53 protein-coding genes (1 of these 53 running past the window's edge) are annotated in these 55,439 nt (G+C 71.8%); 27 read left to right on the top strand and 26 right to left on the bottom strand.

Features of this window, described 5'->3' with window-relative positions; translation table 11 throughout:
* Positions 1-162: 162 nt before the first annotated feature.
* Complete coding sequence (locus ACIA8D_RS32555; RefSeq protein ID WP_399237775.1) at positions 163-1,041, bottom strand: alpha/beta fold hydrolase; 879 nt, start codon at positions 1,039-1,041, stop codon at positions 163-165.
* Between the two features lie 523 nt (positions 1,042-1,564).
* Complete coding sequence (locus ACIA8D_RS32560; protein WP_327662146.1) at positions 1,565-2,257, bottom strand: metal-dependent transcriptional regulator; 693 nt, start codon at positions 2,255-2,257, stop codon at positions 1,565-1,567.
* A 255-nt stretch (positions 2,258-2,512) separates the two neighbouring features.
* Here ACIA8D_RS32560 and ACIA8D_RS32565 point away from each other — a divergent pair, with 255 nt between their 5' ends.
* Positions 2,513-3,277, top strand: a complete 765-nt coding sequence (locus ACIA8D_RS32565; protein ID WP_399237777.1) for an SIS domain-containing protein — start codon at positions 2,513-2,515, stop codon at positions 3,275-3,277.
* 42 nt (positions 3,278-3,319) lie between these two features.
* On the opposite strand, the gene ACIA8D_RS32570 is transcribed toward ACIA8D_RS32565, so the two are convergent.
* Positions 3,320-4,696 (bottom strand): PAS domain-containing protein, encoded by a 1,377-nt coding sequence (locus ACIA8D_RS32570; protein WP_399237778.1) that lies wholly within the window; start codon positions 4,694-4,696, stop codon positions 3,320-3,322.
* Positions 4,697-4,835: 139 nt separating this feature from the next.
* Between ACIA8D_RS32570 and ACIA8D_RS32575 the strand changes: the two genes are divergently transcribed.
* Entirely contained in the window at positions 4,836-5,366 is a 531-nt protein-coding gene (locus ACIA8D_RS32575; RefSeq protein ID WP_399237779.1) for a DinB family protein, read from the top strand.
* Positions 5,367-5,681: 315 nt separating this feature from the next.
* Here ACIA8D_RS32575 and ACIA8D_RS32580 read toward each other — a convergent pair whose 3' ends face one another.
* The 3 genes from ACIA8D_RS32580 to ACIA8D_RS32590 form a co-directional block, all read right to left on the bottom strand.
* Positions 5,682-7,253, bottom strand: coding sequence for a transporter (locus ACIA8D_RS32580; protein WP_399237780.1), 1,572 nt, complete (start codon positions 7,251-7,253; stop codon positions 5,682-5,684).
* On the bottom strand, positions 7,250-8,116 hold the full coding sequence (locus ACIA8D_RS32585; RefSeq protein WP_399237781.1) for an ABC transporter ATP-binding protein: 867 nt from the start codon (positions 8,114-8,116) through the stop codon (positions 7,250-7,252). Before ACIA8D_RS32585 ends, ACIA8D_RS32580 begins: the two co-directional genes overlap by 4 nt.
* Positions 8,117-8,193: 77 nt before the next feature.
* Positions 8,194-8,880, bottom strand: coding sequence for a bifunctional DNA primase/polymerase (locus tag ACIA8D_RS32590; protein WP_399237782.1), 687 nt, complete (start codon positions 8,878-8,880; stop codon positions 8,194-8,196).
* Positions 8,881-9,194: 314 nt separating this feature from the next.
* Here ACIA8D_RS32590 and ACIA8D_RS32595 point away from each other — a divergent pair, with 314 nt between their 5' ends.
* Positions 9,195-10,583: a transcriptional regulator gene (locus ACIA8D_RS32595; RefSeq protein WP_399237784.1), complete on the top strand. Its 1,389-nt coding sequence runs from the start codon at positions 9,195-9,197 to the stop codon at positions 10,581-10,583.
* A 223-nt stretch (positions 10,584-10,806) separates the two neighbouring features.
* The gene (locus tag ACIA8D_RS32600; protein ID WP_399237862.1) at positions 10,807-12,246 is read left to right on the top strand and encodes a hypothetical protein; all 1,440 of its coding nucleotides are present in this window, start codon (positions 10,807-10,809) and stop codon (positions 12,244-12,246) included.
* 24 nt (positions 12,247-12,270) lie between these two features.
* On the opposite strand, the gene ACIA8D_RS32605 is transcribed toward ACIA8D_RS32600, so the two are convergent.
* Positions 12,271-13,554: an ABC transporter substrate-binding protein gene (locus ACIA8D_RS32605; RefSeq protein ID WP_399237785.1), complete on the bottom strand. Its 1,284-nt coding sequence runs from the start codon at positions 13,552-13,554 to the stop codon at positions 12,271-12,273.
* Between the two features lie 117 nt (positions 13,555-13,671).
* Between ACIA8D_RS32605 and ACIA8D_RS32610 the strand changes: the two genes are divergently transcribed.
* Both ACIA8D_RS32610 and purU read left to right on the top strand, forming a co-directional pair.
* A complete protein-coding gene (locus ACIA8D_RS32610) occupies positions 13,672-14,172 on the top strand; it encodes a hypothetical protein (RefSeq protein ID WP_399237787.1) in 501 nt (166 codons plus the stop codon).
* Between the two features lie 30 nt (positions 14,173-14,202).
* The gene (gene purU / locus ACIA8D_RS32615; protein WP_399237788.1) at positions 14,203-15,078 is read left to right on the top strand and encodes a formyltetrahydrofolate deformylase; all 876 of its coding nucleotides are present in this window, start codon (positions 14,203-14,205) and stop codon (positions 15,076-15,078) included.
* Between the two features lie 96 nt (positions 15,079-15,174).
* Here purU and ACIA8D_RS32620 read toward each other — a convergent pair whose 3' ends face one another.
* Positions 15,175-16,446 carry a zf-HC2 domain-containing protein gene (locus ACIA8D_RS32620; protein WP_399237789.1) on the bottom strand — a complete coding sequence of 424 codons (1,272 nt, stop codon included), beginning with the start codon at positions 16,444-16,446 and terminating at the stop codon, positions 15,175-15,177.
* Positions 16,443-17,018: a sigma-70 family RNA polymerase sigma factor gene (locus ACIA8D_RS32625; protein WP_399237790.1), complete on the bottom strand. Its 576-nt coding sequence runs from the start codon at positions 17,016-17,018 to the stop codon at positions 16,443-16,445. Before ACIA8D_RS32625 ends, ACIA8D_RS32620 begins: the two co-directional genes overlap by 4 nt.
* 300 nt (positions 17,019-17,318) lie before the next feature.
* Here ACIA8D_RS32625 and ACIA8D_RS32630 point away from each other — a divergent pair, with 300 nt between their 5' ends.
* Positions 17,319-17,693, top strand: coding sequence for an STAS domain-containing protein (locus tag ACIA8D_RS32630; RefSeq protein ID WP_399237791.1), 375 nt, complete (start codon positions 17,319-17,321; stop codon positions 17,691-17,693).
* Positions 17,694-17,813: 120 nt separating this feature from the next.
* Complete coding sequence (locus tag ACIA8D_RS32635; protein WP_399237864.1) at positions 17,814-18,311, top strand: EF-hand domain-containing protein; 498 nt, start codon at positions 17,814-17,816, stop codon at positions 18,309-18,311.
* Positions 18,312-18,359: 48 nt separating this feature from the next.
* Here the strand turns inward: ACIA8D_RS32635 and ACIA8D_RS32640 are convergent, their stop codons facing one another.
* Positions 18,360-19,910: a class I adenylate-forming enzyme family protein gene (locus tag ACIA8D_RS32640; protein ID WP_399237792.1), complete on the bottom strand. Its 1,551-nt coding sequence runs from the start codon at positions 19,908-19,910 to the stop codon at positions 18,360-18,362.
* Between the two features lie 147 nt (positions 19,911-20,057).
* On the opposite strand from ACIA8D_RS32640, the gene ACIA8D_RS32645 reads away from it, so the two are divergent.
* From ACIA8D_RS32645 to ACIA8D_RS32660, 4 genes are all read left to right on the top strand, one after another.
* Positions 20,058-21,260 carry an amidohydrolase family protein gene (locus tag ACIA8D_RS32645; RefSeq protein WP_399237793.1) on the top strand — a complete coding sequence of 401 codons (1,203 nt, stop codon included), beginning with the start codon at positions 20,058-20,060 and terminating at the stop codon, positions 21,258-21,260.
* Between the two features lie 10 nt (positions 21,261-21,270).
* Positions 21,271-22,419, top strand: coding sequence for an acyl-CoA dehydrogenase family protein (locus ACIA8D_RS32650; RefSeq protein ID WP_399237794.1), 1,149 nt, complete (start codon positions 21,271-21,273; stop codon positions 22,417-22,419).
* Between the two features lie 2 nt (positions 22,420-22,421).
* Complete coding sequence (locus ACIA8D_RS32655; RefSeq protein WP_399237795.1) at positions 22,422-23,279, top strand: acyl-CoA dehydrogenase family protein; 858 nt, start codon at positions 22,422-22,424, stop codon at positions 23,277-23,279.
* A 486-nt stretch (positions 23,280-23,765) separates the two neighbouring features.
* The gene (locus tag ACIA8D_RS32660) at positions 23,766-24,221 is read left to right on the top strand and encodes an ATP-binding protein (protein ID WP_399237797.1); all 456 of its coding nucleotides are present in this window, start codon (positions 23,766-23,768) and stop codon (positions 24,219-24,221) included.
* Positions 24,222-24,276: 55 nt separating this feature from the next.
* Here ACIA8D_RS32660 and ACIA8D_RS32665 read toward each other — a convergent pair whose 3' ends face one another.
* Entirely contained in the window at positions 24,277-25,203 is a 927-nt protein-coding gene (locus ACIA8D_RS32665) for a cyclase family protein (RefSeq protein ID WP_399237798.1), read from the bottom strand.
* 101 nt (positions 25,204-25,304) lie between these two features.
* On the opposite strand from ACIA8D_RS32665, the gene ACIA8D_RS32670 reads away from it, so the two are divergent.
* The 4 genes from ACIA8D_RS32670 to ACIA8D_RS32685 all read left to right on the top strand — a co-directional run bounded on the left by ACIA8D_RS32670 (position 25,305) and on the right by ACIA8D_RS32685 (position 29,167).
* Complete coding sequence (locus ACIA8D_RS32670; protein WP_399237799.1) at positions 25,305-26,219, top strand: SDR family oxidoreductase; 915 nt, start codon at positions 25,305-25,307, stop codon at positions 26,217-26,219.
* Between the two features lie 15 nt (positions 26,220-26,234).
* Positions 26,235-27,431, top strand: a complete 1,197-nt coding sequence (locus tag ACIA8D_RS32675; protein WP_399237800.1) for an acyl-CoA dehydrogenase family protein — start codon at positions 26,235-26,237, stop codon at positions 27,429-27,431.
* The gene (locus ACIA8D_RS32680; protein WP_399237801.1) at positions 27,428-28,477 is read left to right on the top strand and encodes a Zn-dependent alcohol dehydrogenase; all 1,050 of its coding nucleotides are present in this window, start codon (positions 27,428-27,430) and stop codon (positions 28,475-28,477) included. Before ACIA8D_RS32675 ends, ACIA8D_RS32680 begins: the two co-directional genes overlap by 4 nt.
* 72 nt (positions 28,478-28,549) lie before the next feature.
* Entirely contained in the window at positions 28,550-29,167 is a 618-nt protein-coding gene (locus tag ACIA8D_RS32685; protein WP_399237802.1) for a flavin reductase family protein, read from the top strand.
* On the opposite strand, the gene ACIA8D_RS32690 is transcribed toward ACIA8D_RS32685, so the two are convergent.
* Positions 29,156-30,544, bottom strand: a complete 1,389-nt coding sequence (locus tag ACIA8D_RS32690; protein WP_399237803.1) for an MFS transporter — start codon at positions 30,542-30,544, stop codon at positions 29,156-29,158. The two genes, ACIA8D_RS32685 and ACIA8D_RS32690, sit on opposite strands and share 12 nt — an antisense overlap.
* Before the next feature lie 19 nt (positions 30,545-30,563).
* Here ACIA8D_RS32690 and ACIA8D_RS32695 point away from each other — a divergent pair, with 19 nt between their 5' ends.
* On the top strand, positions 30,564-31,562 hold the full coding sequence (locus ACIA8D_RS32695; protein ID WP_399237804.1) for a GlxA family transcriptional regulator: 999 nt from the start codon (positions 30,564-30,566) through the stop codon (positions 31,560-31,562).
* Here the strand turns inward: ACIA8D_RS32695 and ACIA8D_RS32700 are convergent.
* The gene (locus ACIA8D_RS32700; protein WP_399237805.1) at positions 31,540-31,836 is read right to left on the bottom strand and encodes a hypothetical protein; all 297 of its coding nucleotides are present in this window, start codon (positions 31,834-31,836) and stop codon (positions 31,540-31,542) included. The two genes, ACIA8D_RS32695 and ACIA8D_RS32700, sit on opposite strands and share 23 nt — an antisense overlap.
* Positions 31,833-32,129: a hypothetical protein gene (locus ACIA8D_RS32705; RefSeq protein WP_399237806.1), complete on the bottom strand. Its 297-nt coding sequence runs from the start codon at positions 32,127-32,129 to the stop codon at positions 31,833-31,835. Before ACIA8D_RS32705 ends, ACIA8D_RS32700 begins: the two co-directional genes overlap by 4 nt.
* A 167-nt stretch (positions 32,130-32,296) precedes the next feature.
* Here ACIA8D_RS32705 and ACIA8D_RS32710 point away from each other — a divergent pair, with 167 nt between their 5' ends.
* Complete coding sequence (locus ACIA8D_RS32710) at positions 32,297-32,587, top strand: GntR family transcriptional regulator (protein WP_399237807.1); 291 nt, start codon at positions 32,297-32,299, stop codon at positions 32,585-32,587.
* A gap of 75 nt (positions 32,588-32,662) precedes the next feature.
* On the opposite strand, the gene ACIA8D_RS32715 is transcribed toward ACIA8D_RS32710, so the two are convergent.
* The 3 genes from ACIA8D_RS32715 to ACIA8D_RS32725 form a co-directional block, all read right to left on the bottom strand.
* Entirely contained in the window at positions 32,663-33,508 is an 846-nt protein-coding gene (locus ACIA8D_RS32715) for an enoyl-CoA hydratase/isomerase family protein (protein WP_399237808.1), read from the bottom strand.
* 40 nt (positions 33,509-33,548) lie between these two features.
* The gene (locus tag ACIA8D_RS32720) at positions 33,549-35,771 is read right to left on the bottom strand and encodes an acetate--CoA ligase family protein (RefSeq protein WP_399237809.1); all 2,223 of its coding nucleotides are present in this window, start codon (positions 35,769-35,771) and stop codon (positions 33,549-33,551) included.
* A 170-nt stretch (positions 35,772-35,941) separates the two neighbouring features.
* Complete coding sequence (locus tag ACIA8D_RS32725) at positions 35,942-37,105, bottom strand: flavin-containing monooxygenase (RefSeq protein WP_399237810.1); 1,164 nt, start codon at positions 37,103-37,105, stop codon at positions 35,942-35,944.
* Between the two features lie 197 nt (positions 37,106-37,302).
* On the opposite strand from ACIA8D_RS32725, the gene ACIA8D_RS32730 reads away from it, so the two are divergent.
* A complete protein-coding gene (locus ACIA8D_RS32730; protein ID WP_326023783.1) occupies positions 37,303-37,755 on the top strand; it encodes a DoxX family membrane protein in 453 nt (150 codons plus the stop codon).
* On the top strand, positions 37,752-38,174 hold the full coding sequence (locus ACIA8D_RS32735) for a Zn-ribbon domain-containing OB-fold protein (RefSeq protein ID WP_399237811.1): 423 nt from the start codon (positions 37,752-37,754) through the stop codon (positions 38,172-38,174). Before ACIA8D_RS32730 ends, ACIA8D_RS32735 begins: the two co-directional genes overlap by 4 nt.
* Positions 38,175-38,295: 121 nt before the next feature.
* On the opposite strand, the gene ACIA8D_RS32740 is transcribed toward ACIA8D_RS32735, so the two are convergent.
* Both ACIA8D_RS32740 and ACIA8D_RS32745 read right to left on the bottom strand, forming a co-directional pair.
* Entirely contained in the window at positions 38,296-38,970 is a 675-nt protein-coding gene (locus tag ACIA8D_RS32740) for a pyridoxal 5'-phosphate synthase (protein WP_399237812.1), read from the bottom strand.
* Between the two features lie 209 nt (positions 38,971-39,179).
* Entirely contained in the window at positions 39,180-40,349 is a 1,170-nt protein-coding gene (locus tag ACIA8D_RS32745) for a thiolase C-terminal domain-containing protein (protein ID WP_399237813.1), read from the bottom strand.
* 104 nt (positions 40,350-40,453) lie between these two features.
* Between ACIA8D_RS32745 and ACIA8D_RS32750 the strand changes: the two genes are divergently transcribed.
* Both ACIA8D_RS32750 and ACIA8D_RS32755 read left to right on the top strand, forming a co-directional pair.
* A complete protein-coding gene (locus tag ACIA8D_RS32750) occupies positions 40,454-41,653 on the top strand; it encodes an acyl-CoA dehydrogenase family protein (RefSeq protein WP_399237814.1) in 1,200 nt (399 codons plus the stop codon).
* Positions 41,653-42,129, top strand: coding sequence for a nitroreductase family deazaflavin-dependent oxidoreductase (locus ACIA8D_RS32755; protein WP_399237815.1), 477 nt, complete (start codon positions 41,653-41,655; stop codon positions 42,127-42,129). The genes ACIA8D_RS32750 and ACIA8D_RS32755 overlap by 1 nt, the downstream gene beginning before the upstream one ends.
* 79 nt (positions 42,130-42,208) lie before the next feature.
* On the opposite strand, the gene ACIA8D_RS32760 is transcribed toward ACIA8D_RS32755, so the two are convergent.
* Positions 42,209-42,856, bottom strand: coding sequence for a TetR family transcriptional regulator (locus ACIA8D_RS32760; protein ID WP_399237816.1), 648 nt, complete (start codon positions 42,854-42,856; stop codon positions 42,209-42,211).
* Positions 42,857-43,019: 163 nt separating this feature from the next.
* Here ACIA8D_RS32760 and ACIA8D_RS32765 point away from each other — a divergent pair, with 163 nt between their 5' ends.
* From ACIA8D_RS32765 to ACIA8D_RS32775, 3 genes are all read left to right on the top strand, one after another.
* Complete coding sequence (locus ACIA8D_RS32765) at positions 43,020-43,736, top strand: VOC family protein (protein ID WP_399237817.1); 717 nt, start codon at positions 43,020-43,022, stop codon at positions 43,734-43,736.
* Between the two features lie 159 nt (positions 43,737-43,895).
* A complete protein-coding gene (locus ACIA8D_RS32770; protein WP_399237818.1) occupies positions 43,896-46,301 on the top strand; it encodes a PQQ-binding-like beta-propeller repeat protein in 2,406 nt (801 codons plus the stop codon).
* Positions 46,302-46,378: 77 nt separating this feature from the next.
* Entirely contained in the window at positions 46,379-46,861 is a 483-nt protein-coding gene (locus ACIA8D_RS32775; RefSeq protein ID WP_399237819.1) for a hypothetical protein, read from the top strand.
* 16 nt (positions 46,862-46,877) lie between these two features.
* Here ACIA8D_RS32775 and ACIA8D_RS32780 read toward each other — a convergent pair whose 3' ends face one another.
* The 3 genes from ACIA8D_RS32780 to ACIA8D_RS32790 all read right to left on the bottom strand — a co-directional run bounded on the left by ACIA8D_RS32780 (position 46,878) and on the right by ACIA8D_RS32790 (position 49,391).
* Positions 46,878-47,654 (bottom strand): enoyl-CoA hydratase/isomerase family protein, encoded by a 777-nt coding sequence (locus ACIA8D_RS32780; protein ID WP_399237820.1) that lies wholly within the window; start codon positions 47,652-47,654, stop codon positions 46,878-46,880.
* A complete protein-coding gene (locus tag ACIA8D_RS32785; protein WP_399237821.1) occupies positions 47,651-48,109 on the bottom strand; it encodes a Zn-ribbon domain-containing OB-fold protein in 459 nt (152 codons plus the stop codon). Before ACIA8D_RS32785 ends, ACIA8D_RS32780 begins: the two co-directional genes overlap by 4 nt.
* 130 nt (positions 48,110-48,239) lie before the next feature.
* Positions 48,240-49,391 (bottom strand): lipid-transfer protein, encoded by a 1,152-nt coding sequence (locus ACIA8D_RS32790; RefSeq protein WP_399237822.1) that lies wholly within the window; start codon positions 49,389-49,391, stop codon positions 48,240-48,242.
* A 109-nt stretch (positions 49,392-49,500) separates the two neighbouring features.
* On the opposite strand from ACIA8D_RS32790, the gene ACIA8D_RS32795 reads away from it, so the two are divergent.
* A complete protein-coding gene (locus tag ACIA8D_RS32795) occupies positions 49,501-51,081 on the top strand; it encodes a FadD3 family acyl-CoA ligase (RefSeq protein WP_399237823.1) in 1,581 nt (526 codons plus the stop codon).
* Positions 51,082-51,094: 13 nt separating this feature from the next.
* Here the strand turns inward: ACIA8D_RS32795 and ACIA8D_RS32800 are convergent, their stop codons facing one another.
* Both ACIA8D_RS32800 and argS read right to left on the bottom strand, forming a co-directional pair.
* Positions 51,095-51,460: a PH domain-containing protein gene (locus tag ACIA8D_RS32800; protein ID WP_399237824.1), complete on the bottom strand. Its 366-nt coding sequence runs from the start codon at positions 51,458-51,460 to the stop codon at positions 51,095-51,097.
* Between the two features lie 22 nt (positions 51,461-51,482).
* The gene (argS, locus tag ACIA8D_RS32805) at positions 51,483-53,243 is read right to left on the bottom strand and encodes an arginine--tRNA ligase (RefSeq protein ID WP_399237825.1); all 1,761 of its coding nucleotides are present in this window, start codon (positions 53,241-53,243) and stop codon (positions 51,483-51,485) included.
* A 138-nt stretch (positions 53,244-53,381) separates the two neighbouring features.
* Here argS and lysS point away from each other — a divergent pair, with 138 nt between their 5' ends.
* A complete protein-coding gene (gene lysS, locus ACIA8D_RS32810; RefSeq protein ID WP_399237826.1) occupies positions 53,382-55,205 on the top strand; it encodes a lysine--tRNA ligase in 1,824 nt (607 codons plus the stop codon).
* A 64-nt stretch (positions 55,206-55,269) separates the two neighbouring features.
* On the opposite strand, the gene ACIA8D_RS32815 is transcribed toward lysS, so the two are convergent.
* Positions 55,270-55,439, bottom strand: the final stretch of a protein-coding gene (locus ACIA8D_RS32815; RefSeq protein WP_399237827.1) for a DUF2637 domain-containing protein. Its footprint extends 1,066 nt past the window's final position; the window shows 170 of its 1,236 coding nt (coding positions 1,067-1,236); its start codon lies off the right edge, out of view; it ends in the stop codon at positions 55,270-55,272.

Here is a 55,439-nt window from a genome sequence, read left to right on the forward strand (position 1 = left end):
CCGACCGCGTGCCTGGTGCACCGCCTGCGCCCCGGCCCACGACCCCGATTCTCCCGCCCGCCCGGGGGGGGGGGCCAAACCCCCCCCCGCGGGGTTTGGGGGCGGGGGGCCGGGGGCGGCCCCCCGAGACGCCAACCCCGGCTCCGCCCCGGGCCCCGCCGCTCAATCGCCGCGGGGGCTCGAACGGGTCAAGACCTCGTCAAGGAACGGCTCAACCGCGGCACGCCACGCCTCCGGCTGGTCGTAGTGCACGAGATGCCCGGCGTCGGCCACCTCCCCGTACACCCCCCTGGGAAGGACCCGCACCATCTCCTGCGCCTCCGCCCGCCCCAACTCCCCGTCCAGCCCGCGCAGCACCAGCGCCGGGCACTGGACCGCCGCCAGCTCCTCCCAGTGCGCGTCGTAGACCCACGTGGAGCGCGCCTCGAGCATCTGGCGGCGCGAGAACACCGGCCGCCAGCCGTCCGCCGTCTCCGTCATCACCTCGGCGTAGAACTCCCCGCGCGCGGGGTTGGGCCGCTCGACCCAGGGATCGTCCTCCCCGAACCACTTCCGTACGTCCGCGAGCGTCGCGAACGGCAGCGGCCACGCCTTGAACCAGTCCTCCCACTCCCGCTGGGAGGCGGCCCCGAGCGCGGAGGCCCGCATGTCGCAGATGATCAGGCCGCGGACGAGATCGGGCCGGCGGGCGGCGAGCTGCCACGCCGTGAGCGCTCCCATGGAGTGCCCGATGAGAACGGCCGGTTCGAGCCCCAGCTGGACGAGCGCCGCCTCCGCGTCCAGGACGTACGCCTCCCGGTCGAACGGGCCCTGCGGCGGCTTGTCGCTCTGCCCGTGCCCGCGCTGGTCGAGGGCGACCGCGCGGTGCCGCTCGGCCAGCCATCGGGTCGTGCCCGCCCAGTGGGACGCCCGCCCCATGAGTCCGTGCAGCAGCAGGACTCCGGGGTTGTGGCCGACCTCGCCCGACTTGGGCGGGTCGGCGAATTCCCAGGCGGCCAGGTGGATCCCGCCCGTTCCGGTCACGTCGATGCGCCGTGCCATAGGCCCTGGCACCCCCTCGTGGTCGCGCCTGCAGTCGCGTACCCGCGCACGCTATCGAACCTGTTTTCGAAAGCGCGCCGCTCTCGGACAACACCCCTCATTTGAGTGACAGAACTCAAGGAATGACCGGCGCTGTCGAGGGGATCTCTTCAGCGGGAGGCGGACCGCTCGGGGAAATCGGTCCGAGGGGATCGACCCTGGGAGCTCGGGGCTCCGGGTCGGAACAGGGGAGGACAGGCCCCGGCGCCGCAAGGCGCCGGGGCCCTCTGTCTGTGGTGCGGCGTTCGACGCCGCCTCCGGTGCACCCCGTGCCCCCCAGGCTCGTCGCGCCCCGATCGGCCGGTCCATGCGGCCCCCTCTGGTCATATGCCTCACGCGACAGCCTTGCACGCCGAGCGTCCGATCGCTGCGGTTCCGCACAGTGAATCTTGTTTTCTGCGCGGAAGTGCAGCATGTGCGGATACAAGTCAACTTACCCGCACGGCACGGAAGTTGACGCCCGGCCCGCAGGCGGCCGCTCGGCTCAGCGTTTCGCCACGAAGACGTGCGAGGCGATCTCCGCCTCCAGCTCCGCCGCCTCACCGCTGCTGCCGACGAGCACCCCGCCCGGCGACTGCGTCACGCTGACCACCGAACCGGGCTGCACACCCGCACGCCGCAGCGTGTACATGAGCTGCGCGTCCGTCTGGATCGGCTCGCCGATGCGGCGCACCACGACCGTCTTGCCGTCGGCCCCCGGGTCGAGGTCGGACAGCGAGACCATCCCCTCGTCCAGGAACGGGTTCGCCCCGTCCTTCTCGCCCAGCTCCTCCAGGCCCGGGATCGGGTTCCCGTACGGCGACTCCGTCGGGTGGCGGAGCAGCTCGAGGACGCGGCGCTCGACCGCCTCGCTCATCACGTGCTCCCAACGGCAGGCCTCCGCGTGCACCTGCTCCCACTCCAGGCCGATCACGTCGACGAGCAGACACTCCGCGAGCCGGTGCTTGCGCATCACGCGCGTCGCGAGGCGCCGGCCCTCGTCGGTCAGCTCCAGGTGCCGGTCGGCGGCCACGGCGACCAGGCCGTCCCGCTCCATGCGGGCCACCGTCTGGCTCACCGTCGGCCCGCTCTGGTCGAGCCGCTCGGCGATCCGGGCGCGCATGGGGACCACACCTTCCTCCTCCAGCTCGAGGATGGTGCGGAGGTACATCTCCGTGGTGTCGATCAGTCCGGACATACGTGCCCCTCGTGTAGCTCTCTAGCTTCGCGACAGCTCCGCTGGCTGGCCGCGCCGCGTGTGCGCCGGCCCTGGAACCCAGAACTCAATTCTGACGCATACCGCTGACAACCGTGACGCGCCAGGGAAACGACGGGCCAGGAGGGGCCGGGAACCGTATTGACAGAGCACTGGTCCAGACCGCACCGTGATCGGCGAACGCGCCACGCACCACCGAGATCCGACCCTTCTCACCAGGACCCAAGGGGCATACCGATGAGCGAGAGCAGGCCGGCCGCGCAGTACCTCGACGCCTCCATCGGGCTCCTCACGAGGATCCGTGACGAGGAGGCCGACAACATCGCGGCCGCCGGCACCCTCCTCGCCGACACCGTCGCCGACGGCGGCCGGCTCTTCGCCTTCGGCGCCGGCCACTCCGGGCTCGCCGCGCAGGACGTCGTCTACCGGGCGGGCGGCCTCGCCCTCATGAACCTGCTGTCGGTCCCCGGCACCGTCGGCATCGACGTCATGCCCGCGACGCTCGGCTCCGCCCTCGAACGGGTCGACGGGCTCGCGGCGGCGGTCCTCGACGCCAGCCCCGCGCGGGCCGGCGACGCGCTGATCATCATCTCCCTGTCCGGGCGCAACGCGCTCCCCGTGGAGATGGCCCTCAGCGCCCGCGCCGCGGGCATCAAGGTCATCGGCGTCACCTCCCTGTCGTACGCGACCGGGCCCGACGCCCCCACCTCCCGCCACGTCTCCGGCAGCTACCTGCGCGACCACTGCGACGTCGTCCTCGACTCCAAGATCGCGATCGGCGACGCCGAGCTCACCCACGAGGGCGTCGACACCCCCTTCGCGCCCGCCTCCACGGTCACCACCAGCGCCCTCATGCAGGCGACCCTCGCGACCTGCGCCGCGACCCTGGCCGACCGGGGCATCCAGCCCCCGCTGCTGCGCTCCGGGAACGTCGACGGCGGCCTGGAGTGGAACGCGCGGGTCTTCGAGGAGTACGGGGACCGGATCTACTACCGGCGCTGACCCGCCGGGCAGAGCCCCAGGGCCCGATCCGAACGCCAGGCCCTACCGCTCGTCACCCGCCAGCGCCCACGCCAGATCCACCGCGCCCGCGATCCGCACCGCCACGCTCTCCGCGTACACGGCGTCCCCGCGCTCGAACCCGACCCTGCTGGCACTCCGCAGGAACGTCACCACGCCGACCGCACGGCCCCGGCTGCGCAGCGCCGCGCACAACGCGTACACCGTGCCCTCCGGCCACTGCCGCTCCAGGGCCCAGTCCCCGCGGACCACGCCCCTCTCCGCGGCGGCCCGCACCGACCCCGCCCGCTCCACGCACTGCAACGCCGGATGCCCCGCCGCGTACCGCACCGGCAGCGCACCCCGCGACACCAGCAGGCTCGGCCCCGGCGCACCGGACGGCGTGGCCGCGGCCCGCACGAGCCGCAGCGGCTCCTCGCTCGCCACCAGGTCGATCACCGCGTGGTCGGCGAACCCGGCGAGCGCGAAGTCCAGATGCACCGTCGCCGCCTCGGCCGGGTTCTCGCACTCGGCGGCGGCCCGCGCCGCGCGGTGCAACTGCTGCGACCGGAAGCGCAGCTGCGCGGCCTCCTGCTCGTTCTGCTTGGCCTCGGTCACGTCCTGGAACAGCCACCCGACGCCCAGCGGCACCGGCTCCTCGGCGAGCGGCGACGCGAGCCGCACGAAGCCGCTGCGCCAGCACCGGCGCTCCGTGCGCCCAGCGCCCTCGCCGGGCCGCCGCAGCGTCACCCACACCTCCGTCGGGGACGGCGGCGCACCCTCGGCGAGCACATGGGCGAGCGCGCTCTCCAGCTCCTCCACGCCCTGTCCGACGAGATCCCCGAGCGGCCGGCCCAGCGCGGCGGTGCGCCCGGTTCCCATCGCCCGCGCGGCATGCCCGTTCATCACGGCGGGGCGCAGATCCGCGTCGACCAGCACGACACCCCACGCGGCGTCCTCGAACAGCGCCTCGCTCAGCGCGATGGACCGCTCCAGGTCGATCTGCGCGTGCACCTCGCTGAAGGCGCAGTACACCCCGGCGGGCTTCCCGTCGGGGCCCCGCACGGCGGCGGACTGCGTGCGCACGAGCACCCGGCCGCCCTCCTTGGTGAGCAGCGCGAACTCGTTCACCTGCCGCCCCGGAGCGTGCATCGAGGCCAGCAGCCTGCCCTGCACCTCCTCCGCGTCCGCGGAGCGCACGGCCCATCCCGCGAACCCGTGCCGCCCCACGGCCTCCTCGGCCGACCAGCCGAGCACCCGCTCGGCCTCCCGGTTCCAATGGGTCACGACCCCATCGGCGTCGAAGGCGCACAACGCGGCGTCCATGCCGTCCAACAACGCGGCCAGCAGATCGGCCCCGTCCGGCTCCGGCTCCTCGGGCCCGAGCGCATCAGTGGTCCCACTACGCCGGGAAGCACTCACCTGGAACCCCCTGCAGGCTGTGTCGGCGCGACGAATTCCTCGTACCGCTCCAGATCATTCAACTCGAACGTGACGCATCCCACACGGACTTCACGCAAGTTCGGAGAAACGGAAGAGCACATACAACCACCATGCACGTATGACGACACTGCCCGACGGCCGCCCCGTTCCACCTCCGGCCACCGACGAACGCGCCACCCTCGAAGGATGGTTGGACTTCCACCGCGAAACACTGGCCATCAAGTGCGCGGACCTGACGGACGCGCAGGCACGCGCGCGTGCGGTCCCCTCGTCGTCGCTCACCCTCCTCGGCCTGGTCCAGCACCTGGCGGAGGTCGAACGCAACTGGTTCCAGCGCGTCTTCGCGGGCGCCCACGACACCCCGCCGGTGTACGAAACAGGGGGCCCGAACGCCTTCACGCTCACCGCGGACCGCACCCTGTCCGACGCCCTGGCCCAGTGGCGCACGGAGGTCGCCCGCTCCCGCGAGCTCACGGCGACCGCGCCCTTGGACGTCACCGGCACGCTCTCCCCGGCGGAAGCCGCCTTCACCGGCGACCCCAAGGTCTCCCTGCGCTGGATCCTGACCCACCTGATCGAGGAGTACGCCCGCCACAACGGCCACGCGGACCTGCTCCGCGAGGCGATCGACGGGACGGCGGGGGCCTGACACCGGGCTCTCCCAAGGCCGCGTAAAACCGGTTGAAGCGCGCCGGGGACCTTCCTAAGGTGGGAGACACATCGAAGGGAGGTGGTTCGGCAGATGTATGAATCCCGGACGCGTGAGGTGACTGCGGGCTAGCGGCCCGACGTCGCATTTCGAATTCGGCGCCGGACCAGCGCGCGATATGTGCGTGCAGCCGGCCCAATCCCAAGCAGTCACCCGACCCGCGAGCCGCCGGTACGTCCGGCCGGCTTCCGACCGTCTCGTACGGGAGGAACCCAGGCTCGCGGGTCGTCTGCGTTTCCAGGGCCCCCGGGGCCCTCAGCCCTTGCTCACCGCCAGCAGGATCTCCGGCAGCCGGTTCGCCGTGCGCGGGGCCGCCAGGCGCAGGCCGAGGAGTGTCGCCGCCGCCCCGTACGCCGCGCCGACGGGCAGCAGGAGCCAGCTCCAGGAGGCCGCGCCCGTCGCGTGCAGGGCGATCGCGAGCGCCAGGACCGGGGCGCACAGGAGGGCCGCCGCGACCATGCCGCCGAAGATGGAGATCCACGCCAGGCCCGCCTGACCCGGTGCCACGTTCTTGTAGCCCTCCTGCGGGATCGAGTACGGGAAGCGGGCCGAGGTCCACGCGCCGGTCGCGAGCATCGCGCCGAGCAGGGCGTAGGAGAGGCCGAGGACTTCGGGGAGGGCCGGCCAGGCGTTGAGCATGGCCGTCGTGACGATGGTGACGAGCGTGGCGTACGGGAGGGTGATCAGGATGAGGGCCAGTGCACGCGCGCGTAGTTCGGCGTAGGCGTCGCGCGGCGACGCGATCGTCATCGCCACCATCCAGAACGCCGAGGTGTCCTGGCCGAACTGGTTGTACATCTGGATGCCGAGCATCCCGGAGGCGAAGCACGCGAAGTAGACGGTTCCGGTGCCCTGGAGGGCGTTGAAGACGGGCACGATCAGGCCGATCGCCAGGGACGTGATCCAGGCGGCCTTGGTCTTCGGATCGCGCCACACGTAGCGCAGGCTGCGCTCCATGACCGTTCCTGTGCGGCCCTCCGGGAGGAGGCGGCGCCGGGTGGTGGTGCGGCGGCGCCCCGGGGTCGCCGCCTCGATGGTGGAGCCGTCCGGCGCGGTCATCAGGCGGGTCAGGGCGCGCCGCCAGAGCGTCAGGAGCGCGAGGAGGGCCACTGCGCAGAGGGCGAGTTGGGCGAGTGCCGTTCCGTAGGAGCCCCTGCTCGTCGCGTCGACCGCCGCGATCGCCGAGGCCGGCGGGATCCAGCCCAGGACCTTCGCGACCGGGTCGAGCGCGTCCACTCCGCCCGCCGCGCCGAGCCGCTGCACCCCGAAGTTCACGAGCTGCGCGCCGACCGCAATGACGAGTCCGCTCAGGACGGCGAGGTCGCGGCCCTTGCGGCTGGTGAGCAGGCGGATGTTGGCCGCCGCCACGGTCCGGGCGAGGGCCACGCAGGTGAGGACGGTGAGCGGCACCGCGAGCACCGCGACGAGCGTGGCCGCCGCACCGTGCGCCACCGCGTACGCCGCGCCGAACGCGAGGCAGAGGGTGAAGAGCGGGCCGATGCCGACGAGTGACGCCACGAGCAGTCCGCGGACCAGCGGGTCGGGGCGCAGCGGGAGCATCGCGAGGCGGGTGGGGTCGAGGGTCTCGTCGCCGCTGGGGAAGAAGAGCGGGAGGACCGCCCAGCCGAGGGCGAGGAGGATGGTGAGGGGGATGCCGATCGTCGCGGCGTGGGCGTTGCCGTGCAGGAGGATCAGGCCGAGGAGTTGGAGTGCGGCGACGAGGGCTGCCGCGAGGAGTGAGGCGATGTAGGCGGCGCGGCGGCCGGCGGATTGGCGGAGGCCGTTGCGCAGCAGCGCGAGCTTGAGCTGGACCAGTACGCCGGTCACGGGCGGGTCCGCTTGTTGCGCTGCGGCGGCGTTGACGTCTCGGGGCTCTGCCCCGGACCCCGCGCCTCAATCGCCGGCGGGGCTTGGATGTTTCCCAGCCAGTCGAGAGCGTCGTCTCTTGAACGCTCGGTTGCCCCCACCAGTTGCAGGAACGCCTCCTGCAAGGAGTTCGACTCGCCGCGCACCTCCGCCAGAGGGCCCTGTGCGCGGATGCGGCCCGCCGCCATGACCGCGACCCAGTCGCAGAGGGACTCGACGAGTTCCATGACGTGGGAGGAGAAGACGACCGTCGCGCCGGAGTGCGTGTAGCGCTCCAGGACGCCGCGGATGGTCTGGGCCGAGACGGGGTCGACGCCCTCGAACGGTTCGTCCAGGAAGAGGACTTCGGGGTTGTGGAGGAGGGCCGCGGCGAGGCCGATCTTCTTGCGCATGCCGGTCGAGTAGTCGACGACGAGCTTGTTGGCGGCCCCGGCGAGGTCCAGTACGTCGAGGAGCTGGGCGGCGCGTTTGTCGACCTCCGCGCCGGGCAGGCCGCGCAATCTGCCGGTGTAGGCGAGGAGTTCGTGGCCCGAGAGGCGTTCGAAGAGGCGCAGGCCCTCGGGGAGGACGCCGATGCGGGCCTTGACCTCGGCGGGGTCGGCCCAGACGTCGTGGCCCGCGACGTGCACGGTGCCCTGGTCGGGGCGGAGCAGGCCGGTGACCATGGAGAGCGTGGTGGTCTTGCCCGCGCCGTTCGGGCCGACGAGGCCGATGAACCGGCCCGCGGGGAGCGCGAGTTCGATGCCGGCCACGGCGGTCTGCTGACCGAACGACTTCCATAGGTCGTGTACGCGTACGGCTGCGGTTTCCTCGGCCGAGGTCAACTGTGCCCGCCCTTCGTCGTCTTCGTCCGTCCGGGCACGATACGTCGCCCGGGGGCGGGCCACAGGGAGGCCGCGTGTCAGCCGCGTCGGCCCTCGCGCCCGCACGCGTACGCCAGTGGGGAGATGAGCTCCTCGGCGTCCGGGAGCCAGCGGTTCGCTGCGGTGGGGCGGCAGGCCCACTGGGCGGCGCCGCGGCTGCCGAAGCGGGTCGGGGGAGCGGCGACGTACTGGCCCTCGCCGAGCGCGAGCAGGTCGAGGGAGGCCGGGGGCCAGCCGAGCTTGCGGACGAGGTCGGGGACCTTGACGGTCGCGCCGGGGAGGACGAAGAACTGCATGCGGCGGTCGGGGGTGCAGGTCACGGGGCCGAGGGTGAGTTCCATCCGCTCCATGCGGGCGAGGGCGAGGAAGCCCGCGGTCTCCGGCACGTCGATCGCGTCGAAGGTGCGGCCCGTGGGGAGGAGGATCGACGCGTTCGGCTGCTTCGACCACAGGCGGCGGGCCACGGTCGCGCTGCCGGTCGCCTGGTTCGCCCAGTCGGGGCGGGCGGGGTGCGCGCCGGGTGCGGGGCACTGGGGGGAGCCGCACGAGCAGCGCTGGATGCCGTCGCCGATCTCCAGCCAGGTGCCGGGGAACACGTCCCAGTGCCGCTCCTCCGCGTAGCGGACGGCGGTGTCCAGGAGCGAGTCGCCGCGCTGCTGCGGGATCTGCCCGGCGGCGGTGACGGGTGGGCTGACGTCCGAGGTGCCTGCGATGGTCTCTTCCACGTCGTTCTCAACTCCCGCCGCCACGGAGGGTTACGGGCGCACGTGCGGGCGGGGTGGGGGCATCGTTCCCGCATGTGGGGCGCATGGGTGCATGGGTGGGGGCGCGCGGGCGAGGAGGCCCCGGGTCGTGGGTAGTGCGGGGAGATAACGACAACGGCGACGTGAACGACAACGCTGCTCGGTGACGTCAGGCGGGCGGGTGGTTGCCACCCGTTTGTGGTGCATCTTCCGTTTCCACCCAGGGCAGTGATGATCCAACGACCGGCTGTTGACCGGCAGTCGGACACCCGGACGGGCACAGCAGGGGGTACGCCATGGCCGCACGGCCGCTCGTCGCGCGACAGCCCAATGAACGGTTGCAGGCACTCATCCAGGAAGCGGGCTGTTCGAACGCGGGGCTCGCACGCCGGGTCAACATGTGCGGAGCGGAGCACGCGCTCGATCTGCGCTACGACAAGACGTCCGTGGCGCGCTGGCTGCGCGGGCAGCAGCCGCGCGGCCGGGCGCCGGGGATCATCGCGGAGGCGCTGGGCCGCAAGCTCGGACGCACGGTGACCATCGACGAGATCGGGATGGCAAACGGGAAGAACCTCGCCTCCGGTGTCGGGCTCCAGTTCTCGCCCACCGTGCTCGGCGCGATCGAGCAGGTCTGCGAGCTGTGGCGCAGCGACGTGGGGCGCAGGGACTTCCTCTCCGGTTCGTCCGTCGCGTCGTCGGCGCTCGTCGAGCCGAGCCGGGACTGGCTGATCTCCGTGCCGGACTCGCAGGTGGCGCGGACGGCGGGGCCGCGGGTCGGGCCCTCGGACGTGGCGGCGGTGCGGGCGATGACGCAGGCGCTGACCGACCTCGACCACCAGTACGGGAGCGGGCATGTCCGTCCCGTGGTCGTGCACTACCTGAACAGTGTGGTGAGCGGTCTGCTGGCGGGCTCGTACCGGGAGGCGGTGGGGCGCGAACTGTTCTCCGCCGTCGCGCGGTTGACGGAGCTCGCCGGGTACATGGCGATCGACACCGGGCAGCCGGGGCTCGCCCAGCGGTACTACATCCAGGCGCTGCGCCTCGCGCAGGCGGCCGGTGACCGTGGCTACGGCGGGTACGTACTGGCCGCGTCCATGAGTCACCTGGCGGCGCAGCTCGGCAACCCGCGCGAGATCTCCCAGCTCGCCCGCGCGGCTCAGGAGGGGGCGCGCGGGCGTGTCACGCCGCGCGCTGAGGCGATGTTCCACGCCGCCGAAGCGCGCGGCCACGCGCTCCTCGGGGACGCGCGGTCCGCGCAGTCCTCCTCCTCGCGCGCGGTCGCCGCCATGGAGCAGGCCGAGGGGCGGACCGGCTCCGGGGACGACCCGGTGTGGATCGCCCACTTCGACCACGCCTATCTGGCGGACGAACTGGCGCACTGCCACCGCGACTTGGGGCAGGCCAGGGACGCGGCGCGGTGCGCGCAGGAGTCGTTGGACGGGCATCCGGAGTCGCGGGCCCGCCGTCGCGCGATCGGTCTCGTGCTGCTCGCCACGGCGCAGGTGCAGCAGCGCGAGGTGGAGCAGGCCTGTCACACGGGACTTCGGGCCGTCGAACTGCTCGGCACGGTGCGTTCGAACCGGGGCGCGGAGTATCTGGACGACCTCAGGGAACGCCTCGATCCGTTCCGGGAGGAGCCCGTGGTGCGGGAGTTCGGGGCGCGCATGGAGCTCCAGGCGGCGTGAGCCGTGTCATAACGGGCAAGCCGGCAGCCGGTTTTGTTAGTCGCGTCACTGGGGAGGCTTTCGGGATTTGAGGTGCGTAGCAAGGGCGTACGAAGACCCGGTAGCGTGAGCCGACGATTCCGACCCCCTACGTAGGAGTCTTACGGTGACGGAGCAGAGCGGGCAGAGTGGGCAGGGCGGCAGCCCGCACCTTCCGCAGGCGCGGCAGACGCACGAAGGTGTCGTGCTGCCCGCCGACGGCGGTGAGCCCCTGTTGCCGGGCACGTACGGCGACCAGGCGGGTCCCGCGGGCGCGAGCCCGTGGGGGCAGCCCTGGGGGCCCGAGTCCCAGCAGGCGCACAACGCCGGGCCGATGCCGACCTACGACGGGTCCATGCCCACGTACGAGTGGGGTCAGCCGCAGGGCTCCGCGCCGATGCCGCCCGCGCCGCCGCAGGACCCCGGGGCGCTGCCGCCCCAGTCGTACGGCGCCGCACTGCCCCAGCAGCCGTCCGCGCAGGCGCTGCCGCAGCAGTACGCGGAGGCCGGGCCGCTGCCGCCCGCCGCTCCCGCGGGACCCGCGCCCGGCGTCTACGACGGGGACGCCACGCAGTACATACCCCCGACCGCCCAGCAGGCCGCCCAGCACGCGGCCGGCCCCGGTCTGCCGCCGGAGGCACCCGCCCCGGACGCCACGCAGTTCCTGGGGCGCGCGCAGCCGATGCCCGACGCGGCGCCGCCCGGCCACGGGGGCTCCGACAGCGAGGCCACGCAGTACATTCCGCCGGTCCCCGGCCAGCCGATGCCGGGCCAGGCGATGCCCCCGCAGGACCAGGGCTACGGCGTACGTCCCGGGGCGCCCGGTGAGCGGCAGCCGCCGGCCGAGTTCGACGCCCTGTTCCGTACGGAGCCGGAGGGCGGCGGCGGGGCGACCCAGCAGATGCCGCGCTTCGACCCGCAGACGGCGCCTCCCGGGCCCGGCGGCCCGGGCATGACGCCGCCCCCGCAGCAGTACGGGTACGAGCCCGAGCCCCCGCGCGGCGGCAAGACCCGCACCGGGTCCAAGGTGCCGCTGATCGCCGCGATCGGTGTGGCGATCCTCGTCGTGGGCGTCGGCGCGGGCGCCATGCTCAGCGGTGGCGACGACGACAAGAAGACGGACGCGACGAAGAACGTGTCGGGCTCGGCGCCCGCGTCCGAGTCGCCCTCGCCGTCCGTCGACCCGGCCAAGGCGCAGGCCGTCGAGCTCGACAAGCTGCTCGGCGACTCCAACAACAGCCGTTCCGCCGTGGTGCGTTCGGTCGGGAACATCGGCGGCTGCAAGGAGCTTCCGCAGGCCTCGAAGGACCTGCGCGGCGCGGCGAACCAGCGCAACGACCTGGTGACGCGCCTCGGCTCGCTTCAGGTGGACGAGCTGCCCGAGCACGCGCGCCTGACCGCCGCGCTCACCAGCGCGTGGAAGGCCTCCGCGTCCGCGGACAGCCACTACGCGAAGTGGGGCGACCAGGTCGCCGCGAAGAAGAAGGCGCTCTGCAAGAAGGGGCACGCCAGGCCGACGTCGGAGCGCAGGGCCGGCGACGCGGCGAGCGGTACGGCGTCCACGCAGAAGCAGCAGGCCGCGAAGCTGTGGAACCAGATCGCGAGCAAGTACGGGCTGACCCAGCGTTCGGCAGTCCAGCTCTGACGGCCCCCTTCGGGGACGTGGCGGTCAGGGCAGCCTGGCGAGCGTGTCCGTCACGTCCACCGAGGTCTTCCGGGTCGCCTTGAGCCGCCCGGAGACCACCTTCTGGAAGGTCACCCGCGCGTTGACCAGGCGCGGGAAGTCGCCGACGGTCGACATGTGGTCGTAGCCCCAGCGCAGCGGCGGCGTGAGCCCGCCCGTCGTCACCTTCAGGTCGTCGTCGAGGGCGGTGCGCACGGTGTGTGCGGTGACCGCGCCGTCGCCGACCGACTCGACGACCTGCCGCAGCACCTCGTACGCGATCCAGGTGGTCTGCACGCCCGCGTCCGCCGGGTCGATCCGGTTGTCGCCGAAGGCCTGCTCGTTGATCGCCCGCTTCATGGGGGCCCAGCGCGCGTCGCCGGACGCCGGGTACCAGCTGGTGACGTACGCCCCCTCGTACGGGCTCTTCGGGCCGCCGGTGCGGTCGACGGCGGTCTGGTCGACGCTGCCGAGGACGGTGGCGGTGCGCACCGAGGGGTAGTCGTCGCGCAACCGCCGGAACGAGTCGAAGAACGTGTTCGTGCGCTCCCCGAGCACCGCCGCGACGCATCCCTCGCCCTGCGGCGCCCGGCTCGCGGTGTCGAGCGCGCGGCGGGCCCGGTCCGCGTAGTCGGTGGCGTCGTCGGCGGCGAGCACGTCGACGGCGGCGGGCCGGTCGTGCAGGGCGAGGCCGGCGTTGAGCAGGGGGGCGAGCTGGTCGCCCGCGATGGAGTCGGGGCGGATCAGGACGGTGCGGGCGCAGTCCTCGGACAGCTGGCGCCCGTTCCCGGCGAGGAGGGCCGACTGGCCGCCGTTGACCGGGTAGGACAGCGGGCTGGTGAACTCGGCCTCGGTGGCGCCGTAGCCGCCTATGTAGGGGATGCCCGCGGACTCAAGGAGCGGCAGGAAGGCGTTCGAGTACTGGCTGTACGAGCCGACGACCGCGACCGCCTTGTGCTCGACGGCGGAGCGGGCGCAGCGGGCGGCGTCCACGCTGTCGTTGTGGTCGTTGCAGGTGAGGACCTTCAGGGGGCGGCCGCCGATGCCGCCGTGGGCGTTGATCCAGCGGGCGTAGGCGCGGGCCATGGCGGGCATGCCCGGCATGTTCGTCGCCTTGGTCTTCTCGGGCGCCCAGGTCATGACGGTCACCGGCTGTTTCTCCGCGCCCTTGGCGTCGCCGCCCGGGACGAGCCCGCACCCGGCGACCAGTGCGCCGCTCAGGAGCACGGCTGCGGTGCGCGCGTGGCTTCGGGGGATGCGGATACGGGTGCTGGGGCGCCTGCCGGTCATGTGCCCGCACGATTCCTCCGCACCGCCAACGGTCGAGTGATCCGCGGGCAACGCATGGTGACGATGAGGTGAATTGCGGGGGTCGTGCGGGGCCCGCGGGGCCGGGACGTACGATCGATGACCGTGCAAACCTCGGACAAGTCTTCCCGTCGCGGCCGTCGCTCCACGAAGATGGGCGGCATGCCACTCAACGACATGCCGTGGTGGCGCTGGCGCAGCAACGTGCGTTCCGCGCTGCACATGCTCTCCGACCCGTCGTTCCAGCGGGACGTCTGGCAGGCGGGCGTGGACGGGTACGGAGATGTGACCGACGCCGTGTACCGCCTGGTCGAGGACACCTGGCTGGACAACTGGTCGGCCGAGAAATACGTCGGGACGATCTTCCGGGACTCGCAGGAGGCGGCGCTCGTCGACGCCGCCGTGCTCCGGGTGCTGCGGATCATGCACCAGGTGGGCCCCGACGCCCCGGTCGCCGCGTATCTGAACCACGAGGGCTGGCCCGACGCGGTGCACGCGGCCCGCGACGCCCATGTGAGGCTCGCCACGAGCGACGGCGAGGACCCGGACGCGGTCCCGCAGACCCTCGAGGTGCTCCAGATCATGACGCGGGCGGCCTAGGGGCGCCTGCCGGGCGATTAGGCTTGGCGCATGAACGAGCAGTCCGCCGCCACCGGTCCCGAGCAGTACGTCCTCACGCTCTCCTGCCCCGACAAGCAGGGCATCGTGCACGCCGTGTCGAGCTACCTCTTCATGACCGGCTGCAACATCGAGGACAGTCAGCAGTTCGGCGACCACGACACAGGTCTGTTCTTCATGCGCGTCCACTTCAGTGCGGACGCCCCCGTGTCCGTGGAGAAGCTGCGCGCCAGCTTCGCCGCGATCGGCGACTCGTTCCAGATGGACTGGCAGATCCACCGGGCCTCGGACCGGATGAAGGTCGTCCTGATGGTCAGCAAGTTCGGCCACTGCCTCAACGACCTGCTCTTCCGGGCGCGGATCGGCGCGCTGCCGGTCGACATCGCCGCGGTCGTCTCCAACCACACGGACTTCGCCGAGCTGGTCGCCTCCTACGACATCCCCTTCCACCACATCCCGGTGACGAAGGAGACGAAGGCGCAGGCCGAGCAGCAGGTGCTCGATCTGGTGCGGGCGGAGGGCGTCGAACTGGTCGTGCTCGCGCGGTACATGCAGGTGCTCTCGGACGACCTGTGCAAGCAGCTCAGCGGGCGGATCATCAACATCCACCACTCGTTCCTGCCGAGCTTCAAGGGTGCGAAGCCGTACCACCAGGCGCATGCGCGTGGGGTGAAGCTGATCGGGGCGACCGCGCATTACGTGACCGCCGACCTCGACGAGGGGCCGATCATCGAGCAGGAGGTCGAGCGGGTCGGGCATGACGTCACGCCCGACCAGTTGGTGGCGATCGGCCGTGACGTCGAGTGCCAGGCGCTGGCGCGGGCCGTCAAGTGGCACGCCGAGCGGCGGATTCTTTTGAACGGCCGACGTACGGTCGTCTTCGCATAAGCCCTCCGGGCCTATCAAGCTCGGTTCGGCAATTTGAGCGCCGCAGGGGCTTGATTTCGCCGAACCGGGCTTGACGGAGCCGGAACAGAGGCCGGATTACAAGCGGCTCAGGCCGGCCGTCGCGGACAGGACGTCGCGGATGGCCTCGCGGTCGCCGACCTGGCCCGCCGCCGCTTCCTCCGGGAGGACATGGCCCGCGGCGAGGCGGCAGAACTCGACGCCGTCCAGGGCGACATGGGCCACCTCCCGCTCGTCGGAACCCGTCGCCGCGGGGGAGTCGAGGGCGATCAGCCACTCGCCGCCGCCCGCTCCCTCGACCTCCAGGCGCAGGCTGCGGCCGGGACGCCCCGCCCCGACGAGTTCCTTGGCGGGGGCCGCGAGACCGCTCCGGCGGCGCGCGGCCAGGGACTCGGGGAGCAGCCGGGCGGCGAGGTCGATCATCCGGTTGAGGTGGCGCGGCGCCGGGGCCTCGTAGGGATAGTCGACCGCGTCCGCGATGTCACCGGCGTGGATCCAGCACTCGAAGGCCCGGTCGATCATCGCGTCGCGCAGCGCGAGCTCGAAGTTGCCGTACGAGACCGGGAGTTGTCCCGAGCCCCCGGAGCCGCCCGTGTCCGAACCCGCGAAGGACACCGTGCGGATCACGGAGTGCGACTGCTCGCGCCAGGGCGCCCGCACCGCGCGCGTGGGCGGGAAGTAGGACGCCTTCCAGTACGCCTTGGTGCGCGCGGTCGGATCGAGCAGCTGCGGCGTGGGGTCCTCCAGGCCGAGGGCGCGGGCGACCAGGCCGTCGACGCTGGTCAGGTGGGCGATCACCCCGGCCACCGTGGTCTTCTTGCCGACCTGCTCCGCACCCTCGTACCAGCGCAGCCGCACCGGCGCGTGCCATTCGCCGTCGCCGATGTCCTGGAGCAGCGCGTCGAGCCGGGCGGTCTCCGCGTCGTACGGGGTGGCCCAGCCGGGGACGGGGATGCGGGCGGGGCGCCGGGTGAGGCAGCCCTCCAGGACGCGGGAGCGCAGCATCGGGTCGAGGTCGAGGCTCTCCTCCGCGTGCAGCAGGCCGACCGCGTCGCGCAGCCGCAGCGCCTCCTCGGCGCAGGTGCCGCAGCCGCCCAGGTGGACGTCGACGGCGGCCGCCTCCGCGGGGGAGCAGGCGGCCAGCGCCCAGGCGCCCAGCAGTGACTTGAGGACGCGGTGCTCCAGGACGGGCGGTTCGGCCGCGGTCAGATCGGGGAGCGGGCGGCCGGTGTCCTCGACGGAGGCGCGGGGCGTCGGTATCCACGGCCGGTCCGCCGGGCCGGCCCCCTCGGTCCCTTCGGGCTCCTCCTCGTAGGGGTCGAACCGGTCCGGTCCGTTCGCCGCGCTCACGCCGGCCTCCCGTAGTCGCGGCCGGGAGGCGTACCCGTGTTGTGGGCCGTCGACAGGAGTTGCAGGCCGAGGCGGAGCCTGCGGCGGGCCTCGTCCTCGGTGACGCCGAGATCGGCGGCGGTCTGGCGGTAGTCACGGCGCTGGAAGTACGCGAGGTTGAGCGCGTCGCGCAGCGGGGCGGGCATGGACGTCACGATGTAGTCGGCGCGGGCCGCTGCGGAGGCGTGACGCACCTTGCGCTCCAGGTCCTCGGTGGTGCCGAGCCCGGTGCGCACGAGCGCGGCGGACTCGGTCTGGCGCAGGCGCTGCACCGCGTGCCGGTGGGTGAGGGTGGCGATGAACGAGCGCAGCGGGCCCTGCTTCGGATCGTAGGACTCCGGATTCTCCCAGATCTGTGTGAACACGTCACGGGTGATCTGGTCGGCCGCCGTCTCGTCGTCGAGCACGCGGTGCGCCAGGCCGTGCACCAGGGAGGCGAACCGGTCGTAGAGCTCGCCGAGCGCCGCCGCCTCCCCGTGGGCCAGGCGCTGTTGCATCCTGCGGTCCCAGCGGGACGGGGTGTCCTTGGGCATGGGGCCCCCTCACCGACTGCCCGAACTTCTTTGCCTTGTACTCGAATGTAACTGTCGGCGCCGACAGCGCACGCCCCTTTGCCGCATTGTGCGCCCCGGGGGAGCAGAAGGTGGTAAAGACCATCCGCCGCCCGAAACGCGCTGAGCGATTTGGTTCACATGTGACCGGCCAGGGCTTAACCAGGCCATATGTGATAGGTCTGCGGGAGTGTTTCATCCCGGTGCGGCAGGGCAGCCGCGCAGAAGAAACGTAGGGACAGATTCCGGATCGTCGATATTCCCGAACGAGAGGCGTGGCGCGTGGCGCTCAAGGTGACCGAGTCAGGGCAGGGCGACTGGGCCGTCGTGTGCGTGTCGGGCGAGATGGACCTGGTGACGTCCCCGGCGCTGCGCCAGCAGGTGCACGAGGCGGTGGCGGACGGCCGCCGCAGTGTGGTCCTCGACCTTTCCGACGTGCTGTTCTGTGATTCCAGCGGGGTCGGTGTGCTGATCGCGTCGCGTCGGCTCATGCGCTCCTGCCAGGGCCGTCTGCGACTGATCCTGCCGGCCCAGGGCGCGGTCGACGGCTCCCACGTGAACCGTGTGCTCGGCGCCCTCGGCGTGCGCCGCCTCTTCGACGTCTACCCGGACGTCGCCTCGGCGGTGGACGAGGACGCCGCCCCCATGTCGGCGTAACGGCTTGTACCGGATTTTCACCGGCCTTGACACAATCGCCGCAGTTCGGGGCGTGCGCGCACGGGACCGTCGTACGCTCCGTTGCGTAACACCCAACGACCCGAGAGGCGGCCCATGAGCATGGACGAGCGGAGGATCGCGGCCCGGTTCGCCGGCTTCGACCAGGACGGCAACGGATACATCGACCGCGAGGACTTCTACGTCGCCGCGAAGGCGCTGCTCGCCGAGTTCGGCGTCACGGCGCGCTCCGGGCAGGGCCAGTCGCTGTTCGCCGGGGCCGAGGCGTTCTGGCAGGGCATGGCGGGGATCGCGGACGTCGACGGGGACCAGCGGGTGACCCGCGAGGAGTTCGTGACCGGGGCCGTGAAGCGGCTGCGGGACAACCCGGACCGGTTCGCCGAGATCGCCCGTCCGTTCCTGCGGGGCGCTCTCGCGGTGGCCGGGGCCGATGAGTCCGGGGTCGATGTGGACACCGCGGTGCGGGTGTTGGGTGTTCTTGGGGTGGAGCCCGGGGAGGCGCGGGGGGCGGCGGCGGCGCTCGATGCGGGTGCCTCCGGCCGGATCTCGGAGGATGTGGCGGTCCGGGCGTTCGCCCGGTACTTCACCGTCCCGGAGTAGCCGTTTTAGCCCCGCCGGCGATTGAGGCGCGGGGGCTTGAATGGCGCCTCAATCGCCGGCGGGGCTTGAATGTGTGAAGCGGTCCCGGAGTTTGTACTTCAGGACCTTGCGGAGCGTTTCGTTGCGCGGCAACGCGTCCAGGATCTCCAGTTGTTCCGGCAGTTTGAAGGTGGACAGGCCCTGGTCGCGCAGGTATGCCGTGAGGGTGGTCAAGGTCAACGGGGCCTGTCCCGGCCGCAGTTCGAGCACCGCGCACACCCGCTCCCCGCGCTCCGCGTCCGGCAGGCCGATCACCGCCGCGTCCTGGACCGCGGGGTGTTCGTGCAGCAGGTCCTCGATCTCCTTCGCGGAGATGTTCTCGCCCTTGCGGATGATGACGTCCTTGGCGCGGCCGGTGAGGACCAGATGGCCCTCGGGCAGGACGTGGCCCAGGTCGCCGGTGATCAGGAAGCCGTCCGCGTCGAAGGCGTCCGCGGTCTGGCGCGGGTCCAAATAGCCCTGGCAGACGGCCTCGCCGCGCAGCCGTACGTCGCCGTCGACGCCCGGCGGCACCTGCTTGCCGTCGGCGTCGACGACGCGGATCTCCATGCCCTCGGGCGGGCGGCCCTCCGTCGTCGCCAGCTTGTCCGCGGTGTCGTCCGGCGCCCCCATCGTGATCATCGGCACCTCGGTCATGCCGTAGCCGTGGGTGAGCTGGACGTCCATCTCGCGGACGACCGAGTGGTAGACCTCGGGCGGTTTCGGGGCCCCGCCGCCCGCGAGGAGGCGCAGCGTCGGGATCAGCTTCTCGTCCGGCTGCTTGCGCTGTTCGGTCAGGAACATCGAGTAGAAGGCCGTGGACCCGCCCGCTACCGTCACCCCGTGCCTGCGGTACTCGTCCAGCGAGTCCGGCATCGCGAAGTGCTCGAACATCGCCGCCGGGAAGCCGTACAGGAGCAGCATCACCGTGTAGTCGGGGCCCGCTATGTGCGCGAACGGGAAGGCCATCGAGCCGACGTCGGACGCGGACAGGTGCAGCGCGTGGGCCAGGCAGGAGCCGCCCGCGATGAGGGAACGGTCCGTGTGCAGCACGCCCTTGGGGTCGGAGGTCGTGCCCGAGGTCCAGTAGATCCAGCGGACGCCCGTGCCGGAGGCGGGCGGCGGGGGCAGGACGGCCGGGTCGCCCTCCGGCAGGTTCTCGTACGCCTCGAAGATGCCGCGCGCGCCGAGCCGCCGCGCCATGTCGGTGTGGTCGAAGCCGCGCCAGACGCCGGGCGTCGCGAAGAAGTCGGCCTTCGACTCCCGTAGCGCGAAGCCGACTTCGCGGTCCCGGTAGAAGGGGATGATCGGCGACTGCACCGCCCCGATGCGGGCGAGCGCGAAGGAGAGCAGGGCCGTCTCGATGCGGGTGGGGAGCTGCCAGGCGACCACGGTGCCGGGGCGGATGCCCAGGTCGTACAGGCCCGCCGCCACGCGCTCGCCGCGGTCGCGCAATTCACCGAAGGTCAGGGTGCGTTCGCCCTGGAGCAGCACCGGGTGGTCGGGGGTGAGTGCGGCGCGGCGCTCGACCAGCTCCCAGAGCGTGCGGGAGGCGCCCAGGGCGTGTGCGGTGTCGGTCATCTCCATACCCCTTCACGGCCGGTGCCGTCACCTGACGGGTTGTCAGATCTGACCGAGAGCGTAAGTCCGCGCTCCTTGTCGGTCCAGAGGTGCGGGGCTAGCCTGCTTTCTGACGGGTCATCAGATACGGCGAGGGGCTGAACACTCATGACGGAACTGCCGCGCATCGTCAGCGTCGACGACCATGTGATCGAACCGCCCCATCTCTTCGAGACCTGGCTGCCGGCCAAGTACCGGGACAAGGGGCCCAAGCCACTGACCGAGGGAATCGGCGAACTCGCCTACGTGGCGGGCAAGTACCAGATCACGATGGATCCGGCGGGGCCGCCGACGGACTGGTGGATCTACGAGGACCTCAAGTTCCCGTACAAGCGCAACATCGCCGCCGTCGGCTTCGACCGCGACGACATGACCCTGGAGGGGATAACGCGGGCCGAGATGCGGCGCGGGTGCTGGGATCCGAAGGCGCGGCTCGCCGACATGGACCTCAATCACGTCGAGGCCTCGCTCTGCTTCCCGACCTTCCCGCGCTTCTGTGGACAGACCTTCGCCGAGGCGCACGACAAGGAGGTCGCGCTCGCCTGCGTGCGCGCCTACAACGACTGGATGGTCGAGGAGTGGTGCGGGGACAGCGGCGGCCGGTTGATCCCGCTGTGCATCATCCCGCTGTGGGACGTCGAGCTGGCCGTCGCGGAGATCCGACGCAACGCCGCGCGCGGCGTCAAGGCCGTGACGTTCTCCGAGATCCCCACCCACCTGGGTCTGCCGTCCATCCACTCCGGCTACTGGGACCCGTTCTTCGCGGTGTGCCAGGAGACCGGGACGGTCGTCAACATGCACATCGGCTCCAGCTCGCAGATGCCGGCCGCGTCCCCGGACGCGCCGCCCGCCGTGCAGGCCTCGCTCAGCTTCAACAACGCGATGGCCTCGATGATGGACTTCCTGTTCAGCGGCGTCCTCGTGAAGTTCCCACGGCTCAAGCTCGCCTACAGCGAGGGGCAGATGGGGTGGATTCCGTACGCGCTGGAGCGCGCGGACGACGTGTGGGAGGAGCACCGCGCCTGGGGCGGCGTCCGGGACCTGATCCCCGAGCCGCCGTCCACGTACTACTACCGGCAGATCTTCTGCTGCTTCTTCCGCGACAAGCACGGGGTGGCCTCCCTCGACACCGTCGGCCGGGACAACGCGACGTTCGAGACGGACTATCCGCACGTCGACTCGACCTTCCCGAACACCAAGGAGGTCGCGCTCGACCACGTGAAGGGCCTCGACGACGAGACGATCTACAAGCTGATGCGCGGCAACGCCATCCGCATGCTCGATCTGGACCTCGACAAGGACCGCAAGTAGGGCCTGCGGCATGGACCTCACGTACACGGACGAAGAAGAGGGGTTCCGGGCGCGGCTTCGGGAGTGGCTGGGCGGCGTGCTGCCCACGCTGCCGCCGAAACCCTCGCCCGGCGACTGGCCGGGCAGACGCGCGTACGACACGGGCTGGCAGCGGCGCCTGTACGACGCCGGGTACGGGGACGTGCACTGGGACGCCTCGCCGACCAAGCGGCTGATCTTCCTGGAGGAGACGGAGAAGGCGGGCGCGCCTTATGTGGGCGCGAACTTCGTCGGGCTGCTGCACGCCGGGCCGACCATCGCCGCCGAGGGCAGCCCCGGGCAACGGGACCGCTGGCTCGCGCCGATCCTGTGCGGGGACGAGGTGTGGTGCCAGGGGTTCAGCGAACCGGACGCCGGGTCCGACCTGGCGGCGCTGCGGACCAAGGCAAGGCGCGAGGGCGACGAGTACGTGATCAGCGGCTCGAAGATCTGGACCTCGCACGCCGAGGTCGCCGACTGGTGCGAACTGCTCGTGCGCACCGACGGGGACGCCCCCAAGCACAAGGGCATCACCTGGCTCGCCATGCCGATGGACGCCCCCGGGATCACGGTGCGCCCGCTGCGCACGCTCGCCGGGTCGACCGAGTTCGCCGAGATGTTCCTCGACGACGTGCGGGTGCCGGTCGGCAACCGGGTCGGCGAGGAGAACGACGGCTGGCGCGTGACCATGGTGACCCTGTCCTTCGAGCGCGGCACCGCGTTCGTCGGCGAGGTCGTCGCCTGCCGCCGGGTCCTCGGCGAGCTGGCCGCCCACGCGAAGAAGACGGGACGCTGGGAGGACGCCGTGCTCCGCCGCGAACTCGCGCTGCTGTCCGCCGAGTTCAGCGCCCTGTGGCGGCTCACCCAGTGGAATGTGAGCGAGGCGCAGGCGAGCGGCGGCGTGCCGGGCGTCGGCGGCTCGGTCTTCAAGCTGCGCTACTCGCACGCCCGGCAGCAGCTCTACGACACCGCGGCCAAGGTCCTCGGCGGCGCAGGTGCCCTCGACACCGACCAGGAGTGGACGCTCGACCGGCTCTCCTCCCTGTCGTACACGATCGCCGCGGGCACCTCGCAGATCCAGCGGAACATCGTCGCCGAGCGGATCCTCGGGCTGCCCAAGTCTTCGAAGGGGGGACGGTAGGCGTGCACTTCCAACTGACGGAGGAGCAACGGGCGTTGCGCGAGGGCACCCGCGAGCTGCTCGCCGGGCGGTTCGGGCGGGACGCGCTGCGGGCCGCCGTGGACGCGCCGGGGATCGACCGGGGGCTCTGGCGCGAGCTGGGCGGGGCGGGACTCTTCGCGCTGTGCCTGCCGGAGTCCGAGGGCGGGGTCGGGCTCGGCCTGCCGGACGCGGTGGTCGTGTTCGAGGAGGTGGGGCGGGCCCTTGTGCCGGGCCCGCTGGTGGCCACCTTCCTCGCGGCGGGTGAGGTGCCGGGCGCCGCAAGCGGCGAGGCGGTGGTGACCGCGCCGTACGGGTCCCTGCTGCCGTGGCGGGACGGCGCGGACGTGGTGCGCGGGGAGGTGTCCACGGCCCGCCCGATCGCCTCGGCGGACCCGCTCACCCCCCTGCACGCCCTCCCCGAGCCGGCCCCCGTCCCGCTGGAGGCGACCCTCCTGTACGCCGCCGAACAGCTCGGCTCGGCCGGCCGCACCCTCGACATGGCGGTCCAACACGCCCGGGAGCGCGAGCAGTTCGGGCAGCCGATCGGCTCGTTCCAGGCGGTGAAGCACCTCTGCGCCGAGATGCTCGTTCGGGTGGAGGTGGCCCGCGCCGCCGTGTACGCGGCGGCCGTCACGGCCGATCCCGTCGAGGTCGCGGCGGCGGAACTGCTCGCCGACGAGGCCGCCGTACAGGGCGCCCGTGACTGCCTCCAGGTGCACGGCGGCATGGGCTTCACCTGGGAGGCCGACGTACATCTGCATCTGAAGCGGGCGTGGGTGCGGGCCGAGTTGGGCGGCAGTGCGAGGGGTGCGGAAAAGGTGCTCGCGGCCGCGCTGTGACCCCCGTGCGAAGGCGGCCGCGCGTCCGGAAAGCGAACGCGCGGCTGTCTGAGCGGAGGGCCTGAGCAAGGGTGCACGCACAGTGACCGTGCGTGGTTATCGGGTTGTGTCCTGCGCGAGGCTCGTCACGGCACGGAGTCGGCGTCCGGCTCCGGTACCTTGTGGCAGATGCGAGTGGTGCTGAAGCCGAGCGACGTCGCCGGTGTTGCCTCCGAGGCGGCTCCGGATCCCTGGATGCCCGCCGTTCGCAGCGCAGGGCGGGTTTTCGCGCCCGTCTGTTCGAGCCCCGGCGGGACGCGTCGCACAGTATGCCGCACGCGTACTCCTTCGCGCTGGAATATGCCCGAAGCGCTTGTTGAGGTGACTGAACGTCAACCATGCTGTGTCTCAAGGGGTTCACGTTCCGTGATCCCTCTCACTGGTCAGCACGGCAAGTGGCGCGAGGCAGTACTCCAGGGGTCCCGCCGGATTCGGATGGTGTGAGCGGTGCAGGTGCTTCAGGTTCAACTGGAGGTCGAGGCCGACCCCGCGGAGGTGGGGCGGGCCCGCAGGTGGGCGCGCTCGCGTCTCGCCGGTTCGGGCATAGAGGCCGACGAGTCCTTGGCCGAGACGCTGATCCTGATCGTCTCGGAGCTGGTCACCAACGCCGTGGTGCACACCGGGCATCCCGCCGTGCTGCGCATCGCGCTCCCCAGCGATGTCCCCGCGGCGCGCCTGGGCACCGTCCGCGTGGAGGTCGCCGACACCTGCGAGCGGCCGCCGTCGCCGCGGCACGCGGACGGCGAGGAGACGAACGGGCGGGGGCTCGAACTCGTCGACGGGCTGGCGGACCGCTGGGGCTGGCGCCCCGAGGGGACGGGCAAGGCCATCTGGTGCGAGATCGACCAGTGTGCGGCGGCGACGGCCGGCGCGTTCCAGGGTGTGACGTTCGAAGCGGTGTGAGCGGGCGTGGAGCGGCGCGGGTCCCGGCGGGGCCCGCGCCGCTTCCTGTGCCGGTTCAGAAGACGGCGACCGGGGCCACCGGCGTCCCCGTGCCGCCCTTGAAGGGTTCCGGCATCGCCGACAGCAGGAACGAGTGGCGTCCGACTTCTCCACAGGCTGTGGACAGGGATTCCAGATTCCAGTTCTGGCCCTGGAGCATCCCCATCTCGACGAGGTCGAGCGCGTGCACGGGCAGCCACAGGTTCTCGATCTCCGGCGGGAAGATCTCGAAGGTCAGGGTGTCGTTGGCGACGGCCGCCACGTCCCGCGCGTGGAACCACTCGGGCGTACGCACCGAAAGACCGGGTGACGGGTAGCCATAGCCGTGCTTGTCGCCCGCGAGGTACACCTGGATCTGCCCGGTGCGTACGAGCACGATGTCGCCGGCCCGGACCGTCACCCGGCCGAACTCGGCCGCCTCGTCGAGGTCTTCCGGGGTGACGGCGTGGTCCCCGGGCAGCCGGTCGAGCCCTTTCGCCGCCGCCACGTCGAGCAGCACGCCGCGCGAGACGATGTACGGCGCCTTGTCGATGCCGCTGAACTGGGCGCCGTGGTGCGCCGTGATGGTGTCGGCGGGGCGGCCGTTGTAGAGCCTGCCGGAGTGCGAGACATGGGTGAGGGCGTCCCAGTGGGTGGCCGCCTGTAGGCCCATCGTCACCGCGTCGTCGCTGGTGGCGACGGTTTCCGGGCCGAAGATCTCCTGGTTGATCTGCACCATCGTGTGGAACGGGTTGATGCGGCCGGGGATAAGACCCGACTGCACGCCGTCCTCCTTGAGGGGCAGTGCGAGGGGGACGCGGCGGCCCGTGCGGACCTCGGCGGCTGCCTCGCGCACGACGTCGTCGGTGACGAGATTCAGGGTGCCGATCTCGTCGGCCTCCCCCCAACGCCCCCAGTTGTTCACGCGTTTGGCGATGTCGTGGAACTCGGCGGGCAGGGGCATCGGGTCCTCCCGGGTCTTGTGTTCCGGTATCTGACGGGTCGTAGAATCCGACCGGACTTGAAATCTAACGGGTCGTCAGAAACCGCGGGAAGGGGCCGGGCATGGGGAACTTCTTGGCAGGCAAGGTCGTCGCCGTCACGGGAGCGGGGCGAGGCATCGGCAGGGCGGTGGCGCTCGCGTGCGCCGCCGAGGGCGCGAAGGTCGTCGTCAACGACTACGGGGTGTCCATAGAGGGCGGTGAGCCCACGTCGGACGTGGCGCTCGGCGTCGTCAAGGAGATCGAGGCGGCGGGCGGCACCGCCGTCGCCGTGGCCGACGACGTGTCCACCATGGCCGGCGGCCGGCGGATCGTCGACACGGCCGTGAACGAGTACGGGCGGATCGACGGGGTGGTGTGCGTCGCCGGGATCCTGCGCGAGCGGATGCTGTTCAACATGTCCGAGGACGAGTGGGACCCGGTCGTCCAGACCCACCTCAAGGGCACCTTCACCGTCTTCCGCGCGGCCTCCGCCGTCATGCGCAAGCAGAAGACGGGCACGCTCATCGGCTTCACCAGCGGAAACCACCAGGGCTCCGTGGCGCAGGCCAACTACAGCTCCGCCAAGGGCGGCATCATCTCGCTCGTGCGCAGCGCGGCCCTCGGCCTCAACAAGTACGGCGTGACCGCGAACGCCGTCGCGCCCGTGGCCCGTACCCGGATGTCGGCGAACGTGCCGATGGAGCTGAAGGAGATCGGGGAGCCGGAGGACGTCGCGGCCTTCGTCGTCTATCTGCTCAGCGAGCGGGCCCGCGAGGAGAAGATCACCGGGCAGGTCTACACGGTGGCCGGGCCGAAGATCGCCGTGTGGGCGCAGCCGCGCGAGCTGCGCGCCGGGTACGCGGACGGCGGGCCGTGGACGCCGGAGAAGATCGCGGACTTCCTGCCGGGGACGGTCGGCACCGACCCCATGCCGATGCTCGAACAGCTCCAGGAGATGGCGCGGGCGGCGGCCGCCAAGGAACGGCCCAACCAGTAACGGGGGTGGCGGGGCGTGGAGTTCGGCTTCGACAAGACGGACGAGTCATTCAGGGGCGAGGTCCGGGAGTGGCTCGAGAAACATCTGGACGAGCGGTTCACGGCTGCCGTCGGGCGCGGCGGCCCGGGCAGTGAGCACGAGGGCGGCGCCGAACGGCGCGCCTGGGAGCGGGAGCTGGGCACGGGCGGCTGGATCGGCATCGGCTGGGGCCGGGAGGGCTTCGGCAACCGGGTCGCCACGCTCACCCAGCAGGTCGTCTGGGCGGAGGAGTACGCGCGCGTGCGGGCGCCGGGCCGCTACGGCCACATCGGCGAGAACCTCCTCGCCCCCACCCTCCTCGCGTACGGCACCGAGGAGCAGCAGCGCCGCTTCCTGCCGCCGATCGCGCGCGGCGAGGAACTGTGGTGCCAGGGCTACAGCGAGCCGGGGGCGGGCTCCGACCTCGCGTCGCTGCGCACGTCGGCGGCGCGCGACAAGGACGGCCGTTGGCGGGTGACCGGTCAGAAGGTGTGGACGTCGCTCGCGCACGAGGCCGACTGGTGCTTCGTCCTCGCCCGCACCGACCCGGACGCGGGCCGCGAGCGCCGTCACAAGGGCATCTCCTTCCTCCTGGTCCCCATGGACCAGCCGGAGCACATCGAGGTACGGCCGATCCGGCAGCTCACCGGGACGAGCGAGTTCAACGAGGTGTTCTTCGACGGCGCCGTCGCCGAGGAGATCGTCGGCGGCGAGGGCGAGGGCTGGAAGGTCGCCATGGGCCTGCTCGCCTTCGAGCGCGGCGTGTCCACGCTGGCCCAGCAGGTCGGCTTCGTCGAGGAGCTGCGCGCGGTCGTCCGGACAGCCATCGCCAACGGCGCGCTCGACGACCCGCTCGTACGGGCCGGGATCGTCTGCCTGTGGGCCGAGCTGCGCACGATGCGGTGGAACGCGCTGCGCACCCTCGGCGGCGCGCCCGACGCGGGCGCGCCGAGCGTCGCCAAGCTGCTGTGGGGCGGCTGGCACCAGCGGCTCGGCGAACTGGCCCTGCGGGTGCGCGGCGCGGAGGCGGCCGTAGGCCCCGCGGACTGGACGCCCGACGCTCCCTACGAACTCGACGAACAGCAACGGCTGTTCCTCTTCAGCCGGGCCGACACGATCTACGGCGGCTCGGACGAGATCCAGCGCACCATCATCGCCGAGCGGGTGCTCGGCCTGCCCAGGGAGGCCACGTGAGGGGTGTTGTGTTCGACGGCCAAGAGGCCGTCGTCGTCGACGACTTGGAGATACGCGACCCGGGCCCGGGTGAGGTGCTCGTCGGCGTCGCCGCGGCGGGCCTGTGCCACAGCGACCTGTCGGTGATCGACGGCACGATCCCGTTCCCGCGCCCGGTGGTCCTCGGGCACGAGGGCGCGGGCGTGGTGGAGGCGGTGGGCGCGGGTGTCACCCATGTCGTGCCCGGCGATCACGTGTCGCTGTCCACGCTCGCCAACTGCGGGGCCTGCGCGGAGTGCGACCGGGGCCGGCCGACGATGTGCCGCAAGGCGATCGGCATGCCGCAGAAGCCGTTCTCGCGCGGCGGCAAGGACCTCTTCCAGTTCGCCTCGAACTCGGCGTTCGCCGAGCGGACCGTGGTGAAGGCCGTGCAGGCCGTGAAGATCCCGAAGGAGATCCCGCTGACCTCGGCCGCGCTGATCGGCTGCGGGGTGCTCACGGGGGTCGGTGCGGTCCTCAACCGGGCGCGGGTCGACCGGGGCGACTCGGTCGTCGTGATCGGAACGGGCGGGGTGGGGCTCAATGTCCTCCAAGGCGCGCGGGTCGCGGGCGCGCTGCGGATCGTCGCGGTCGACACGAACCCGGCGAAGGAGGAGGTGGCGCGGCAGTTCGGCGCGACCGACTTCGTGAGCGACGTGGGGGCCGTGCGGGAACTGCTGCCGGACGGCGCCGACCACGTCTTCGAGTGCGTGGGACGCGTCGAGCTGATCCGCGCCGCGATCGACCTCCTCGACCGGCACGGTCAGGCGGTGATCCTCGGGATGCCGGCGGCGAAGGCCGAGGCGTCCTTCGTGCCGGCCGAGCTGTTCCTCGACAAGTCGGTGCTCGGCTGCCGCTACGGCTCCTCGCGCCCGCAGCGCGACATCAGGCTGTACGCGGACCTGTACGCGCAGGGCCGCCTGCTGCTCGACGAGCTGGTCACCCGGACGTACCCCGTCGAGGAGTTCGCGTCGGCGGTCGCGGACGCGGAGGCGGGGAAGGTGGCGCGGGGAGTGCTCACCTTCTGAGGTCGGGGGTGCGGCGCCCTCGCCGGGACGCACCCCTTCCAATCTGACGAACCGTCAGTTTCAATGGTGTGCATGATGGGACACGCAGGGATGGCGGCCACCGTCGTCCGCTACCTCAGGTCCGTCGGTGCTCCCACGGCGGAGCCGCCTCCCCTGGACGTGCTGCCGCGCCCCGATCTGAGGGCGGTCGGAGACGACGAGCGGGCGCCCGTCGACCCGGCCGAATTCCGGCGCGTGCTAGGCGAGTTCGCGAGCGGCGTGACCGTGGTGACGGCGGACGACCCGGAGACGGGCCCGGCCGGGTTCGCCTGCCAGTCCTTCGCGTCCCTGTCCCTCGATCCGCCGCTGGTGGCGTTCATGGTGGCGCGCACGTCGACGACCTGGCCGCGGATCGCGCGCGCGGGGTCGTTCTGCGTGAACGTGCTCGCGAACGACCAGGGCGAGCTGTGCCGGGGCTTCGCGGTGAGCGGGGCGGACAAGTTCGCGGGCGTGCGGTACGACGCGGCGCCCGTGTCGGGGGCGCCGCGCATCGACGGGGTGGCCGCGTGGATCGACTGCGTGATCCACGCGGTGCACACGGGCGGCGACCACCTCATCGTGGTCGGCCGGGTGACGGCGCTGGGCGCGGAGGGGAACGGGGCGGGGCCGCTGGTGTTCCACCGGGGCGCGTTCTCCGGTCTACGCGACTGAGGACGCGGCGAGCGGGGCATCCGCCCGCCCGCGCCGGATGATCAGCGACATCAGCGCCGCCGCCGCGCACAGCGCGCCCGAGGCGTACCAGACCACGTCGTACGACCCGAAGACGTCCCGCGCCACACCGCCCAGGAAGGCCACGACCGCGGCCCCCACCTGGTGCGAGGCGAGCACCCAGCCGAACACGATCGCGCTGTCCTCGCCGTAGTGCTCACGGCACAGGGCGATGGTCGGTGGCACGGTGGCGACCCAGTCGAGCCCGTAGAAGACGATGAAGAACAGCATCGGCGGGCGTACGTCGGGTGCCAGGAGCATGGGGAGGAACAGCAGCGATACGCCGCGCAGCGCGTAGTACACGGCGAGCAGTCGGCGCGCCTCGATCCGGTCGGTGAACCAGCCCGACGCGACCGTCCCGACGACATCGAAGACGCCGATGACGGCGAGCAGTGACGCGGCCGTGGTGATGGGCATGTGGTGATCGTGGGCCGCGGGCACGAAGTGCGTCTTGACCAGGCCGTTCGTGGAGGCGCCGCAGATCGCGAAGGTGCCGGCGAGCAGCCAGAACGGCCCGGTGCGGGCGGCCTTCACGAGGACGGTCACGGCACGCTTCCCCGCTCCCCGTACGGGTGCGGGCTTCGGCACGAACTCCTTTGCACCGTACGGTTCGACGCCCACGTCGGCGGGATGGTCGCGCAGCAGCAGCCACACCAGCGGGACGACGGCGAGCGCCGACAGCGCGACGGTGACGGCGGCGGGCCGCCAGCCGTGCCGGTCCACGACCCATGACAGCAGCGGCAGGAACACCAGCTGCCCCGAGGCTCCGGCCGCGGTCAGTACGCCGGTCACAAGCCCGCGCCGGGCGACGAACCAGCGGTTGGTGACGGTGGCGGCGAAGGCGAGCGCCATCGATCCGCTGCCGAGGCCGACCAACACGCCCCAGAACAGAACCAATTGCCAGGCGGCGGTCATCCACACGGTGAGCAGCGAGCCACCTGCGATGACGCTCAGCGCCACCGCCACGACCTTCCGGATCCCGAACCGGTCCATGAGGGCGGCGGCGAACGGGGCGGTGATCCCGTACAGCGCGAGATTCACGGACACGGCGAAGCTGATGGTGCCGCGCGACCAGCCGAAACCGGTGTCGGGGTCGTGCAGCGGTTCGATGAGCAGCCCCGGCAGGGAGGCGAAGGCGGCGGCGCCGACGATCGTCACGAAGGTGACGGCGGCGACGGCCCAGGCGCGGTGCGGGGGGCGTCTCGGGCGGGTGCCGGGCTGCGCGTCCGGCTGCGGCTGGGGCTGCGTCTGCGTCTGCGTCTCGGTCACACGAGCAGCTTCGGGGATCTCCTCCCGCGGAACGAGTGGCCCGAATGCCATCCTTCGCTAGGATCGGGCCATGGCCTCCCGCAGTGAACGGCACACCCCGCACCGCGTCGCGGTGCTCGCGCTCGACGGCCTCATCCCGTTCGAGTTCGGCATCCCCCAGCGCATCTTCGGCCGCGCCCGTGACGCCGCGGGGGAGCGGCTGTACGAGGTGGTGACCTGCGCGGTCCGTGAGCCGGGCCGCGTACAGACGGACGCCGACTACGCGATCCACGTCGAGCACGGCCCGGAGGTGCTGGGGTCGGCGGACACGGTGATCGTCCCGGCGTCGCACGAGATGGGCCGGGTGTACGAAGAGGGAATCCTGACACCGGAGTTGGAGGCAGCCCTCGCCTGGATCCGCCCCGGTACGCGCATGGTGTCCATCTGCACCGGCAGCTACGTCCTCGCCGCGGCGGGAATCCTGGAAGGCCGGCCCGCGACCACGCACTGGGCGGACGCCGACCACTTCCAGGAACTCTTCCCGCACATCAAGGTCGACCCGAACGTCCTGTTCATCGACGACGGCGACGTGCTGTCATCGGCGGGCGTCGCGGCGGGAATCGACCTGTGCTTGCACCTGGTGCGGCGCGACCACGGGTCGGCGGTGGCCAACGACGTGGCCCGTCGTACGGTGGTGCCGCCACACCGGGACGGCGGCCAGGCCCAGTACATCGAACGTCCGCTGCCCGAGCCCCGGTTGGCGTCCACCGCGCGCGCCCGCGCGTGGGCCCTGGAACATCTGGGCGAGCCCATCCAGCTCCGTGACCTGGCGGCCCGCGAGGCCCTCTCCGTCCGCACGTTCACGCGCCGCTTCCGCGAGGAGGTCGGCGCGAGCCCCGGTCAGTGGCTGACGACCCAACGCGTCGAGCGGGCCCGCCACTTGCTGGAAACGTCCCCGTCCTCCATGGACGACATCGCCCACCAGTCCGGCTTCGGCACGGCCCAGTCCCTCCGCCAGCACTTCCACGCATCGGTGGGGGTGACACCTACGGCGTACCGGAGGACGTTCAGGGCGGGGGTGGCGGGGTGAGGCGGGCGCCTCGGGAGTCGGCGATGCGCAGGGTCTGCGTCAGGGATTCGGTCAACCGGCGTGCGATGAAAAGTAGTTCGATCGCCGCCACATCTACGTCCACCAGCAAGTCGCGGGACAACGCCAACACCTCACGCGCGTCCACCAGTTGCTCGTGCTCGATCCGGTCCGCCAACCGCGATAGGTAACCGTCCGGGTTGTCGGTCACCAGGTAGGCGGAGCGCCCGTTCTCGCTCGGCCAGGGCAGAAGTCGTGCGGGTGCCGTCTCGCTCATCGCGCACCTCCCGCCACCGGGACGCGGACGCCGTGGATGTGGCGGGGGCCGGTGTCGATGCCCAATGTGGCGAGGTAGAGGGCCCGGCGACGTTCGCGTTGGCGGCGGTGTTCCTCGGGCGTCAGGACGTAGGGGCGTACGAGACTGTGCGCCGCGGCGTCGAGCGGTTCGGTGTGGCGGGGCGGCGGCGCCGGAACGGCGGGCGTGAGGACGACGAGGCGGTGGCGGCCTGGGGGTGGTGGGGTACAGAGACTCAGCACCCAGGTCAGCATTCGAACGATAAGGTCCAGCATGTCGGCGCTCCTATACAGCGTTGACCGTGCCCCGGGGGCCCTGCCAGGCCTGCCGGGGTCTGCGCTTTCCGCACTCTACGCACCTCGCTGCGGTTAACGGCGCTTGTTTCCGTTATTGTCGCTTTACCGCAGATGCTCGAATAGTTCTGAACAGATACGGTCAGTCTGTGGACTTCGAGATTGACCGCACCCGTATCGTCTGGCGCCAGATCGCCGTAATCCTGGCGCATCGAATCGCGACCGGCGAGTACAAGCTGGGGCAGCGCTTCCCCTCGGTGGCGGATGTTGCGGCAGAGTTCGACGTGGCCACGAGTACCGGCCAGAAGTCCCTGTACGCACTCCGTGATGCCGGGCTCGTGCGCATGGAGCGCGGCCTGGGCACCTTCATCGCCGACGACGGCCCCGAACTCGCCAAGACCCAGCCCTTCGGCCCGCCCCCGAAGCCGCGCGCCCTTTAGCGCGACCGCACCGCACTGTGGCGGGAAATGACGGCCCAGCCGTCATTTCCCGCCACAGTCACGCGCTCAGCGGCCTCAGCGGCCCCGGAACTCTGGCCTCCGGCGTTCCACGAAGCTCGCTACGCCCTCGTTCGCGTCGTGCGTGGACATGTTCAGCTCCTGGGCTGTGGCCTCTGCCGCGAAGGCTGTGGTGCGGTCCGAGTCCAGGGAGGCGTTGATCAGGGACTTGGTCAGCGCAAGCGCGCGCGTCGGGCCCGACGCGAGGCGTTCCGACCAGTCGCGGGCCGTTTTGGCCAACTGGTCGTCCGGGACGACCCGGTTGACCAGGCCGAGGCGTTCCGCGTCGGTGGCGGGCAGTGCGTCGCCGAAGAACATGAGTTCCTTGGCGCGTTGCGGGCCGATCAGGCGGGGGAGGAGGTAGGCGCCGCCGCCGTCCGGGACGAGGCCGCGGCGGGCGAACACCTCGATGAAGCGCGCCGACTCGGCGGCCAGGACCAGGTCGCAGGCGAGCGCGAGGTGGGCCCCGATGCCGGCGGCCGTCCCGTTGACCGCCGCGAGCACCGGCTTCTCGCAGTCCTGGACGGCGGCGATCAGCCGTTGCGCGCCGAGGCGGATCATCCGGGCGACGTCCCCCACGACCCGTTCCCCGGAGTCCGGGCTCCCGCCCCGCAGATCCGCGCCCGCGCAGAAGCCCTTGCCCGTCGCGGTGATCACCACGGCCCGTACGCCCGGGTCCGCGGAGGCCTCGGCGAGCAGCGCGATGACGCGTTCGCGCTGGTCCCAGGTGACGGCGTTCATGGCTTCCGGCCGGTTGAGGGTGATCCACGAGACGCCGTTGTCAGTGGCGTGCAGTACCAATGAGTCCAGGGACTTTTCCGGGTCTTCGGGGTGGTCCGGTTCTGCGGGGGAGGCGTGTGTCATGGGAGAGCTCCGTCTCGGGAGAGGGTCGGTGGCGGCCGGTTCAGCGGCACACCGCGAGGGCGTCGAGGGCGACCGCGCCCTGGCCGCGTGGCAGCACCATCAGCGGGTTGATGTCCAGCTCCGCGAGGTCGTCGCCGAGTTCGAGCGCCATGCGCTGCACCCGCAGGATCACCTCGACCAGCGCGTCGATGTCGACGGGCGGCGCCCCCCTGACCCCGTCGAGCAGGGGCCGCCCGCGGAGTTGGTCGAGGACCGCCCGCGCCTGGCTCTCGCCGAAGGGGGGTACCGCCACGGCCGTGTCCCGCAGGACCTCCACCAGGACGCCGCCGAGGCCGACGGTGACGGTGGGGCCGAACAGCTCGTCGCGCGTGACGCCGACGACCATCTCGACGCCCCGCTCGACCATCTGGCAGACGAGCACGCCGTCGAGCTCGATGCCTTCGTAGCGGGCGATGTCGGTGAGTTCGCGGTACGCGTCCCGCACCTGGCTGGCGGACGTCAACTCGACCTTGACCAGGCCGAGTTCGGACTTGTGGGCCAGCTGCGGCGCGGACGCCTTCATGACGACCGGGTAGCCGACGAGGGACGCGGCCCGCACCGCCGCCGCGGCGCTCGTCACCAGCTGCTCGCGCGGCACCCGGATTCCGTACGCCCGCAGCAGCTGCTTCGCCGCGTGCTCGCTCAGCTGGTGGCCCGGGCGCATCAGGGCCTGCGCCTTGCGGAAGGACGGGGAGGGCGTGCGCGGCGCCTCGTCGAACGGGGAGACGTACGAGGCCGTGAAGCGGTGGTGGTCCAGGTAGGCGCGGACCGCCGTGATGCAGTTGGCGAACGTGCGGAAGGTGGCCACCCGCGAGGAGCCGAGGAGCGTCGTGCGGTAGGCCTCCTCGGTGCCGACCGGCGAGCCCCACACCACGCACACCAGCTTGTCCGTCTGTTCCGCCGCGTCCACCAGGTCCTGCGCCAGCTTGTCGCTCATGGGCGGGAAGGGGCCGGTGATCGGGCAGATCAGTACGCCGACGGAGGGGTCGGCCAGGATCGCGTCGATGATCTTGCGGCCGCGCCAGTCGCCGACCGGGTGGCCGCCGTTGTCGACCGGGTTCGCCACGCTCAGGTAGTCGGGTATCCACTGGTGGAGTTCGTCCTGCTTCTCCTGCGGGAGCGTGGGGAGTTGGAGGCCCGCCTCCGTCGCCAGGTCGGAGAAGTGGGCGCCCGTTCCGCCGGAGATCGAGTAGACGACGACGCCGTCGGCCCGCGGCGGCCGGGCGCGGGCGAGCAGGGCGGAGGTGTCCTGGAGCTCGTCGAGCCCGTCGACGCGGATGACGCCGAACTGCCGCATGGCGGCGTCCACGACGGTGTCGGCGCCGGTGAGCTTCCCCGTGTGCGAGGCCGCGGTGCGCGCGCCGGTCTCGGTCCTGCCGACCTTCACGGCGACGACCGGCACGCCCTCGCGCGCGGCCCGGTCGGCGGCGAGCAGGAAGGAGCGGCCGTCCTTGAGGCCCTCGACGTAGCAGGCGATGGCGCCGACCTCGGGGCGCTGGGAGAAGTAGGAGATGAAGTCGGCGGTCTCCAGGTCGGCCTCGTTGCCGGTCGGTGCCCAGTGGGAGAGGCGGATGCCCAGTTCCTGGAGGGAGAAGACGGGGCGGCCCTGGTGGCCGGACTGGGTGATGAGGGCGATGGCGGGACCGTCGAGGTCGTCGCGGAAGCGCTCGAAGGCGTTGAGGTTGGTGTTGGGGCCGAGCAGGCGTATGCCGGAGCGTTCCACGGCGGTGGACAGGCGGGTCTGCGCGGCGGCCCCTTCGTCGCCCGTCTCGGCGAACCCGGAGGCGAAGGCGACCGCGAACTTCACCTTGGTGTCCGCGAGTTGCTCGATGACGGGCAGCGGGTCGGCGACGAGCAGCACGGCGAGGTCGACCTGCTCGGGCAGCTCGGCGACGGAAGGGGAGCAGGGGAGGCCGAAGACGGTCTCGCGGGTGGGGTGCACCGGATACAGGCGCGCGCCGACCCGCTCCGCCCAGTTCATGAGCTGCCGTGTGATGCCCGTGTTGGGCCGGCCCTCCGCGTCGGACGCGCCGACGACGGCGACGGACTCGGGCCGGAAGAACCGGTCGAGATCGGGGACGTCGGAGTGCAGCGGGAGCCCGCTGACGTCCACGTCTTCGGTGCCGGCCCGCCCGTGCACGGCGGGTCCGGGCTGCTCACCGCAGGCGATCACGCGGGCCCGGCGGGAGTCGGTGGTCAGGGTGCCGTACGTCGATCCAAGCATCGGTCCGCCCGCTCCTGTGTGTCAGCGACATCTCTTGCCTGTGCAGTGCCTCGAAGTCCCCCCGAGTAAGAACTGACGCATAGTCAGATTACTGAACTGACACTGTGTCAGGAACAGGGCTGCAGGCAAAGAGATGGAGCGAATGTTCCGAGGGGCGTGCGGTCCGGGGGTCAGGAGCGGAGTTGTGCGGCCACCGCTTTGCCGATGCGGCCGGCATTCAGGGCCAGTTCCCGGAGCATGCCGGAGATCGGGTTGGTGTAGCCCGTGAAGTGGAGGCCGGGGGCCTTCGGGGAGGAGGGGCGGGGCCGCCCCGTGGCCGGGTCCAGGACGTCCAGATGGCCCACGAGGTCCTCCAGGCCCTGCCGGTAGCCGGTGGCCGCGATCACCGCGTCCGGGGTGAGGCGGGTGCCGTCGGAGAGGACCACCGTGTCCGCGTCGAAGGACGTGACGGCGGCCACGGGCTCGACCTTCCCGGACCGCACGGCGTCGACGAAGCCGATGTCCTGCACCGGGATGGCGCCCTGGCGGGCCCGCGAGTAGAGGCCGGTATCGGGGCGGGGCAGGCCCTGCGCCGACAGGTCGGGCACGCTCGCCCTGCCCAGCGGCGCGGCGAGCCGGTCGACCATGCCGACCGGCAGGCGCCGGCAGAGGATGCCGGTGCGCTGGGCGGGCCAGCCGAGCGTGGTGCGGCGCACGATGTGCGGGGTGGTGCGCACGGCGATGCGGACGCGGTCGGCGCCGCCCTCGATCAGGTCGACGGCGATCTCGGTGCCGGTGTTGCCCGCGCCGACGACGAGGACGTCCTGGCCGGTGAAGGGGGCCGGGTTGCGGTACTCGCCCGCGTGCAGCAGCTTCCCGGTGTACGTGGCGGTGCCGGGCCAGTCCGGCAGGTGGGGGGTGTGGTTGTAGCCGGTGGCGACGACGACGGCGGCCGAGGTCAGCTCGCGGCCGCCGGTCGCCCGCAGCAGCCACCCCGAGTCGTCGGGGGTCCGCTCGATACGGGTGACCTCGACGCCGGTGACGACCTCCAGGTCGTGGTGCTCGGCGTACTTCTCCAGGTAGCGCACGACGTCGTCGCGGGCGACCCAGCGGCCGAAGCGGCGCGGCATCGGCAGGCCGGGCAGCCCGGAGAGGCGGCGCGTGGTGTGCAGGTGGAGGCGGTCGTAATGGCCGCGCCAGGAGGTGCCGACGCGGTCGGACTTCTCCAGGACGACGGCCCGTACGCCGTGCGCCTCGAGCCCGACGGCCGCGGCGAGCCCGCCGGGTCCGCCCCCGACGACGTACACGGGCGGACGTTCGTGGCTGCGTGCCGGTGTGTGGGGGGAGTCGGCCATGCACGGAGCGTATTGCGGCGCCGGTTTGAGCGGGACCGGTCAAGGCGGAAACCGGTTGCGAATTGATCACGGGCCGGGGTCGGGGCGGCCGGTCGTTGGTGTGTGCGGGGCCCTTGCGGAGGCGGTGCCGGATGCGTTGAACTGGCCTACCCGAGTAACTGACGTATCGTCAGAAAATGGAGGAGGGGCCGGACTTCATGGACGCGATAGGGCTCAGCGGCGCCGAGTGGCTCGCCGTGCTGCGCATCGGGCTCGGCCTGTGGTGGCTGGAGAGCTGGCGGCACAAGGACAAGAAGGGCTGGTTCGAGCGCGGCACCGGCATCGCGTGGGCCGCCGACGTGGCCGGCAAGCACAAGTGGAACGCGGTGCGCAGCGGCTTCGAGGTCGTCGTGAAACCGCGGCCGAAGACGATGGCGTACGTCGTGGTGTACGCCGAACTCGCCCTCGGGATCGGCCTGATCCTCGGCTTCCTGACGCCGATCGCGCTGGTCGGCGGGCTGCTGCTCAATCTCCTCTACTTCACGTTGATGATCCACGACTGGGCCGAGCAGGGGCAGAACGCGATGATGGGCCTGATCTCGCTCGTCGCGCTGTTCGCCATGTCCTGGCAGGCCTGGTCCCTCGACCATGCGATCGGACTGTTCTCGTGAGCGCTGCTTCCGCCGACGTACGTTTCGATGTTCCCGAACCCGATGCATTCACGCGGCCCTACTGGGACGCGGCCGCCGGGGGGCGGCTGCTGCTCAGGCACTGCGCGGACTGCGGGCGGGACCACCACTATCCGCGGGAGTTCTGCCCGTTCTGCTGGAGCGAGGACGGGCGGTGGCGGGACGCGAGCGGCCGGGCCACGCTCTACACGTGGTCCGTCGTGCACCGCAACGACCTGCCGCCCTTCGGGGGCCGCACCCCGTACACCGCCGTCGTCGTCGATCTCGCCGAGGGGCCGCGGATGATGACGGAGATCGTGGAGTGCGCGGAGGCCGACCTGCGGGTGGGGATGGAGCTGACGGTCGACTTCCGGGAGGGCGGGGGCGGCTTCGCCGTGCCCGTGTTCAGGCCCGCGCCCTGAGGCCTGGCGGTGGGGCGCGCCGAAATCCGGTGGCCGACAGGCACGACAGGCCCGGCGGATCCGACTGCCCGGCTGACCCGGCAGGCCCGGCAGGCCCGGCTGACCCGGCAGGCCCGCGCACTCACGGCCACAGCAGTTCCTTGGCCCAGCCGTCCGGCGTGTGCCGGTATCTGAGGCGGACGTGGCGGCGGCGTGCGTCGCCCTGGAAGAACTCCACCTCGTCCGGGGCCAGCTCGTAGACCGTCCAGGACGGGGCGGCGGCGTCCGGTTCGCGTTGCGCGCGGTCCCACGCCGCGTCCGAGGCGCGCTCCAACTCCTCGTAGGAGCCGAGTGGTTCGCTCTGGTGGCCGACGAGCGCGGAGGCGAGCGCGCCGGTCGAGCGGGCGTGCAGATCGGCGTGGGCGGCCTCGGGTCCGGCCGTGCGGACGGGGCCGCGGACCCGGATCTGGCGGCCCTGCGCGGGCCAGTAGAAGCCGAGCGCCGCATACGGGTGCGCGGCGAGCTGACGGCCCTTCGCGCTGCCTGCGTGCGAGGCGAAGTGCCAGCCGTGCGCCTCGTCCGCGCCGTGCAGCATCACCGTACGGACATCGGCGCGGCCCTCGGTGTCCGTCGTCGCGAGCGAGGGGGTGTGCGGTTCGGGCTGGCCCGCCGCCACGGCAGCGGCGAACCACCGGGTGAACAGGGGGAGGGGTGCCGCGGGGGTGTCGTCGGGGTCGAAGGCGGGCAGCTCGGTGTCCCATACGCGCAAGGAGCGCAGGAGGGCGTCCAGGTCGGGGCGGTCGGATTCCGGTTCCATGGGGCGATTGTCGCGTGCCGGGCGGGTGGTGGATCAGCGTGTCACCATGCGGCCGAGATCGGCCCCAGGCCCGCGATCGGCCCATGGCGGTCGACGGTAGGGGGGGATCGGTGCCTCGGCAGTAGGCCTCGTCCGGCCATCCAGGCCTACGTCGCGGGGCTCTGCCCGGCCCCGCGCCTCAATCGTCGGCGGGGTTGGATCTGGTCGTCTCACCCCGCCCCCAGCACCACCGTCCCCGCTGAGCAGAACCAGCCGCCCGTGCCCGAGGCCACCGCGAGCCGTGGCAGTGAGCCGTCCGCGCGGCGTACCTGGTGGCCCCCCGCCTCGCCGCGCAGCTGCCGCGCCGCCTCCACCAGGAGGAACAGGCCGCGCATGCCGGGGTGTTGGGCGGACAGCCCGCCGCCGTCGGTGTTCGTGGGGAGTTCGCCGTCGTGCAGGAGGCGGCCCTTCTCGACGAACGCGCCGCCCTCCCCCTTGGCGCAGAAGCCCAGGTCCTCCAGGGTCACGAGCGTCATGTACGTGAAGGCGTCGTAGATCTCCGCGATGTCGATCTCGGACGGACTCACCCCTGCCCGCTCGAAGGCCAGACGGCCGCTCACCGCCGCCGGTGAGACCGTGAAGTCGTCCCACTCCGACATCGTCGTGTGCGACACGTGCTCGCCCGCGCCCAGCACCCACACCGGAGGCTTCGCGCAGTCGCGCACCAGGTCCTCGGCCACGAGCAGCACCGCCGCGCCGCCGTCCGAGCGGATGCAGCAGTGCAGTTTGGTGAACGGGTCGGCGATCATCGGCCCGGCCAGGACCTCGTCGACCGTGATCGGGTCGCGGAACATGGCGTCCGGGTTCCGGGAGGCGTTCGCGCGGGCCTGGACGGCGACCTGGGCCAGCTGGTCGAGCGTCGTGCCGTACTCGTGCATGTGACGGCGGGCCGCCATCGCGTACTTGGCGATCAGCGAGTGGCCGTACGGGACCTCGAACTGGAGCGGGCCGCGCGCGCCGAAGGACAGGTTCGAGGTGCGGCGCTTCGCCTTGATGTCGGCGCGGGCCGTGGAGCCGTAGACGAGCAGGACGGCGCGCGCGTGGCCCGCCCGTATCGCGTCCGCCGCGTGCGCCGCCATCACCTCCCAGGTGGAGCCGCCGACCGAAGTGGAGTCCACCCAGCGAGGTTTGAGCCCCAGGTACTCGGCGACCTCGACCGGTGCGAGGGTGCCGAGGCCCGCGCTCGCGAAGCCGTCGACGACGTCGGGGGTGAGCCCCGCGTCGGCGAGCGCCCGGCGGGCGGCCTGGGCGTGCAGGGCGTAGGGAGTGGCTTCGTCGACGCGGCCGCAGTCGGAGAGGGCGATGCCCGCGATGGCGACCTTGCTACCGGCTTCAGTCATGAATCTGACGGTACATCAGATACGGGGGTGTGTAGGAGTGTGCGCACCTCTGGGCTTCCGGTGGCCGCCGTCCTAACATGACGCCCCGTCAGAAAGGGGCCCACATGGACGCCAGGTTCACCGAGGAACAGCAAGAGATCCGTCGTACCCTGCGCGAACTCGCCACCAAGCGCTGCACCCCGGACGACGTCAAGGCCGCCACCCGCACCCCGGTCGGCCATGACCTCGCCCTGTGGGGCACTCTCAGTGCGGAGCTCGGACTTCCGGGGCTCGCGCTGCTGGAGGAGTGCGGAGGCGTGGGCGGCTCCTTCGTGGAACTCGCTCTCGCGGCCGAGGAGTTGGGGCGGGTCCTCGCGCCCACGCCACTGCTCGCCACCAGCGGCCTCGCGGCCCCGCTGGTCTCCGCCCTCGGCACCGGGGCGCAGCGCTCCGCGCTGCTGCCGAGGATCGCCGAGGGCGCCCTGACCGCGACGCTCGCCGTACCGGGCACGGGCCTGGCCACCGCCCTCGGCCTCGTCGCCGACAACGCCGGGGACTGGGCGGGCGGCGGCCGGGCAGGCGGCGTGCAGGCCGCCCGGCAGGAGAACGGCTGGCGGCTCTACGGGCAGGCCGAGCAGGTGCTCGACGGCCACAGCGCGGGCCTGCTGCTCGTCGCCGCGCACACCGGCGGCTTCGCGCGCTCCCGCACGCTCCTGTTCCTCGTGCGCGCGGACGCCCCCGGGATCGTCCGCGTACGCCAGACGGCGATGGACGAGACGCGGCCGCAGGCGCGCATCGAACTCCGCGATGTCGAGGCCGAGTTGCTGGGCGAGGAGGACGCCGACGTGACCGGGGCGCTGGCCGCCGTCGGGGACACCGTCGCCACGCTGCTCGCCGCCGAGGCCGTCGGCGCCGCCGACCGGGCCCTTGAACGGACCGTCGAGTACGTCAAGGAGCGCGAGCAGTTCGGCCGGCCCGTCGGCTCCTTTCAGGCGGTGAAGCACCGGCTCGCCGACGTCTACGTGCAGGTGCAGGCGGCGCGCTCGGCCGCGTACTACGCGGCGTGGGCCGCGAGCACCGACGACGAGGCGCCGGTCGGCGGGCTCGCGCTCGCCCAGGCCCTGGAAGCGCTGCGGACCGGGGCCGGGGAGGCCGTGCAGCTGCACGGCGGCATCGGCTTCACCTGGGAGCACGACGCGCACCTGTACCTGAAGCGGGCCACCGGCGACGAGCTGCTGTTCGGCCCGGTGCATCTGCTGCGGGACCGGGCCGCGCAGGCCGCCGAGCTGTTCGCGCCGGGGCCCGGCCTGGAGGTGGCGGTCTGATGGCACCGCCGGGCGTCAAGCTGGTGCAGAAGGTGTCCTCGACGCGGACGTTCGGCCGCCTCGCGCCGCACGTCATCCCCGCCCTCGACCGCGCCGTGCACCGGCTCACCCGCGGAAAGGTGCTGCTCAGCGCGCAGATGCTGCCGGGGGTGATCCTCAGTGTGCGCGGCGCGAAGAGCGGGATCGAGCGGCGTACTCCACTCGCGTGCATGCCCGAGGAGGAGTGGGGGACCTGGCTGCTGATCGGGTCGAACTTCGGGCGGGCAGGCCATCCCGCCTGGACCGCGAACCTGCTCGCGCATCCGGACGCCGAGATCAACTGGCGCGGGGCGGACGTCCCGGTGACGGCCCGGCTCCTCACGGGGAGCGAGCGGGAGGATGCCTGGGCGGCGGCGCTGACGTTCTGGCCGCCCTACGCCACGTACCAGCGGCGGGTGGAGCGGGAGATCCGGCTGTTCCGCCTGGAGCGCCGCTGAGCGGCGGGCCGGGAACTGCAACAGCGGCGGCTCACGTTGCACCACGCGAACCGCCGCTGCACGACAGGACCAGGAAGAGTTACTTGGTGGGCTTCTTTCCGGTCACGCCCAGGTGCACCAACAGCGCGAGGTTCGGCTTGAGTTCGGCCTGCTTCACGCCCCAGGTCTGGAAACCCTTCTGGTGCGAGGCGACCGCCGCGAGCATCGCGACCAGCGAACCGGCGACCGCGGCCGGGCTCACGTCCTTGTCGAGCTTGCCCTTGTCCTGAAGATCCTTGACCGCGTCGGCGAGGGAGTTGTTCACCGAGTTGAGGATCTTCATGCGGAGCTTGTAGAAGCGCTTGTCGCCCTCGGCAGCACCGAGGTCGACGACGCGCAGGATCGCGTCGTTCTTGCGCCAGAACTCGAAGAAGCCGTCCACGAGTTCCTGCGAAGCGGTCCAGCCGGCCTTGCCGACCCAGGAGCGGTCCGCGACCAGTTCGGTCAACCCAGCACCCTCGGTGGCCACTTGGTCGGCGATCTCCAGGACGGCGCCCTCGACGTCCGGGAAATACTGGTAGAAGGTCGCGGGCGAAGTGCCCGCCTTTCGCGCGACATCAATGACTTTGACGTCCCGGTAGGGCGAGGAGCTGAGCATCTCGCCGAGGCAGTCGAGCAGCTTCTGACGTGTTGCCTGACCACGCCGTCCGGCCACGCGGCCGTCGACGGTCCGTACTTGTCCTGTCATGCCGTCAGCTTACCGAGGGGTGATCGGAGCGCGATCTGGCCGACTGCAAATGGGGTTGACCGTCATGACCTCCGGTCAAATGACGCGCCGTGAGCGACCGGAATTGGCCAAACGTTCGAATTTAAAGAGCATCGGCCCGTTCGGCCTGGTTAGCGTGACGCCCATGCGCCCCGCCCGCCGCGACCGGCCCGCCGTTCCCGAATTTCCTGAAGGGGCCCCTTGCTGGGCCGATGCCCGGCTCGCGGACGTCGAGGCCGGAAAACGGTTCTACGGCGATCTCCTCGGCTGGACCTTCGACGAGGGCGCGGGCGCCCAGCGCGACTACTACACGGCGGCCTACAGCGAGGACCGCTCCGTCGCCGCCCTCGCCCCGGCGAACCTGGGCGTCGAGTGGCGGGTGCACCTCGCCGTGCGCGACGCGTACGCCGCCGCCGAACGGGTCTTCGCGGCGGGCGGGCACGTCGTGGCGGGGCCGCTGTCCGGCGGGACGGAGGCGACCGTCGCGCTCGCGCGGGGGCCCGAGGGGGCGGCGTTCGTGCTGCGACAGGCGGGGACCCACCAGGGCTTCGAGCGGGTCGGCGGGACCGGCGGGTTCTGCGGAGCGGAACTGCTCACACCGGACGCCGCGCTGAGCGATTCCTTCTACGGGGCCGTATTCGAAGAGGGGGACTTCGGGGCGGCGGTCCGCCGTATGGTCGTCGCCGAGGGGCCCGGCCGGTTCCTGCTCCACTTCGGCTGCGCCGACACCGGGGCCACCGCGGCGGCGGCGGTCCGGCTCGGCGGGCGGGTGCGGGTGGGGCCGTACCCCACGGCGTACGGAAGCACCGCCGTGATCGAGGATGATCAAGGGGCGGTGTTCGCGGTGTGCGAGCAGGCGTAAGAGGCCCTGAATGCTCCGAGACACCCCGTTTTGACCCGAGGTTCGCAACTGAGGGCCGAGACAGGAAGAATCGGGGTGCGTGCCGCCGTGGCGCTTCGGTGGTGAGACGCTGACGGGGGCCGTGAGTGCGGTGGCCCGCACGGGGAGGTGGCAGGCGAAGTGATGGATCAGCTGACGCAGCACGATCCGAGGCGGATCGGTCCGTTCGAGGTTCTGGGACGGCTCGGCGCGGGCGGCATGGGCCTGGTCTATCTGGCGCGCTCGGCCTCGGGCCGACGCGTGGCGATCAAGACGGTGCGTACGGAGCTCGCCGAGGACCAGCTGTTCCGGGTCCGCTTCACGCGCGAGGTCGAGGCGGCACGGGCGGTGTCCGGCTTCTACACGGCCGCCGTCGTCGACGCCGACCCGCGCGCGGCCGTGCCCTGGCTCGCCACCGCGTACGTACCGGCGCCCTCCCTCGAAGAAATAGTGAACGAGACCGGGCCGCTGCCCGCCCAGGCCGTCCGCTGGCTGGCCGCGGGCATCGCCGAGGCTCTCCAGTCCATCCACGGCGCGGGCCTGGTGCACCGGGACCTCAAGCCGTCGAACGTGCTGGTCGTCGAGGACGGCCCGCGCGTCATCGACTTCGGCATCGCGTCCGGCGTCTCGAACACGCGCCTGACCATGACGAACGTCGCCGTGGGCACGCCCGCGTACATGTCGCCCGAGCAGGCGAAGGACTCGCGCAGCGTCACCGGCGCCTCGGACGTCTTCTCGCTCGGCTCGACGCTCGTCTTCGCGGCGACCGGGCACGCCCCGTTCCACGGCGCGAACCCCGTCGAGACCGTGTTCATGCTGCTGCGCGAGGGCCCGGACCTGGAGGGCCTCCCGGAGGAGCTGCGGCCGCTGCTCGAGGCGTGCATGCAGATGGAGGCCGGCCAGCGGCCCTCGCCCGCCGACCTCCAGGCCCAGCTCGCCCCGCACCTGTTCGGCGCGGGCAGCGACGACAGCGGCACCGCCTCCGCCTGGCTGCCCGAGCGGTCCGTCGCCCTGATCGAGTCGCGCCGCGGCGGTCGCCCCGCCCCCAAGGCGCCCGGGACCCGGCCGCCGGGCCCCGGCGCGCACGCCGCGCCCAACGGGCACGGCGCCCCCATCCCCGCCATGCCCTCGCAGCCGCCGCCCGCGCCGCCGATGGCGCCCGCCCCGGGGCTCGTGGCCACCGACGGCTGGCGGCACTCGCCGGTGCCCGCGGGCCAGAGCCTCGTCGCCGACGGGCCCGTGCACCTCGCCGGGGCGCAGGTGCCGATCGGCCCCGGGCCGCGGGTCGCCGACGCGCGGGCCGCCGCCGTGAAGGCGCCGCCCGCCGAATCGGGCCTCGCCGGCTCCTGGTCCCGCTCCAAGCCCGCGGTGAACGGTTCGCACGAGCCGGTCGTACCCGCGCCCGCCGTCGCCGAGGGCGCCGCCTGGCGGCCCTGGCGCTTCCGGATGTCGAACGACGTGTGGGGCACGCCCGCCGTCGCGGGCGACCTCGTCTACGTCACGTCGTTCGAGGTGCACGTCCTGGACGTGGCCACCGGACGGCGCCGCTTCAAGACCCGCGACGTCGCCTGGTCCATGGCCGTCGCCGACGGCCGCATCCACGCCTCCGACGGCCCCACCCTGTGGGCGCTCGACGCCCGCGACGGCGGCGACCTGTGGCGGATCCAGACCGACGCCTGGGTGTACGCGCTCCAGGCCGACCGCGGCACCGTCGTCACCGCCACCCGCGGCGGCGGCGTCCAGGCCCGCGAGGCCGTCAGCGGCGACGTCCTGTGGGAGATCACCGGCTGCCAGGCCGACTTCGAGGCCGCGGAGGCCGGGCCCGTCGTCCACGAGGGCACGGTCTACGTGTGGCAGGACGCCCGCCTGCGCGCCCTCGACGCCCGTACGGGGGACGAGCGCTGGTCCTACCCGATCGGCGACGCGGCCTCCTGCGGTGGCGTCCCGATGCGCCTGACGCCCGCCTCCGACGGCTATGTGTACGTCGCCGCCGGCACCCGAGTCCTCGCCGTCGACGTCGCCTCGGGCCGCGTCCGCTGGCACTTCGAGGCACCGGCCGTCTTCCTGTCGCCGCCCGCGTTCGCCCCGGGCCCCGCCGTCACCGGCGGCGGCGTGTACCTCGTCGACCACCTCGGCACCGTGTACGCGCTCGACGCCACCGACGGCCGCGACCGCTGGCGCATCGCGACCGAGGCCCGGCCCTCGTCGGTCGACCCGGTCCTGGTCGCGCGGGGCCACGTGCACGTCGGCAGCGGCCAGGGCCTCTACACCCTGGACGCGGTGACCGGCACCCCGAAGTGGCGCTTCCAGGCCGGCGGCGAGCTCGTCGGGGCGCCCGTGGTGGCGGACGGCCGCATCCACTTCGGCTCCACGGACCACCTGCTCTACACGCTGAAGGCCGACGACGGCCGGCTGCGCTGGAAGCTCGCCACGGGTGGCGAGATCACTGGCACCCCGGTCGTGCGGGACGGCGTCGTCTACGCGTGCAGCAAGGACCGCTGCGTGTACGCGCTCGACGCGGAGAAGGGGACGGGGACCAGCCGGTAGCCGGGTTCCCGGTGTCCGGGACGCCTGCCGCCGATAGGGTGCCCCGCGTGATGAAACGGGGACTGAAACTGACAGCGGTGGCGACCTTGGTGGTGGTGGCCCTCACGGGGTTCACCACCGGCCGGAGCCACGGACATTCCAAGAGCCGCGGCGGCAGCGGGGGCGGGTGCAGCAGCTCGTCGCAGAAGCACGACTCGTCGTCGTCCGGCTATTCCGGGAGCGGCAGCGGCTACACCCGGCACACCCGGCACGGCTCCACCTCGAACTCCACGTCCTCGGCGAGCACGCTGCGGGACGGCAGGGTGAAGCTGCTGACGTGCGCGGACGCGCGGCGGGCGTACGCCACCGTCGAGGTCACCAACCCCAACAGCGAGCGCGCGCGGTTCGACGTCCGCGCCACCTTCCTCGACGCGAGCGGCGCCACCGTGACCTCCGTGGGCCACGAGGTCACCGTGCCCGCGAAGGGCAGGGCGACCGCCAAGGTGCCGGTCGGCAGCGCGGACCTCGCCGCCGAGGTCGACCGCTGCGACATCGCCCCCGACGCCTACGTGCGGCGCTGACCGCGTTCACAGGCTCTCAACGCACCCTGAACTCCCGGCTCTGCGTGCGGGAGTTGAAGAGTTCCGCCTGCCGCTGCGGCGGCAGGTTGCCCAGCTGGATCAGGTCGGGGGCGTGTGCGAAGGCGCGCTCCCGATTGGCCGCGGTGGCCGCCCAGACCGCCTTCACGGTGCCCTGGACGGCCTCCGTCGGACACCCGGCGATGGTGGTGGCACACCGCAGCGCCGCCTCCAACGCCCCACCGGGGGCCGTGACTTCCGACACCAGGCCCACCTCGTACGCCCGCCGCGCCGACATGCGCTCCGCCGAGCCCATCAGCGCGAGCCGGGCGACTTCGCCGGGCGGCATCCGCTGGGCCAGATGGATCGACTCGAAGGCGTTCACCATGCCGTACGTGGTGTGCGGGTCGAAGAAGGTCGCCGTCTCGTCCGCGACCACGAACTCCGACTCCCCGATGAGGTAGAACGCGCCGCCGCACGCCATCCCGTTGACCGCGGCGATCACCGGCTTCCACAGGTCGTTGGCCTTCGGGCCGACCGCGGGCAGCGGATCGTCCGCCGAGTACGGGGAGTCCGGCTGCGGCACGTCCCACCCGCGGTCGATGCCCGTGCAGAACGCCCGGTCGCCTGCCCCGGTGAGGACGATCGCCCGTACGGTGTCGTCGAAGCGGAAGTCGCTCCAGGTGGCGGCCAGTTGGGCGACCGTCTCCTGGTCGAGCGCGTTGTGCCGGTGCGGGCGGTCCAGGGTGACGGTGGCGACGCCCGTGCCCTTGTCGATCTCCGTTGCCACCGTCATGAGCGCTCCAGCACCCAGCGCGGCACGGTCACCCCATCGACCTCCGCGAACACCACCTGCACCCGCGCGCCGATCTTGATGCGGTCGGGGTCGACGGAGTTCAGCGGCGCGTCGGCGCTGGAGACCAGATTGCCGACGAGCCGGATCCGGGGCGCCTCCGCGAGCTCGACGACGATCGCGTTGTACGGGGCCTGGGCGGCGTACGCCGGGAGCAGCGGCGGGTGCGGGATCACGTACGACCAGACGCGGCCGCGGCCGCTCATCCGGCGCCACTCGCTGTCGAAGGACTGGCAGTGCGGGCAGCAGGGCCGGGGCGGGAACCGGAGTTCTTGGCAGGTGGGGTTGGCGCAGGCCTGTATGCGGAGTTCGCCGCGGGCGGCGTACTCCCAGAAGGGGGCGCCGTCGTCGTCGGGGGTGGGGGTGAGTAGTTGAGAGGTGGTCGTCGCGTCTGACATGTGGCTGTCCTCCGGTGCAATTCGTTGGCCCTGGCGACGGGTGGGCAGATCAAGCCCCTGCGGCGATTGAGCAGCGGGGTCCGGGGCAGAGCCCCGAGACCGCAACGCCGTCGCAGGGAAAGAAGAGGGATCAAGCGGCGCGCAGCAAAAGCGCCGACGTCGGCACCCCTTCACCCGCCGTCACCAGGCAGGTCTCCGCATCCGGCACCTGCGCCGTACTCACCCCCCGCAACTGCTTCACGCCCTCGTTGATGAGGTTGAACCCGTGGACGTAGGCCTCGGACAGGCCGCCGCCCCCCGTGTTGATGGGGAGCCGCCCGCCGATCTCCAGCGCTCCGCCCTCCGTGAACGCCGCGCCCTCGCCGCGCCCGCAGAACCCGTACCCCTCAAGGGAGAGCGGGATGAGTGGGGTGAACGCGTCGTAGATCTGGGCGACGTCGACGTCCTCGGGGGTGACGTCCGCGTTCTTCCACAGGTGCCGGGCGGCCGTCCACGCGGGGCCCGTCAGCGGGTCGTCGTTCCAGTAGTTGACCATGCCGTGGTGCTGCGCGGGCAGCCCCTGCGCCGCCGAGTGGACGTAGACCGGCTTCTGCCGGCAGTCGCGGGCCCGCTCGGCGGAGACGATGACGCAGGCCAGCGCGCCGTCCGTCTCCAGGCAGTTGTCGAACAGGCAGAGCGGCTCGCTGATCCAGCGCGAGGTCATGTAGCTGTCGCGGGTCATGGGGCGCTCGTACATCATCGCGGCCGGGTTCTGGTTGGCCCGGTTGCGGCAGGCGAGCGCGACGTTGAAGAGGTGGTCGCGGGTCGCGCCGTACTCGTGCATGTAGCGGCGGGCCAGCATGCCGATTTCGTCGGCCGGACGGAGCAGCCCGTAGGGCCGCGTCCACTGGGCGGGCGTGGGGAGTTGGACGGCCGTGTTCTTCCAGGGGCGGGGCCCCGAGCCGCGCTTGCGGGAGCGCCAGGCGATGCCGACGCTCGCCTGGCCCGTGGCGATCGCGGAGACGAGATGCGCGACCGTCGCGCACGAACCGCCGCCGCCGTAGCCGACCTTGGAGAAGAAGGTGACGTCTCCGGCGCCGATGGCCTTGGCCACCTCGACCTCGTCCGTCTCCTCCATCGTGTACGAGGCGAAGGCGTCGACCTCGGACGGGGATATCCCCGCGTCGTCGAGCGCGGCGATGATCGCCCGACAAGCCAACGTCTTCTCGGATTCCGGGAGTTGCTTCGCGAAGGCCGTCTGTCCGATGCCGACGATGGCCGTCGCGTCCTTGAGTCCCGCCATGGGCACACCCCCACTTGTTCCGTCTGCCGCCTGTTCGCTCTGCTGACAGCGCGTCAGGCTACAGCTAATCTGACGGATAGTCAGCTACGGCGTTGTGGGAGGTCGTTCGATGCGTACGGATGCCGAGTGGGGAACGGTCCCGGAGCTGGTGCGGGATGCCGCCGAACGGTACGGCGAGCGCGAGGCCGTCGTCGAGGGCCGCACCCGGATCTCGTACGCGGAACTCGGCGAACGCGTCGAACGGGCCGCCGCCGCGTGCCTGGCCGCGGGCGTCGAAGCGGGGGACCGGATCGCGGTCTGGGCGCCGAACACCCTGGACTGGATCGTCTCGGCGCTCGGCGCCGTGAGCGCGGGAGCCGTCCTCGTACCGCTCAACACCCGCTTCAAGGGCGGCGAGGCCGCCGACATCCTGGCCCGCTCCCGGGCCCGCCTGCTGTTCGTCACGGGCACCTTCCTCGGCACCTCCTACGTCGCCTCGCTGCGCCGCGCACAGGAGGCGGGCGCCGAACTCCCCGACCTGGAACAGGTGGTGGTCTTCGGTGACGGCGCACCGGAGGGCCCCGGCTACCGCAGCTGGAAGGACTTCCTGGCCGCCGGGGACAAGGTCACGACCGCCGAGGTCCGCGCACGCTCCGCCGCCGTCGAGGCCACCGCGCCCTCGGACATCATCTTCACCTCGGGCACCACGGGCCGCCCCAAGGGCGCCGTCATCACCCACGCCCAGACCCTGCGCGGCTACGAGATCTGGGCCGAACTCGCGGGCCTGCGCGAGGGCGACCGCTATCTGATCGTGAACCCGTTCTTCCACACCTTCGGCTACAAGGCCGGGGTCCTCGCCTGCCTGATGCGCGGCGCGACGATGGTGCCGCAGCCCGTCTTCAACGTCGACACGGCCCTCGCCAACATCGCCTCCGAGCGCATCTCGGTGCTGCCCGGCCCGCCCACGCTCCACCAGTCCCTGCTCGACCACCCCTCGCGCGACTCCCACGACCTGTCGGCGTTGCGGCTCGTCGTGACCGGCGCCGCGGTCGTCCCGCTGCGCCTGGTGGAACGGCTGCGCGGCGAACTCGGCGTGGCCACGGTCCTCACCGCGTACGGGCTCTCCGAGGCCAGCGGCATCGCCACCATGTGCCGCCGCGGCGACCCGGCCGAGGTGATCGCCGAGACCTCGGGGCGGGCGATACCGGGCACCGAGGTCCGCGTCGAGTCGGCCGCTCCCGGGGAGCCGGGCGAGGTCCTGGTCCGCGGCTTCAACGTCATGCGCGAGTACTTCGAGGACCCCGCCGCCACGGCCGAGACCATCACCCCGGACGGCTGGCTGCGCACCGGCGACGTCGGGATCATGGACGCGGCCGGCAACCTGCGCATCACCGACCGCATCAAGGACATGTTCATCGTCGGCGGCTTCAACGCCTACCCGGCCGAGATAGAGCAACTCCTCGGCCTGCACCCGGCGGTCGCCGACGTCGCCGTCGTCGGCGTCCCGGACGGCCGCCTCGGCGAGGTCGGCAGGGCGTACGTGGTCCGCAGGCGCGGCGGCGTCCTCACCGAGGACGACCTCATCGCCTGGGCACGCCGCGAAATGGCGAACTACAAGGTCCCCCGGTCCGTCGAGTTCGTGACGGAACTCCCGCGCAACGCCTCCGGCAAGGTGGTCAAGGGCGAACTGCGGGCCGCGCGCCGCCCCTGACCTCCGGGCCCCGTCAGTGCGCGACGAACTGCGTCAGGATCGCCTGCACCTCGTAGATGTCGACCCCCTTGGTGAAGGTCTTCTCGATCGGCACCGCGTTCCCCGAGATCCAGATCTTGAGCTCGGCGTCCAGATCGAAGTGACCGGCCGTCTCCACGGCGAAGTGGGAGATGCTGCGGTACGGCACCGAGTGGTACTCGACCTTCTTGCCCGTCATCCCCTGCTTGTCGATGAGGATCATGCGCCGGTCCGTGAGCAGGATCGCGTCACGTATCAACTGATAGGCGCCGTATATCCGCTCGCCCTGGCCGAGCAGCCGCCCGTAGTCCTGCGCGGCCTTCGCCGGGTCGATCGGATGAGCGTTGCCGAACAGTGCCATGAGGCCCCCCTCGTGTGTGATGTCAGAGCTTCTCGGGCGTGCGAATGCCGAGCAGCGCCATGCCCCGGTGCAGCGTCCGCGCCGTCAGGTCGCACAGGAACAGCCGGTTCTCCACCTGCTGCGCCGAATCCGCCTTCAGGACCGGGCACTTGTCGTAGAACGTCGTGTACAGCGACGCCAGCTGGTACAGGTACGCGGCCAGCTTGTGCGGCGCGTACTCGGCGGCCGCCTCGAAGACCGTGTCCCCGAACGCGTCCAGGTGCAGGCCAAGGGCACGCTCCGCCGGAGCCAGCTCCAGCTCCGCGTGCGCGGCAGGCTTCGCCTCGCCCGCCTTGCGCAGGATCGACTGGATACGGGCGTACGCGTACTGCAGGTACACCGACGTGTCGCCGTTCAGCGACACCATCTGGTCCAGGTCGAACTTGTAGTCGCGGTTCGGCGACGTCGACAGGTCCGCGTACTTCACCGCGCCGATGCCGACCTGCGCGGCCCGCTCCTGGATCTCGTCCTCGGTGAGGTCCCGCGCCTTCTCCCGCACGACCTCGGCGGCACGCTGCACCGCCTCGTCGAGCAGGTCCTCCAGGCGCACCGTCTCACCCGCACGTGTCTTGAACGGCTTGCCGTCCGCGCCGAGCACCGTGCCGTACGCCATGTTGTGCGCCGTCACGTCGTCGGACAGCCAGCCCGCGCGCCGCGCCGTCTCGAAGACCATCTTGAAGTGCAGCGACTGGCGCACGTCCACGACGTACAGCAGCGAGGTGGCGTCCAGGTCCTGGACGCGGTTGCGGATCGCGGTGAGGTCGGACGCCGCGTAGCCGAAGCCGCCGTCCGCCTTCTGCACGATCAGCGGCACCGGCTGGTCGTCCTTGCCCTTGATGTCGTCGAAGAAGACGACGAGCGCACCCTCCGAGCGGACCGCGACGCCCGACTCCTCCAGGAGGCGGGCCGTCTCCGGCATCCCGTCGTTGTACGCCGACTCACCGACGATCTCGTCGTCCCGGATCTCCATGTCGAGCTTCTCGAAGACCGAGTAGAAGTAGACCTTCGACTCGTCGACGAACCGCTGCCACAGCTCCAGGGTCTCCTTGTCGCCGGACTGCAGGTCCACGACCCGCTTGCGGGCCCGCTCCTTGAAGTCCTCGTCCGCGTCGAAGACCGCACGCGACGCCTTGTAGATCCGGTTCAGCGTCGACATGGCTTGCTCGCCGTCGGCGTCCGCACCGGCCGCCGGCAGCTCCTCCGGGTGCTCGATCACGTACTGGATCAGCATGCCGAACTGCGTGCCCCAGTCGCCGATGTGGTGCCGGCCGATCGTCTTCTCGCCCGTGAAGTCGAGCATGCCGCGCAGCGCGTCACCGATCACGGCGGAGCGCAGGTGACCGACGTGCATCTCCTTCGCCACGTTCGGCTGCGCGTAGTCGATCACCGTCGTACCGGGGACGTCCTTCAGCGGCACACCGAGCCGGTCCGTGTCGGCGGCGCGCGCCGCGAGCGTGTCGGTGATCGCCTTGTCGGTGACCGTCACGTTCAGGAAGCCGGGGCCCGAGACCTCGACGTCGGCGATCAGCTCACCGTTCGTGATCTTCTCGACGACCTGCGTCGCCAGCTCCCGCGGGTTCGCCTTCGCCTTCTTGGCGAGGGCGAGGATCCCGTTCGCCTGGAAGTCCGCCCGGTCGCTACGTCGCAGCAGCGGGTCCGCGCCGCCGGCCTCCGGCAGGGCGGAAGTCAGGGCGTCGGCGAGGCGTGCGTTGACGGAGGCGGTGATGGACGGGACCGGGGCCATGGGTAAGGGCTGCCGTTCTGGTCGGGGCTGGGTTGAAAGAGTCACGGCCAGTATCCCACGGGGGCGCAAAGCGTTTGTTCGGCGCGAGCGCACCCCCGCCGACAACGCGTTTTACCCCAGCCGCGAGTAACTGGGACAATGGCAGCGCGCGGAGTACCGCCGCGTGTCCCCGAAGCAGGAGAGAAGGACGAGCCGACAGTGGCCCAGAGCACCGGAGCGGAGACCCCAGAGAACGCGGACTGGGTCTCCCGATACGCGGACGATGTCATCGCCGAGTCCGAGCGTCGTGCCCCCGGCAAACCGGTCGTCGTCGCCTCCGGCCTCTCCCCGTCCGGCCCGATCCACCTCGGCAACCTCCGCGAGGTCATGACCCCGCACCTCGTCGCCGACGAGATCCGCCGCCGCGGATACACCGTGCGCCACCTCATCTCCTGGGACGACTTCGACCGCTACCGCAAGGTGCCGAACGGGGTGCCCGGCACCGACGAGTCCTGGGCCGAGCACATCGGCAAGCCGCTCACGTCCGTGCCCGCACCGGCCGGATCCGCGTACCCGAACTGGGCGGAGCACTTCAAGGCCGCCATGGTCGAGGCCCTCGGTGAGATGGGCGTCGAGTTCGACGGCATCAGCCAGACCGAGCAGTACCAGGCCGGCACGTACCGCGAGCAGATCCTGCACGCGATGAAGCACCGCGGCGACATCGACGCGATCCTCGACCAGTACCGCACCAAGAAGGACCCCGCCAAGGGCCCGAAGAAGCAGCAGAACCAGAAGCCCCTCGACGAGGCCGAGCTGGAGGCCGCCGAGGGCTCCGGCGCCGCGTCCGAGGACGACGGCAGCGGCGGCGCGGGCGGCTACTACCCGTACAAGCCGTTCTGCGGCCAGTGCGGCAAGGACCTCACCACCGTCACCTCGTACGACGACGACACCACCGAGCTGTCCTACACCTGCACGCTCGACGGCTTCACCGAGACCGTCCTGCTGTCCGAGTTCAACCGCGGCAAGCTGGTCTGGAAGGTCGACTGGCCGATGCGCTGGGCCTTCGAGGGCGTGATCTTCGAGCCGTCGGGTGTCGACCACTCGTCGCCGGGTTCGTCGTTCCAGGTCGGCGGCCAGATCGTCGGCAAGATCTTCGGCGGCAAGCAGCCGATCGGCCCCATGTACGCCTTCGTCGGCATCTCCGGCATGGCCAAGATGTCGTCCAGCAAGGGCGGCGTCCCCACCCCCGGCGACGCCCTCCAGATCATGGAGCCGCAGCTGCTGCGCTGGCTCTACGCCCGCCGCAGGCCCAACCAGTCCTTCAAGATCGCCTTCGACCAGGAGATCCAGCGGCTCTACGACGAGTGGGACAAGCTCAACGCGAAGGTCGCCGACGGCACCGTGCTGCCCGCCGACGCCGCCGCGCACAGCCGCGCCGTCGGCGTCGCCGGCCGCGAACTGCCCCGCACCCCGCGCCCGCTGCCCTACCGCACCCTCGCCTCCGTCGCCGACGTCACCGCCGGCGACGAGGAGCAGACCCAGCGGATCCTCTCCGAACTCGACCCGGCGAACCCGGTCACCGACCTGGACACCGTCCGCCCCCGGCTCGACAAGGCCGAGGCCTGGATCACCAAGTACGTGCCCGCCGAGTCCCGCACCATCGTGCGCACCGAGCCCGACGCCGAGGCGCTCGCCGCGCTCGACGAACAGGGCCGCGAATCCATCCGCCTCCTCCTGGCCGGACTGGACGAGCACTGGTCGCTCGACGGACTCACCCACCACGTCTACGGCGTTCCCAAGGTGCAGGCCGGCTTCCCCGCCGACGCCACCGCCAAGGAACTCCCCGCCGAGATCAAGGTCGCCCAGCGCTCGTTCTTCGCGCTGCTCTACCACCTGCTCGTCGGCCGTGACACCGGGCCGCGACTGCCCACGCTGCTCCTCGCCGTCGGCGCGGACCGCGTGCGCAAGCTGCTCGGGGCGTAACGGGCAACCGGACACGCGTGAGGGGCGGCACCGGATCGGATCCGGTGCCGCCCCTCACGCGTGCCTATGCCTCGCTCATCATGTCCTGCTCGAAGCGGACCGCGAACTGGTTCATGTACCGGTTCACCTCTTCCGCCGTCAGCCGCACCCCGTACTGTGCCTCCACGTTCGCCGCGAACGCCCTCGGCGTCGGCAGCCCCTCGCCCTCTATCGAGCCGCGGAACACCTGATACA

The organism is Streptomyces sp. NPDC051684, from assembly GCF_044453445.1.
Lineage (GTDB): Bacteria > Actinomycetota > Actinomycetes > Streptomycetales > Streptomycetaceae > Streptomyces.

Coding starts and splice junctions, on each gene's coding strand:
- ACIA8D_RS32565 (WP_399237777.1), top strand. CDS start 2,513: ATGAGCGAGAGCAGGCCGGCCGCGCAGTACCTCGACGCCTCCATCGGG.
- ACIA8D_RS32645 (WP_399237793.1), top strand. CDS start 20,058: ATGACGGAACTGCCGCGCATCGTCAGCGTCGACGACCATGTGATCGAA.
- ACIA8D_RS32670 (WP_399237799.1), top strand. CDS start 25,305: ATGGGGAACTTCTTGGCAGGCAAGGTCGTCGCCGTCACGGGAGCGGGG.
- ACIA8D_RS32740 (WP_399237812.1), bottom strand. CDS start 38,970: ATGGAACCGGAATCCGACCGCCCCGACCTGGACGCCCTCCTGCGCTCC.
- purU (WP_399237788.1), top strand. CDS start 14,203: ATGAACGAGCAGTCCGCCGCCACCGGTCCCGAGCAGTACGTCCTCACG.
- ACIA8D_RS32755 (WP_399237815.1), top strand. CDS start 41,653: ATGGCACCGCCGGGCGTCAAGCTGGTGCAGAAGGTGTCCTCGACGCGG.
- ACIA8D_RS32725 (WP_399237810.1), bottom strand. CDS start 37,105: ATGGCCGACTCCCCCCACACACCGGCACGCAGCCACGAACGTCCGCCC.
- ACIA8D_RS32640 (WP_399237792.1), bottom strand. CDS start 19,910: ATGACCGACACCGCACACGCCCTGGGCGCCTCCCGCACGCTCTGGGAG.
- ACIA8D_RS32625 (WP_399237790.1), bottom strand. CDS start 17,018: ATGCCCAAGGACACCCCGTCCCGCTGGGACCGCAGGATGCAACAGCGC.
- ACIA8D_RS32555 (WP_399237775.1), bottom strand. CDS start 1,041: ATGGCACGGCGCATCGACGTGACCGGAACGGGCGGGATCCACCTGGCC.
- ACIA8D_RS32665 (WP_399237798.1), bottom strand. CDS start 25,203: ATGCCCCTGCCCGCCGAGTTCCACGACATCGCCAAACGCGTGAACAAC.
- ACIA8D_RS32785 (WP_399237821.1), bottom strand. CDS start 48,109: ATGTCAGACGCGACGACCACCTCTCAACTACTCACCCCCACCCCCGAC.
- ACIA8D_RS32685 (WP_399237802.1), top strand. CDS start 28,550: ATGATGGGACACGCAGGGATGGCGGCCACCGTCGTCCGCTACCTCAGG.
- ACIA8D_RS32700 (WP_399237805.1), bottom strand. CDS start 31,836: ATGAGCGAGACGGCACCCGCACGACTTCTGCCCTGGCCGAGCGAGAAC.
- ACIA8D_RS32795 (WP_399237823.1), top strand. CDS start 49,501: ATGCGTACGGATGCCGAGTGGGGAACGGTCCCGGAGCTGGTGCGGGAT.
- ACIA8D_RS32765 (WP_399237817.1), top strand. CDS start 43,020: ATGCGCCCCGCCCGCCGCGACCGGCCCGCCGTTCCCGAATTTCCTGAA.
- ACIA8D_RS32760 (WP_399237816.1), bottom strand. CDS start 42,856: ATGACAGGACAAGTACGGACCGTCGACGGCCGCGTGGCCGGACGGCGT.
- argS (WP_399237825.1), bottom strand. CDS start 53,243: ATGGCCCCGGTCCCGTCCATCACCGCCTCCGTCAACGCACGCCTCGCC.
- ACIA8D_RS32720 (WP_399237809.1), bottom strand. CDS start 35,771: ATGCTTGGATCGACGTACGGCACCCTGACCACCGACTCCCGCCGGGCC.
- ACIA8D_RS32595 (WP_399237784.1), top strand. CDS start 9,195: ATGGCCGCACGGCCGCTCGTCGCGCGACAGCCCAATGAACGGTTGCAG.
- ACIA8D_RS32695 (WP_399237804.1), top strand. CDS start 30,564: ATGGCCTCCCGCAGTGAACGGCACACCCCGCACCGCGTCGCGGTGCTC.
- ACIA8D_RS32610 (WP_399237787.1), top strand. CDS start 13,672: ATGACCGTGCAAACCTCGGACAAGTCTTCCCGTCGCGGCCGTCGCTCC.
- ACIA8D_RS32690 (WP_399237803.1), bottom strand. CDS start 30,544: ATGGCATTCGGGCCACTCGTTCCGCGGGAGGAGATCCCCGAAGCTGCT.
- ACIA8D_RS32605 (WP_399237785.1), bottom strand. CDS start 13,554: ATGACCGGCAGGCGCCCCAGCACCCGTATCCGCATCCCCCGAAGCCAC.
- ACIA8D_RS32780 (WP_399237820.1), bottom strand. CDS start 47,654: ATGACGGTGGCAACGGAGATCGACAAGGGCACGGGCGTCGCCACCGTC.
- ACIA8D_RS32730 (WP_326023783.1), top strand. CDS start 37,303: ATGGACGCGATAGGGCTCAGCGGCGCCGAGTGGCTCGCCGTGCTGCGC.
- ACIA8D_RS32800 (WP_399237824.1), bottom strand. CDS start 51,460: ATGGCACTGTTCGGCAACGCTCATCCGATCGACCCGGCGAAGGCCGCG.
- ACIA8D_RS32575 (WP_399237779.1), top strand. CDS start 4,836: ATGACGACACTGCCCGACGGCCGCCCCGTTCCACCTCCGGCCACCGAC.
- ACIA8D_RS32715 (WP_399237808.1), bottom strand. CDS start 33,508: ATGACACACGCCTCCCCCGCAGAACCGGACCACCCCGAAGACCCGGAA.
- ACIA8D_RS32790 (WP_399237822.1), bottom strand. CDS start 49,391: ATGGCGGGACTCAAGGACGCGACGGCCATCGTCGGCATCGGACAGACG.
- ACIA8D_RS32745 (WP_399237813.1), bottom strand. CDS start 40,349: ATGACTGAAGCCGGTAGCAAGGTCGCCATCGCGGGCATCGCCCTCTCC.
- lysS (WP_399237826.1), top strand. CDS start 53,382: ATGGCAGCGCGCGGAGTACCGCCGCGTGTCCCCGAAGCAGGAGAGAAG.
- ACIA8D_RS32650 (WP_399237794.1), top strand. CDS start 21,271: ATGGACCTCACGTACACGGACGAAGAAGAGGGGTTCCGGGCGCGGCTT.
- ACIA8D_RS32560 (WP_327662146.1), bottom strand. CDS start 2,257: ATGTCCGGACTGATCGACACCACGGAGATGTACCTCCGCACCATCCTC.
- ACIA8D_RS32635 (WP_399237864.1), top strand. CDS start 17,814: ATGGACGAGCGGAGGATCGCGGCCCGGTTCGCCGGCTTCGACCAGGAC.
- ACIA8D_RS32750 (WP_399237814.1), top strand. CDS start 40,454: ATGGACGCCAGGTTCACCGAGGAACAGCAAGAGATCCGTCGTACCCTG.
- ACIA8D_RS32705 (WP_399237806.1), bottom strand. CDS start 32,129: ATGCTGGACCTTATCGTTCGAATGCTGACCTGGGTGCTGAGTCTCTGT.